The sequence below is a fragment of the Paraburkholderia sp. GW821-FHT02A12 genome, assembly GCF_059422005.1.
Map to the genome: position 1 here is coordinate 4,248,176 of NZ_JBWKWA010000001.1, position 57,671 is coordinate 4,305,846.

At 60.4% G+C, this 57,671-nt stretch carries 44 protein-coding genes, 6 tRNA genes and 3 rRNA genes (2 of these 53 running past the window's edge); 16 read left to right on the plus strand and 37 right to left on the minus strand.

Annotation, left to right across the window (positions count from 1 at the left end; genetic code table 11):
- The 32 genes from rplV to AC07WT_RS19785 all read right to left on the minus strand — a co-directional run.
- On the minus strand, nucleotides 1-74 hold the beginning of the coding sequence (rplV, locus tag AC07WT_RS19630; protein WP_197070230.1) for a 50S ribosomal protein L22. Its footprint begins 259 nt before the window's first position; 74 of the gene's 333 nt are visible here — the first part of the coding sequence; the start codon lies at nucleotides 72-74; its stop codon lies beyond the left edge, outside the window.
- A 7-nt stretch (nucleotides 75-81) separates the two neighbouring features.
- On the minus strand, nucleotides 82-357 hold the full coding sequence (gene rpsS / locus AC07WT_RS19635) for a 30S ribosomal protein S19 (RefSeq protein WP_004199273.1): 276 nt from the start codon (nucleotides 355-357) through the stop codon (nucleotides 82-84).
- A 10-nt stretch (nucleotides 358-367) separates the two neighbouring features.
- The gene (gene rplB, locus AC07WT_RS19640; RefSeq protein ID WP_341314098.1) at nucleotides 368-1,195 is read right to left on the minus strand and encodes a 50S ribosomal protein L2; all 828 of its coding nucleotides are present in this window, start codon (nucleotides 1,193-1,195) and stop codon (nucleotides 368-370) included.
- Between the two features lie 2 nt (nucleotides 1,196-1,197).
- Nucleotides 1,198-1,512 carry a 50S ribosomal protein L23 gene (gene rplW, locus AC07WT_RS19645; RefSeq protein WP_007180135.1) on the minus strand — a complete coding sequence of 105 codons (315 nt, stop codon included), beginning with the start codon at nucleotides 1,510-1,512 and terminating at the stop codon, nucleotides 1,198-1,200.
- The gene (gene rplD, locus AC07WT_RS19650; RefSeq protein ID WP_007180136.1) at nucleotides 1,509-2,129 is read right to left on the minus strand and encodes a 50S ribosomal protein L4; all 621 of its coding nucleotides are present in this window, start codon (nucleotides 2,127-2,129) and stop codon (nucleotides 1,509-1,511) included. Before rplD ends, rplW begins: the two co-directional genes overlap by 4 nt.
- Nucleotides 2,129-2,788 carry a 50S ribosomal protein L3 gene (gene rplC, locus AC07WT_RS19655; RefSeq protein WP_007180137.1) on the minus strand — a complete coding sequence of 220 codons (660 nt, stop codon included), beginning with the start codon at nucleotides 2,786-2,788 and terminating at the stop codon, nucleotides 2,129-2,131. Before rplC ends, rplD begins: the two co-directional genes overlap by 1 nt.
- Nucleotides 2,789-2,989: 201 nt before the next feature.
- Nucleotides 2,990-3,301 carry a 30S ribosomal protein S10 gene (rpsJ, locus tag AC07WT_RS19660; RefSeq protein WP_006998489.1) on the minus strand — a complete coding sequence of 104 codons (312 nt, stop codon included), beginning with the start codon at nucleotides 3,299-3,301 and terminating at the stop codon, nucleotides 2,990-2,992.
- 155 nt (nucleotides 3,302-3,456) lie between these two features.
- The gene (gene tuf / locus AC07WT_RS19665) at nucleotides 3,457-4,647 is read right to left on the minus strand and encodes an elongation factor Tu (RefSeq protein WP_063497539.1); all 1,191 of its coding nucleotides are present in this window, start codon (nucleotides 4,645-4,647) and stop codon (nucleotides 3,457-3,459) included.
- Between the two features lie 47 nt (nucleotides 4,648-4,694).
- A complete protein-coding gene (gene fusA, locus AC07WT_RS19670; protein ID WP_341314097.1) occupies nucleotides 4,695-6,797 on the minus strand; it encodes an elongation factor G in 2,103 nt (700 codons plus the stop codon).
- Nucleotides 6,798-6,931: 134 nt separating this feature from the next.
- Nucleotides 6,932-7,402, minus strand: a complete 471-nt coding sequence (rpsG, locus tag AC07WT_RS19675; protein ID WP_006053291.1) for a 30S ribosomal protein S7 — start codon at nucleotides 7,400-7,402, stop codon at nucleotides 6,932-6,934.
- Nucleotides 7,403-7,581: 179 nt separating this feature from the next.
- Entirely contained in the window at nucleotides 7,582-7,962 is a 381-nt protein-coding gene (gene rpsL, locus AC07WT_RS19680) for a 30S ribosomal protein S12 (RefSeq protein WP_006998493.1), read from the minus strand.
- Between the two features lie 210 nt (nucleotides 7,963-8,172).
- Complete coding sequence (gene recQ, locus AC07WT_RS19685) at nucleotides 8,173-10,020, minus strand: DNA helicase RecQ (protein ID WP_492596240.1); 1,848 nt, start codon at nucleotides 10,018-10,020, stop codon at nucleotides 8,173-8,175.
- 202 nt (nucleotides 10,021-10,222) lie between these two features.
- The gene (rpoC, locus tag AC07WT_RS19690) at nucleotides 10,223-14,461 is read right to left on the minus strand and encodes a DNA-directed RNA polymerase subunit beta' (protein ID WP_492596241.1); all 4,239 of its coding nucleotides are present in this window, start codon (nucleotides 14,459-14,461) and stop codon (nucleotides 10,223-10,225) included.
- A gap of 21 nt (nucleotides 14,462-14,482) precedes the next feature.
- Nucleotides 14,483-18,589, minus strand: coding sequence for a DNA-directed RNA polymerase subunit beta (rpoB, locus tag AC07WT_RS19695; protein WP_494948166.1), 4,107 nt, complete (start codon nucleotides 18,587-18,589; stop codon nucleotides 14,483-14,485).
- Nucleotides 18,590-18,958: 369 nt separating this feature from the next.
- Nucleotides 18,959-19,333 carry a 50S ribosomal protein L7/L12 gene (gene rplL, locus AC07WT_RS19700; RefSeq protein WP_054043372.1) on the minus strand — a complete coding sequence of 125 codons (375 nt, stop codon included), beginning with the start codon at nucleotides 19,331-19,333 and terminating at the stop codon, nucleotides 18,959-18,961.
- Between the two features lie 63 nt (nucleotides 19,334-19,396).
- On the minus strand, nucleotides 19,397-19,900 hold the full coding sequence (gene rplJ / locus AC07WT_RS19705) for a 50S ribosomal protein L10 (protein WP_115110037.1): 504 nt from the start codon (nucleotides 19,898-19,900) through the stop codon (nucleotides 19,397-19,399).
- A gap of 302 nt (nucleotides 19,901-20,202) precedes the next feature.
- Nucleotides 20,203-20,901 (minus strand): 50S ribosomal protein L1, encoded by a 699-nt coding sequence (gene rplA, locus AC07WT_RS19710; RefSeq protein ID WP_410838303.1) that lies wholly within the window; start codon nucleotides 20,899-20,901, stop codon nucleotides 20,203-20,205.
- Nucleotides 20,902-21,333: a 50S ribosomal protein L11 gene (rplK, locus tag AC07WT_RS19715; protein ID WP_492596243.1), complete on the minus strand. Its 432-nt coding sequence runs from the start codon at nucleotides 21,331-21,333 to the stop codon at nucleotides 20,902-20,904.
- Nucleotides 21,334-21,498: 165 nt separating this feature from the next.
- A complete protein-coding gene (nusG, locus tag AC07WT_RS19720) occupies nucleotides 21,499-22,056 on the minus strand; it encodes a transcription termination/antitermination protein NusG (protein ID WP_075303275.1) in 558 nt (185 codons plus the stop codon).
- Between the two features lies 1 nt (nucleotide 22,057).
- A complete protein-coding gene (secE, locus tag AC07WT_RS19725; protein ID WP_134961600.1) occupies nucleotides 22,058-22,438 on the minus strand; it encodes a preprotein translocase subunit SecE in 381 nt (126 codons plus the stop codon).
- 36 nt (nucleotides 22,439-22,474) lie between these two features.
- Nucleotides 22,475-22,550, minus strand: a tRNA-Trp gene (locus AC07WT_RS19730).
- Between the two features lie 65 nt (nucleotides 22,551-22,615).
- Entirely contained in the window at nucleotides 22,616-23,806 is a 1,191-nt protein-coding gene (gene tuf, locus AC07WT_RS19735; RefSeq protein WP_063497539.1) for an elongation factor Tu, read from the minus strand.
- A gap of 62 nt (nucleotides 23,807-23,868) precedes the next feature.
- A tRNA-Thr gene (locus AC07WT_RS19740) sits at nucleotides 23,869-23,943 on the minus strand.
- Between the two features lie 16 nt (nucleotides 23,944-23,959).
- A tRNA-Gly gene (locus tag AC07WT_RS19745) sits at nucleotides 23,960-24,033 on the minus strand.
- A 41-nt stretch (nucleotides 24,034-24,074) separates the two neighbouring features.
- Nucleotides 24,075-24,160: transfer RNA gene (locus AC07WT_RS19750), tRNA-Tyr, on the minus strand.
- A 155-nt stretch (nucleotides 24,161-24,315) separates the two neighbouring features.
- Nucleotides 24,316-24,428 (minus strand): 5S ribosomal RNA (gene rrf / locus AC07WT_RS19755).
- Nucleotides 24,429-24,706: 278 nt separating this feature from the next.
- Nucleotides 24,707-27,587: ribosomal RNA gene (locus AC07WT_RS19760) — 23S ribosomal RNA — on the minus strand.
- Nucleotides 27,588-27,921: 334 nt separating this feature from the next.
- Nucleotides 27,922-27,997 (minus strand) — tRNA-Ala (locus tag AC07WT_RS19765).
- Between the two features lie 80 nt (nucleotides 27,998-28,077).
- Nucleotides 28,078-28,154, minus strand: a tRNA-Ile gene (locus tag AC07WT_RS19770).
- Between the two features lie 78 nt (nucleotides 28,155-28,232).
- Nucleotides 28,233-29,763, minus strand: a 16S ribosomal RNA gene (locus AC07WT_RS19775).
- The 16S, 23S and 5S rRNA genes sit together here with 5 tRNA genes alongside, the layout of an rRNA operon.
- 483 nt (nucleotides 29,764-30,246) lie before the next feature.
- Entirely contained in the window at nucleotides 30,247-31,515 is a 1,269-nt protein-coding gene (locus AC07WT_RS19780) for an SGNH/GDSL hydrolase family protein (RefSeq protein WP_494948167.1), read from the minus strand.
- A gap of 72 nt (nucleotides 31,516-31,587) precedes the next feature.
- Nucleotides 31,588-33,213 carry an NAD(P)/FAD-dependent oxidoreductase gene (locus tag AC07WT_RS19785; RefSeq protein WP_494948168.1) on the minus strand — a complete coding sequence of 542 codons (1,626 nt, stop codon included), beginning with the start codon at nucleotides 33,211-33,213 and terminating at the stop codon, nucleotides 31,588-31,590.
- 216 nt (nucleotides 33,214-33,429) lie between these two features.
- On the opposite strand from AC07WT_RS19785, the gene paaA reads away from it, so the two are divergent.
- The 8 genes from paaA (at nucleotide 33,430) to AC07WT_RS19825 (ending at nucleotide 39,704) form a co-directional block, all read left to right on the plus strand.
- On the plus strand, nucleotides 33,430-34,428 hold the full coding sequence (gene paaA, locus AC07WT_RS19790; RefSeq protein WP_494948169.1) for a 1,2-phenylacetyl-CoA epoxidase subunit PaaA: 999 nt from the start codon (nucleotides 33,430-33,432) through the stop codon (nucleotides 34,426-34,428).
- A gap of 39 nt (nucleotides 34,429-34,467) precedes the next feature.
- A complete protein-coding gene (paaB, locus tag AC07WT_RS19795; protein ID WP_494948170.1) occupies nucleotides 34,468-34,752 on the plus strand; it encodes a 1,2-phenylacetyl-CoA epoxidase subunit PaaB in 285 nt (94 codons plus the stop codon).
- 8 nt (nucleotides 34,753-34,760) lie between these two features.
- Nucleotides 34,761-35,564, plus strand: coding sequence for a 1,2-phenylacetyl-CoA epoxidase subunit PaaC (paaC, locus tag AC07WT_RS19800; protein ID WP_492592732.1), 804 nt, complete (start codon nucleotides 34,761-34,763; stop codon nucleotides 35,562-35,564).
- 21 nt (nucleotides 35,565-35,585) lie between these two features.
- On the plus strand, nucleotides 35,586-36,128 hold the full coding sequence (paaD, locus tag AC07WT_RS19805) for a 1,2-phenylacetyl-CoA epoxidase subunit PaaD (protein ID WP_492592731.1): 543 nt from the start codon (nucleotides 35,586-35,588) through the stop codon (nucleotides 36,126-36,128).
- A 1-nt stretch (nucleotide 36,129) separates the two neighbouring features.
- Nucleotides 36,130-37,218, plus strand: a complete 1,089-nt coding sequence (paaE, locus tag AC07WT_RS19810) for a 1,2-phenylacetyl-CoA epoxidase subunit PaaE (RefSeq protein ID WP_492592730.1) — start codon at nucleotides 36,130-36,132, stop codon at nucleotides 37,216-37,218.
- A gap of 148 nt (nucleotides 37,219-37,366) precedes the next feature.
- Nucleotides 37,367-38,179 (plus strand): DUF1835 domain-containing protein, encoded by an 813-nt coding sequence (locus tag AC07WT_RS19815; protein WP_494948171.1) that lies wholly within the window; start codon nucleotides 37,367-37,369, stop codon nucleotides 38,177-38,179.
- A gap of 14 nt (nucleotides 38,180-38,193) precedes the next feature.
- Complete coding sequence (locus AC07WT_RS19820; protein WP_494948172.1) at nucleotides 38,194-38,802, plus strand: TetR/AcrR family transcriptional regulator; 609 nt, start codon at nucleotides 38,194-38,196, stop codon at nucleotides 38,800-38,802.
- 233 nt (nucleotides 38,803-39,035) lie between these two features.
- Complete coding sequence (locus AC07WT_RS19825; RefSeq protein ID WP_492592741.1) at nucleotides 39,036-39,704, plus strand: GNAT family N-acetyltransferase; 669 nt, start codon at nucleotides 39,036-39,038, stop codon at nucleotides 39,702-39,704.
- A 79-nt stretch (nucleotides 39,705-39,783) separates the two neighbouring features.
- Here AC07WT_RS19825 and AC07WT_RS19830 read toward each other — a convergent pair whose 3' ends face one another.
- Entirely contained in the window at nucleotides 39,784-40,281 is a 498-nt protein-coding gene (locus tag AC07WT_RS19830) for an Lrp/AsnC family transcriptional regulator (protein ID WP_492592727.1), read from the minus strand.
- Nucleotides 40,282-40,480: 199 nt separating this feature from the next.
- Between AC07WT_RS19830 and hppD the strand changes: the two genes are divergently transcribed.
- Complete coding sequence (hppD, locus tag AC07WT_RS19835; protein WP_494948173.1) at nucleotides 40,481-41,578, plus strand: 4-hydroxyphenylpyruvate dioxygenase; 1,098 nt, start codon at nucleotides 40,481-40,483, stop codon at nucleotides 41,576-41,578.
- 135 nt (nucleotides 41,579-41,713) lie between these two features.
- Here hppD and AC07WT_RS19840 read toward each other — a convergent pair whose 3' ends face one another.
- Complete coding sequence (locus AC07WT_RS19840) at nucleotides 41,714-41,911, minus strand: hypothetical protein (RefSeq protein ID WP_492592725.1); 198 nt, start codon at nucleotides 41,909-41,911, stop codon at nucleotides 41,714-41,716.
- 359 nt (nucleotides 41,912-42,270) lie between these two features.
- Here AC07WT_RS19840 and AC07WT_RS19845 point away from each other — a divergent pair, with 359 nt between their 5' ends.
- On the plus strand, nucleotides 42,271-45,870 hold the full coding sequence (locus AC07WT_RS19845; RefSeq protein WP_494948174.1) for an indolepyruvate ferredoxin oxidoreductase family protein: 3,600 nt from the start codon (nucleotides 42,271-42,273) through the stop codon (nucleotides 45,868-45,870).
- Nucleotides 45,871-46,047: 177 nt separating this feature from the next.
- Here the strand turns inward: AC07WT_RS19845 and AC07WT_RS19850 are convergent, their stop codons facing one another.
- Both AC07WT_RS19850 and AC07WT_RS19855 read right to left on the minus strand, forming a co-directional pair.
- Complete coding sequence (locus AC07WT_RS19850; protein WP_492592723.1) at nucleotides 46,048-48,330, minus strand: NADP-dependent malic enzyme; 2,283 nt, start codon at nucleotides 48,328-48,330, stop codon at nucleotides 46,048-46,050.
- Between the two features lie 291 nt (nucleotides 48,331-48,621).
- Complete coding sequence (locus AC07WT_RS19855) at nucleotides 48,622-49,854, minus strand: MFS transporter (protein ID WP_494948175.1); 1,233 nt, start codon at nucleotides 49,852-49,854, stop codon at nucleotides 48,622-48,624.
- Between the two features lie 364 nt (nucleotides 49,855-50,218).
- Here AC07WT_RS19855 and AC07WT_RS19860 point away from each other — a divergent pair, with 364 nt between their 5' ends.
- Nucleotides 50,219-50,905, plus strand: a complete 687-nt coding sequence (locus AC07WT_RS19860) for an orotate phosphoribosyltransferase (RefSeq protein ID WP_492592721.1) — start codon at nucleotides 50,219-50,221, stop codon at nucleotides 50,903-50,905.
- A 108-nt stretch (nucleotides 50,906-51,013) separates the two neighbouring features.
- Here AC07WT_RS19860 and AC07WT_RS19865 read toward each other — a convergent pair whose 3' ends face one another.
- On the minus strand, nucleotides 51,014-51,703 hold the full coding sequence (locus AC07WT_RS19865; RefSeq protein WP_492592720.1) for a response regulator: 690 nt from the start codon (nucleotides 51,701-51,703) through the stop codon (nucleotides 51,014-51,016).
- Nucleotides 51,704-51,971: 268 nt separating this feature from the next.
- Between AC07WT_RS19865 and AC07WT_RS19870 the strand changes: the two genes are divergently transcribed.
- From AC07WT_RS19870 to AC07WT_RS19890, 5 genes are all read left to right on the plus strand, one after another.
- Nucleotides 51,972-52,574: a YbhB/YbcL family Raf kinase inhibitor-like protein gene (locus AC07WT_RS19870; protein WP_492592719.1), complete on the plus strand. Its 603-nt coding sequence runs from the start codon at nucleotides 51,972-51,974 to the stop codon at nucleotides 52,572-52,574.
- Nucleotides 52,575-52,983: 409 nt separating this feature from the next.
- Entirely contained in the window at nucleotides 52,984-53,931 is a 948-nt protein-coding gene (gene argC / locus AC07WT_RS19875) for an N-acetyl-gamma-glutamyl-phosphate reductase (protein WP_494948176.1), read from the plus strand.
- A 486-nt stretch (nucleotides 53,932-54,417) separates the two neighbouring features.
- Nucleotides 54,418-55,851 (plus strand): DUF2957 domain-containing protein, encoded by a 1,434-nt coding sequence (locus AC07WT_RS19880; RefSeq protein WP_494948177.1) that lies wholly within the window; start codon nucleotides 54,418-54,420, stop codon nucleotides 55,849-55,851.
- Nucleotides 55,852-55,953: 102 nt separating this feature from the next.
- Nucleotides 55,954-57,198 (plus strand): DUF2957 domain-containing protein, encoded by a 1,245-nt coding sequence (locus AC07WT_RS19885; RefSeq protein WP_494948178.1) that lies wholly within the window; start codon nucleotides 55,954-55,956, stop codon nucleotides 57,196-57,198.
- A 169-nt stretch (nucleotides 57,199-57,367) separates the two neighbouring features.
- On the plus strand, nucleotides 57,368-57,671 hold the start of the coding sequence (locus tag AC07WT_RS19890) for an OmpW/AlkL family protein (RefSeq protein ID WP_494948179.1). 521 nt of this gene lie beyond the right edge of the window; only the first 304 of its 825 coding nucleotides appear in the window; the start codon lies at nucleotides 57,368-57,370; its stop codon lies beyond the right edge, outside the window.

The window sequence follows — 57,671 nt, forward strand, 5'->3', positions numbered from 1 at the left end:
ATCTGGTCAGCCACAAGGCGCGTTTTCTGCGCCGAGATGCGGGCACCGCGATGAATTGCTTTCACTTCCATCATGAGCCCCTTATTTCTTAGCCTTCTTGTCGGCTGCGTGACCCTTGAACGTCCGGGTCAATGCAAACTCGCCAAGCTTGTGGCCGACCATGTTTTCCGAGATGTACACCGGGACGTGTTGACGGCCGTTGTGCACAGCAATCGTCAGACCGATGAAATCCGGCAGAATCGTCGAACGACGCGACCAGGTTTTGATCGGCTTCTTATCCCGCGAAGCTGCTGCCGCCTCAACTTTCTTCAGCAAATGGGCGTCGCAGAACGGACCTTTTTTTACAGAACGTGCCATTGCCTACTCCTTAACGCTTGTGACGGCGCTGGACGATCATGCTCGTCGTGCGCTTGTTGCTGCGGGTGCGATAGCCCTTAGCAGGCGTGCCCCACGGGCTCACCGGATCGCGACCTGCAGCCGTCTTGCCTTCACCACCGCCATGCGGGTGATCGACCGGGTTCATTGCAACGCCACGCACCGTCGGGCGGATACCGCGCCAGCGGTTCGCGCCAGCCTTACCGATTTGACGGAGGCTGTGCTCTTCGTTGCCAACTTCACCAATCGTCGCGCGGCATTCAACGTGAACGCGGCGGATTTCACCCGAGCGCAGGCGGACCTGTGCGTAGATGCCTTCACGAGCCAGCAACATCGCCGACGTACCAGCCGAACGCGCCATTTGCGCGCCCTTGCCCGGCAGCATTTCGATGCAGTGGATCGTCGTACCGACCGGAATGTTGCGGATCGGCAGCGTGTTGCCTGCGCGGATCGGAGCTTCCGAACCCGACATCAGTTGCTGACCAACCGTCACACCCTTCGGAGCGATGATGTACTTGCGCTCGCCGTCTGCGTACAGAACCAGCGCGATGTTCGCGCTACGGTTCGGATCGTACTCAAGACGTTCGACCTTTGCCGGAATGCCATCCTTCGTGCGACGGAAATCCACGACACGATAGTGATGCTTGTGACCACCACCCTTATGACGCGTGGTGATGTGACCGTTGTTGTTACGGCCGGCGGTCGAGGATTGCGAGTCGAGCAGCGGTGCAAACGGCTTGCCCTTATGCAGATCCTTGTTGACCACCTTGACCATCGCGCGGCGACCCGGCGAAGTCGGCTTAACTTTAACGATTGCCATGATTACTTGGCCTCCGCTTCAAAGTTGATTTCCTGGCCGGGCTTCAGGCAGACGTATGCCTTCTTCACGTCTTTGCGCTTGCCCATGAAGCGGCCAAAGCGCTTGGCTTTGCCCTTCGAGACCAGCACGTTGACGGAATTGACTTCCACCTTGAACAGCAGCTCGACTGCAGCTTTCACTTCCTGCTTCGTGGCATCGGGCGCGACTTCGAACACAACTTGCTCGTTCTTGTCGGCCACCAGCGTCGCCTTTTCGGAGATCACCGGCGCGAGCAGGACCTGCATCAAACGATGATCGTTCTTGCGAATCTCGCTCATGACAGCAACTCCTCGATCTGGGCGACCGCAGCCTTCGTGATCAGGATCTTCTTGAAGTAGATCAGCGACAGCGGGTCGGCGTAACGCGGCTCGACAACTGCCACATGGGCGAGGTTGCGCGACGCGAGGTACAGGTTTTCGTCAACCGTGTCGGTAATCACCAGCACGGAGTCGAGACCCATCGCCTTGAATTTTTCGGCCAGCAGCTTCGTCTTCGGCGCTTCGAGCGTCAACTCGTCGACCACCGAAATGCGGCCTTCGCGGGCCAGCTGCGAGAAGATCGAGCAGAGACCTGCACGATGCATCTTCTTGTTGACCTTGTGCGAAAAGTTTTCTTCCGGCGAATTCGGGAAGATCCGGCCACCGCCGCGCCACAGCGGGCTCGACGACATACCGGCACGGGCGCGGCCCGTACCCTTCTGGCGCCACGGCTTCTTGGTCGTGTGCTTGACTTGCTCACGATCCTTCTGCGCGCGGTTGCCGCTACGGGCATTCGCTTGATACGCCACCACCACCTGGTGGATCAGGGCTTCGTTGTAATCGCGGCCGAACACGACGTCCGACGCGCTAACGCCTGCGCCTTCCTGACCATTGGCATTCAGGAGCTTAAGTTCCATTATTTCGCTCCTTTCACGGCACGCGTCTTCACGGCCGGCGTAACGAATACCTTGCCACCCTTCGCACCCGGAACGGCGCCCTTGACCAGCAACAGCTTGCGGTCAGCGTCGATACGAGCGATTTCGAGGTTTTGCACCGTTACCGTGTCGTCACCCATGTGACCGGTCATGCGCTTACCCGGGAAAACACGACCCGGATCTTGCGCCATACCGATCGAACCCGGCACGTTGTGCGAGCGCGAGTTACCGTGCGATGCACGGCCGGATGCGAAGTTGTAACGCTTGATGGTACCGGCGTAGCCCTTACCGATCGACACGCCTTGCACGTCGACCTTCTGGCCTACTTCGAACAGGTCGGGACCGACCACGGTGCCGTTCGACAACTCGGCAGCCTTGGCAGCATCGATCTGGAATTCTTTGAGGATTTCACCGGCTTGAACACCGGCTTTGGCGAGATGACCGGCCAACGGCTTCGTCACACGCGATGCACGGCGCGTACCGAATGCAACCTGCACGGCCGTATAGCCGTCGGTTTCAACAGTCTTGATCTGCGTCACGCGGTTGTCGGACACGTCCAGCACGGTAACGGGAATCGAATCCCCTTCTGCCGTGAAGATACGGGTCATGCCAACCTTGCGACCTACGAGTCCAAGGCTCATCGTTTTCTCCATTCCCGACTGCGATTGGTCGGGGCTAATTTACAAAATGCCGGTGCCGTTTCGGGCATGAATTCATGCTGCAGCACACCGACTTTTTTGCGCAAATGCGCGAAAAGCCTTGCATTATAGCGAGGCTTTTCGTTTTCCGCAAGCAATCAATGACTTAGCGTTGCCCGATACTCTGGACAACCGCTGGGAGCCTTATTGCAGCTTGATTTCCACGTCCACGCCAGCCGGCAGGTCCAGCTTCATCAGTGCGTCAACGGTCTTGTCCGTCGGGTCGACGATGTCCATCAGGCGTTGGTGCGTACGGATTTCGAGCTGATCGCGCGACGTCTTGTTGACGTGCGGCGAACGCAGGATGTCGAAACGTTGAATGCGGGTCGGCAGGGGCACGGGACCACGAACGATTGCGCCAGTCCGCTTTGCCGTGTCGACGATTTCAGCTGCCGATTGATCGATCAGGCGATAGTCGAAAGCCTTCAGGCGAATGCGGATTTTCTGGTTCTGCATGACAATTCCTTGGAAAAGAGCGAGGCGGTGTTGCGCCGCCAGATAGTAAAAGAACGTAGAGCCGGGCATGGGATAGGAGTAAGCGCTGAAGCGCCAACTCCTATCGACAGGCGCCCGGCTCCGGGCACCACTTACTGCAAGTTCAATCCGCGATTTTACTCGAGAATCTTGGCAACCACACCTGCGCCGACCGTACGGCCGCCTTCGCGGATTGCGAAACGCAGACCTTCTTCCATCGCGATCGGGTTGATCAGCTTCACCGTGATCGACACGTTGTCGCCCGGCATGACCATTTCCTTGTCCTTCGGCAACTCGATCGAGCCCGTCACGTCCGTCGTACGGAAGTAGAACTGCGGACGATAGTTGTTGAAGAACGGCGTGTGGCGGCCGCCTTCGTCCTTGCTCAGCACGTACACTTCAGCCGTGAAGTGCGTGTGCGGGTTGATCGAACCCGGCTTCGCCAGAACCTGGCCACGCTCCACGTCTTCACGCTTCGTGCCGCGCAGCAGGATACCGACGTTGTCGCCTGCCTGACCCTGGTCGAGCAGCTTGCGGAACATTTCCACGCCCGTGCAGGTCGTCTTCACCGTCGGCTTGATACCAACGATTTCAATTTCCTCGCCGACCTTCACGACGCCGCGCTCAACGCGACCCGTCACCACCGTGCCGCGACCCGAGATCGAGAACACGTCTTCCACCGGCATCAGGAACGCACCATCAACTGCGCGCTCCGGCGTCGGGATGTACGTGTCCAGCGCGTCGGCCAGATTCATGATCGCCACTTCGCCCAGCTCGCCCGTGTCGCCTTCCAGCGCCAGCTTGGCCGAACCCTTGATGATCGGCGTGTCGTCGCCCGGGAAGTCGTACTTCGACAGAAGTTCGCGAACTTCCATCTCGACGAGTTCCAGCAGCTCGGCGTCGTCCACCATGTCGCACTTGTTCAGGAACACGATGATGTACGGCACACCGACCTGACGCGCCAGCAGGATGTGCTCACGCGTTTGCGGCATCGGGCCGTCTGCTGCCGAGCACACCAGGATCGCGCCGTCCATCTGCGCTGCGCCCGTGATCATGTTCTTCACATAGTCAGCGTGGCCCGGGCAGTCGACGTGTGCGTAGTGGCGGTTCGCCGTTTCGTACTCGACGTGTGCCGTGTTGATCGTGATACCACGTGCCTTTTCTTCCGGCGCCGCGTCGATCTGGTCATACGCCTTTGCTTCGCCGCCAAACTTCTTGGTCAGCACCGTCGTGATCGCTGCCGTCAGCGTGGTCTTGCCGTGGTCAACGTGACCGATCGTGCCGACGTTCACGTGCGGCTTGGTCCGTTCGAATTTACCTTTAGCCATGTTTCTCTTCTTTCAAAAAGTTAATCGTTGAATGACTTGCCGCGCGATTACTTCGACTTCGCGTTGATGATCGCTTCAGACACGTTGCGCGGTGCTTCGGAGTAGTGCTTGAACTCCATCGTGTACGTTGCACGACCCTGGCTCAGCGAACGCAGCGACGTCGAGTAGCCGAACATTTCCGACAGCGGCACTTCGGCGCGAACGATCTTGCCGCCGCCAATCATGTCTTCCATGCCCTGAACAATACCGCGACGGCCCGACAGGTCGCCCATCACGTTGCCCATATAGTCTTCCGGCGTTTCGACTTCCACAGCCATCATCGGCTCGAGGATGACCGGCTGCGCCTTGCGCATTGCTTCCTTGAACGCCATCGAACCGGCCATGCGGAACGCATTTTCGTTCGAGTCAACGTCGTGGTACGAACCGAACGTCAGGTGAACCTTCACGTCAACGACCGGGAAGCCTGCCAGCACGCCAGCCTTCAGCGTTTCCTGGATACCCTTGTCGACTGCCGGGATGTATTCACGCGGAATCACACCGCCCTTGATCTCGTCCAGGAACTCATAGCCCTTGCCCTGCTCATTCGGCTCGAGCGTGATGACCGCGTGACCGTACTGGCCGCGACCACCCGACTGCTTGACGAACTTGCCGTCGACGTCTACCGCCTTGCCGCGGATCGTTTCACGATACGCCACTTGCGGCTTGCCGACGGTTGCCTCGACGCCGAATTCACGCTTCATCCGGTCAACCAGAATTTCCAGGTGGAGCTCGCCCATGCCCGAAATAATGGTTTGACCCGATTCTTCGTCCGTTTGAACGCGGAACGACGGATCTTCCTGAGCCAGACGGTTCAGGGCCAGACCCATCTTTTCCTGGTCCGGCTTCGTCTTCGGCTCAACAGCCTGCGAAATCACCGGCTCCGGGAAAATCATGCGCTCGAGCACGATCGGGCTTTGCGGATCGCACAGCGTGTCGCCAGTCGTCGCGTCCTTCAGGCCGACTGCTGCAGCGATGTCGCCTGCGCGCACTTCCTTGATTTCTTCGCGCTGGTTCGCGTGCATCTGCAGAATACGACCCAGACGCTCCTTCTTGTCCTTGGTCGCGTTCAGCACCGTGTCGCCCGAATTCACAACGCCCGAGTACACACGGAAGAAGATCAACTGGCCGACGAACGGATCCGTCATGATCTTGAATGCCAGTGCCGAGAACTTTTCGTCGTCAGCAGCGCGGCGCTCACCTTGCTCGCCGTTTTCCAGCTCGCCGGTAACCGGCGGGATGTCGATCGGCGACGGCAGGAAGTCGAGCACGGCGTCCAGCATACGTTGCACGCCCTTGTTCTTGAACGCGGTACCGCACAGCATCGGCTGGATTTCGCAAGCGATCGTGCGGTCGCGCAGACCCTTGACGATCTCCGCTTCCGTCAGCTCGCCCTCTTCGAGGTACTTGTTCATCAGGTCTTCGTTCGACTCAGCAGCCGCTTCGACCATCTTCTCGCGCCACTCGTTGCACGAGTCGACCAGTTCCGCCGGGATCTCTTCGTACGAGAACTTCGTGCCTTGCGACGCGTCGTCCCAAATGATCGCCTTCATCTTCAGCAGATCGACGACGCCCGTGAAGTTTTCTTCCGCGCCGATAGGCACCACGACCGGAACCGGGTTCGCCTTCAGACGCAGCTTGAGCTGGTCGTAGACCTTGAAGAAGTTCGCGCCGGTACGGTCCATCTTGTTGATGAACGCGAGACGGGGAACCTTGTACTTGTTAGCCTGGCGCCACACGGTTTCCGACTGGGGCTGAACGCCGCCCACAGCGCAGTACACCATGCATGCACCGTCGAGCACGCGCATCGAGCGCTCAACTTCAATCGTGAAGTCGACGTGGCCCGGGGTGTCGATGATGTTGATGCGGTGCTCAGCGCGGTCGCCGGCCATGCCTTTCCAGAATGCCGTGGTAGCAGCGGACGTGATCGTGATGCCGCGTTCCTGCTCCTGCTCCATCCAGTCCATGGTTGCAGCGCCGTCGTGCACTTCACCAATCTTGTGGTTCACGCCGGTGTAGAACAGGATGCGCTCGGTCGTCGTCGTTTTGCCGGCGTCGATGTGAGCGCTAATACCGATGTTACGGTAGCGCTCGATAGGTGTCTTGCGAGCCACTTTGATCCTCTATTGGGATGACGCGATGCGAGAAAATACCCATCGCGCTGTAACACAAACGGGCGAGGCGCTTTGTAAGCGCACCCGCCCGGAATTTCTTTCCGCTTTTTCTGCTAAACCCGGGTTCGGGAAGCTTAGAAACGGAAGTGCGAGAACGCCTTGTTGGCTTCTGCCATCCGGTGAACTTCGTCGCGCTTTTTCATCGCGCCGCCACGGCCTTCGGCCGCTTCGGAGAGTTCACCTGCCAGGCGCAGGGCCATCGACTTTTCGCTGCGCTTCTTCGCGGCTTCACGCAACCAACGCATCGCCAATGCCATACGACGCGACGGACGCACTTCGACCGGAACCTGATAGTTCGCACCACCAACGCGGCGGCTCTTCACTTCCACCACCGGCTTGACGTTGTTGAGCGCCACCGTGAACACTTCCAGCGGGTCCTTGCCACCCTTGGTCTGGATCTGTTCGAAAGCGCCGTACACGATACGCTCGGCAACCGACTTCTTGCCGGAGAGCATCAGCACGTTCATGAATTTAGCTACATCTACGTTACCGAACTTCGGATCCGGCAACACTTCCCGCTTGGGGACTTCGCGACGACGCGGCATGTTTCTTCCTTTAACTTTTCAGTTGGAGCTGCTTATCAGCCCCGCGGCCACCAACTAACCCGATTCATCTCTAACGACTTACCAGCCTGGTCGGGTGACCACTTACTCGACAGCACCGGCGAATCCGGCACCACCGCTAATACCGCCTTTGCAGGCGACCTGAAACTACTGACTGGCTATTACTTGCCAGCCTTGGCACGCTTCGCACCGTACTTCGAGCGAGCCTGCTTACGATCCTTGACGCCCTGGGTATCCAGCGAGCCGCGAACCATGTGGTAACGCACACCCGGCAAGTCCTTGACACGGCCGCCGCGAATCAGCACGACCGAGTGTTCCTGCAGGTTGTGGCCTTCACCACCGATGTACGAAATGACTTCGAAGCCGTTCGTCAGACGAACCTTAGCAACCTTACGGAGTGCCGAGTTCGGCTTCTTCGGCGTCGTGGTGTACACACGGGTGCACACACCGCGACGCTGGGGGCAGTCCTGCAAAGCCGGGCTCTTGCTCTTCGTCGTTTCCGACGCGCGGCCTTTGCGAACCAGTTGATTGATGGTTGGCATTGTTTATTCCTGAAATTGAACAAAATCGACGCATCTGTTTCCGGGCAAAGCAGAAACGATTGCGCATCGAACTCCGGACCAGATCGCTCGCGCACGAATTGACTCCGCGCGCAGGCATCCCAAGAACCGGAACCTAGCATAATATTCCGAAAATACTAAGGGAGTCAACAGGTTGCGATGCTTCGCAGCCCTGCCGACCTTTCAAGGTGCTCAATCGGCGGCGACGACTTCCAGCAACTCGTCGCCGAAACGGTCGAGTTTGCGGGCGCCCATGCCCGGAATACCACGCAAATCCTCGATGGAATCGGGGCCGCTACGGGCGATTTCCGCCAAGGTGGCGTCGTGGAAGATAACGTAGGCCGGCACACCATCGCTTTTCGCCGTTTCGGTGCGCCAGGCGCGCAAGCGCTCCCAGCGGGCGCGTTCGCGCGGCCCCATACCGATCGTCGGGTCGGCGCGCTCGCTTGTGCGGCCAGACGATTGCCGCGTGCGTGTGGGCTTCACGTAGCGGCGCATCGTGACGTTCTGCTCACTCTTCAACACCGGTTTGCTGGCCTCAGTGAGCACTAGCGAGCCAAATCCTTCGTGGTCGACGGTTAGATAGCCGAATGCGACGAGCTGGCGAAACACGGCGCGCCACTCCGGCTCGCCAAGCGCCGCGCCGATTCCGAACGTGGTGAGCTTTTCGTGACCGCGCTGCGTGATTTTCTCGCTGCGATTGCCCCGCAGGATATCGATCAGGTGACCGGCGCCGAAGTGAAAGCCGCTCGCCCGCTGCGCGCGGAACACGCACGACAACGCCATCTGCGCTTCGCGCGTCGCATCCCACGTGTCCGGCGGCTCGAGACAGTTATCGCAGTTGCCGCACGGCTTGCTCGACTCGCCGAAATACGCAAGCAATCGCACCCGCCGGCAGGTCGCCGCCTCGCACAGACCGAGCAACGCATCGAGCTTGCTGGTCTGCACGCGCTTATGCGCGTCATCGGCATCGGATTCATCGATCATCTTGCGCTGCTGCACGACGTCGCCGAGGCCGTATGCCATCCACGCATTGGCCGGCATGCCATCGCGTCCTGCACGACCCGTTTCCTGGTAGTACCCTTCGACGCTCTTCGGCAAATCGAGGTGAGCCACAAAGCGCACGTCCGGCTTGTCGATACCCATGCCGAACGCAATCGTGGCGCACATCACAATGCCTTCCTCGCGCTGGAACATCTCCTGATGCCTCTGGCGGATTTCGAACTCCATGCCGGCGTGATACGGGAGCGCGCGCATGCCCTTTTCCTTGAGCCACTCCGCGGTTTCTTCGACCTTGCGGCGCGACAGGCAATACACCACGCCGGCGTCGGTCGTACCGTCCGGCTTCGAATGTTCGGCGCGAATGAAGTCGAGCAGTTGAGCGCGCGCATTGTCTTTCTCGACGATGCGGTAACGGATATTGGGCCGATCGAAACTCGAGACGAAGATGCGCGCGTCATCCAGCGCGAGACGGTGGATGATTTCGTCACGCGTAATCGCATCCGCGGTGGCGGTGAGCGCAATGCGCGGCACGTTCGGGAAGCGCTCGTGCAGCACCGACAGCTGAATATATTCAGGACGGAAATCGTGGCCCCATTGCGACACGCAATGCGCTTCGTCGATTGCGAACAGCCCAATGCGCGTGCGCTCTAGCAGTTCCTGAAAACGGGGTGTCATCAGGCGTTCCGGCGCCACGTAGAGCAGATCGATATCGCCTTCGCGCAGCGCGCGTTCGGTGGCCATCGCTTCGGCACTCGACAGCGTCGAGTTCAGATAGGCCGCTCGCACACCGACTTCCTTCAGCGCGGCGACCTGGTCCTGCATCAGCGCAATCAGCGGCGAAACGACGATGCCCGCGCCGAAGCCGCCCTCGCGCCGCACGAGCGACGGAATCTGATAGCACAGCGACTTACCGCCGCCCGTCGGCATCAGCACGAGGCAATCGCCGCCGCCGGCGACGTGCTCGACAATTTCGCCCTGCTGTCCTCTGAACGCGGGGTAACCGAAGACTTCGTTGAGGATTTCGAGCGGACGGGACATGAATTTGAGAGAAGCAGCGTAATGCCGGTGACACGAATTTTACCAACGCATTCGTGCTGCGCCCGCGCTTTGCACAAACGTTAGCCGTTTGGCCGACGAATCCACAAAACCGCACAAAAATGAGGCGCATAAAAAAAGCCGCTCAGTTGAAACTGAGCGGCTTCGCTGGCTGGTGAGCCCAGGCGGCTTGCGCCGCCGGGACTTACTCGCCTGAGTGCTGCTGTTCGGCGGCCGGGGTTTCCGGCGTACCGAATTCGAACGACTCTTCCGCTGCGATCTGATCGAAACGCTCGCGGTCGGACAGTTCCTTGCTCTTGCGTGCCTTGTGGAACGCGAGACCCGTACCGGCCGGAATCAGACGGCCGACGATCACGTTTTCCTTCAGGCCACGCAGATCGTCGCGCTTGCCCATGATCGCCGCTTCGGTCAGCACGCGGGTCGTTTCCTGGAACGATGCCGCGGAGATGAACGAATCGGTCGACAGCGACGCCTTCGTGATACCGAGCAAGACGTTTTCGTAGGTTGCCGGGATCTTGTCTTCCGCAGCCATCCGGTCGTTCTCGTCGAGCATATCCGAACGCTCAACTTGCTCGCCCATGATGAAGCGCGTGTCACCGTTATCGACGATCTGCACACGGCGCAGCATCTGACGGACGATCACTTCAATGTGCTTGTCATTGATCTTCACGCCCTGCAGACGATACACGTCCTGCACTTCGTCAACGATGTAGCGCGCCAGCGCTTCGACGCCCTGCAACCGCAGAATGTCGTGCGGATCAGCCGGCCCGTCGACGATCATTTCGCCCTTGTTGACGACCTGACCATCGTGCACCAGAACCTGCTTTTCCTTCGCGATCAGGAACTCGTGCTGATTGCCTTCGAGGTCCGTGATAACGAGACGCTGCTTGCCCTTCGTGTCCTTACCAAACGACGTCGTGCCCGTGACTTCCGCCAGAATGCCGGCGTCCTTCGGCGAGCGCGCTTCGAACAGTTCGGCCACTCGCGGCAGACCACCGGTAATGTCACGCGTTTTCTGCGATTCAACCGGGATACGTGCGAGCACTTCACCGACCTGCACTTGCTGACCGTCCTTCACGGTGATCAGAGCGCCGACCTGGAAGCCGATCTGCACCGAGTGCTCGGTGTTCGGGATCTTGACTTCTTCGCCGTTCGCGTCGAGCAGCTTGACCTGCGGACGCACCGTCTTCGACGCTTGCGAACCGCGGCGCTTCACGTCGATCACGACCAGCGTCGAGAGACCCGTCACATCGTCGATCTGCTTGGCAACCGTCACGCCTTCTTCGACGTTTTCGAACTTCACCGTACCACCGTACTCGGTGATGATCGGACGCGTCATCGGATCCCACGTCGCCAGTTGCGTGCCGGCCTTGATCTGCGCGCCGTCCAGCTGCAACAGCGTCGCGCCGTACGGCACCTTGTGACGTTCGCGCTCGCGGCCGTGGTCGTCGGTGATCATCGCTTCGCCCGAACGCGAGATGACGATCTGCTCGCCCTTCGCGTTGGTGACGTAACGCATGGTCGCCGTGAAACGCACCGTACCGTTCGACTTCGCTTCAACCGACGAAGCCACTGCTGCACGCGATGCCGCACCACCGATGTGGAACGTACGCATCGTGAGCTGCGTGCCCGGTTCACCGATCGACTGAGCAGCGATCACGCCGACTGCTTCGCCAACGTTGACCGACGAGCCACGACCCAGGTCGCGGCCGTAGCAGGCCGCGCACAGACCGTAACGCGTTTCGCAAGTCAGCGGCGTACGCACGCGCACTTCGTCGATGCCGAGGCGTTCGATTTCTTCGACCGCGTCTTCGTCGAGCAACGTGCCCGTTTCGTACAGCGTTTCCTGCGATTCCGGATTGACGACGTCAGCCACCGTCACGCGACCGAGAATACGGTCACGCAGCGCTTCGACGACTTCACCGCCTTCGACCAACGCCTTCATGGCGACGCCATTGGACGTACCGCAATCGTCCTCGACCACCACCAGGTCCTGCGTCACGTCGACCAGACGACGCGTCAGATAACCCGAGTTTGCCGTCTTCAGTGCCGTATCAGCCAGACCCTTACGTGCACCGTGGGTCGAGATGAAGTACTGCAACACGTTCAGGCCTTCGCGGAAGTTCGCCGTAATCGGCGTCTCGATAATCGAGCCGTCCGGTTTCGCCATCAGGCCACGCATACCGGCCAGCTGACGAATCTGAACTGCGGAACCACGAGCACCCGAGTCAGCCATCATGTAGATGGAGTTGAACGACTCCTGACGCGTTTCGTTGCCGTCGCGATCGACCACCGGTTCCGTCGACAGCTGTTCCATCATCGCCTTGCCGACCGCTTCCGACGTTGCCGACCAGATGTCAACCACGTTGTTGTAGCGCTCTTGCGACGTGACGAGACCCGACATGTACTGACGGTCGTATTCCTTCACCTTCTTCGCGGCGTCGCCGACGATCTGTTCTTTTTGCGGCGGTACGAGCATGTCGTCCACGCAGATCGAAATACCAGCGCGAGTTGCCAGACGGAAACCCGACTGCATCAACTGGTCGGCGAAAATCACCGTTTCACGCAGACCGCACTTGCGGAATGCGGTGTTGATGAGGCGCGAGATTTCCTTCTTCTTCAGAGGCTTGTTCAGCACCGAGAACGGCAGGCCCGGAGGAAGGATTTCCGACAGGATTGCGCGGCCAACGGTTGTCGCGTACAGCGAGATCTTCGGCACGAACGCCGGCGCACCTTCCGACTTGTCTTCGTTGTGGACCATTTCCGTGATCCGCACGTTGACGCGCGAGGCCAGCTCGACTTCCTTGTTCTCGTACGCACGCAGCGCTTCCGACACGCCGGTGAACGTCAGGCCTTCGCCCTTGGCGTTCACTGCTTCACGCGTCGCGTAGTACAGGCCGAGCACGATATCCTGCGACGGCACGATCGACGGATCGCCGTTGGCCGGGAACAGGATGTTGTTCGACGCCAGCATCAGCGTACGCGCTTCCATCTGCGCTTCGAGCGACAACGGCACGTGAACAGCCATCTGGTCACCATCGAAGTCGGCGTTGAACGCCGCGCAAACGAGCGGGTGCAGCTGGATAGCCTTACCTTCGATCAGCACCGGCTCGAAAGCCTGAATGCCAAGGCGGTGCAGCGTCGGCGCACGGTTCAGCATGACCGGATGCTCGCGGATCACCTCTTCGAGGATGTCCCACACCACGGCGGTCTGGTTCTCGACTTCTTTCTTCGCGGCCTTGATGGTGGTAGCAACACCCATCACTTCCAGCTTGTTGAAGATGAAAGGCTTGAACAGTTCGAGCGCCATCAGCTTCGGCAGGCCGCACTGATGCAGCTTGAGCGTCGGGCCGACCACGATCACCGAACGGCCCGAATAGTCAACGCGCTTACCGAGCAAGTTCTGACGGAAACGACCGCCCTTACCCTTGATCATGTCAGCGAGCGACTTCAGCGGACGCTTGTTCGCGCCGGTCATCGCCTTACCGCGACGGCCGTTGTCGAGCAGCGAATCGACGGCTTCCTGCAGCATCCGCTTTTCGTTGCGGACGATGATTTCAGGCGCCTTCAATTCGAGCAGACGCTTCAACCGGTTGTTACGGTTGATCACGCGGCGATACAGGTCGTTCAGGTCCGACGTCGCGAAGCGGCCGCCATCCAGCGGCACCAGCGGACGCAGTTCCGGCGGCAGCACCGGCAGCACTTCGAGCACCATCCAGTCAGGCTTGATGCCCGAACGTTGGAAAGCCTCGAGCACCTTCAGGCGCTTCGCGTACTTCTTGATCTTCGCTTCCGAACCCGTGTTCTTGAGTTCGGTACGGAGCATCTCGACCTGTTCGTCGATGTTGATCGCGCGCAGCAGTTCACGCACGCCTTCCGCGCCCATCTCGGCACGGAATTCGTCACCGTACTCTTCGACCTTGTTGTAGTAATCCTCTTCGGTCATGATCTGCCGCGCTTTCAGCGGCGTCATGCCCGGATCGATCACCACGTATGCTTCGAAGTACAGCACGCGTTCGATGTCACGCAGCGTCATGTCGAGCACCATGCCCAGACGCGACGGCAGAGACTTCAGGAACCAGATGTGCGCAACCGGCGAGGCCAGTTCAATGTGGCCCATCCGTTCGCGGCGCACCTTCGCCAGCGTCACTTCGACGCCGCACTTTTCGCAGATCACGCCACGGTGCTTCAGGCGCTTGTACTTGCCGCAAAGGCATTCGTAGTCTTTGATCGGCCCGAAGATCTTCGCGCAGAACAGACCATCGCGTTCCGGCTTGAACGTCCGGTAGTTGATGGTTTCCGGCTTCTTCACTTCACCGAACGACCACGAACGGATCTTGTCTGGCGAGGCCAGACCGATCTTGATCGCGTCAAAAACTTCAGGTTGTTGGACTTGCTTGAATAGATCGAGCAAAGCTTTCATCGCTTCTCTCCAGTAGTCCGATTAGTTCCGGTCCAGGTCGATGTCGATACCGAGCGACCGGATTTCCTTCACCAACACATTGAACGACTCAGGCATGCCGGCATCGATCACGTGATCGCCCTTGACCAGGTTCTCGTAAACCTTGGTCCGGCCCGCCACGTCATCCGACTTCACAGTCAGCATTTCCTGCAACACGTACGATGCGCCGTACGCTTCGAGCGCCCACACTTCCATTTCACCGAAACGCTGGCCACCGAACTGCGCCTTACCGCCCAACGGCTGCTGCGTAACGAGCGAGTACGGGCCCGTTGAACGCGCGTGCATCTTGTCGTCGACCAGGTGGTGCAGCTTCAGGTAATGCATGTAGCCGACAGTCACCGTGCGTTCGAACATCTCACCCGTGCGGCCGTCATACAGACGCACCTGGTTCTTCGACGGCGTCATGCCGAGGTTCTTCGCGATGTCGTCCGGGAATGCCAGATCCAGCGCGCGCGACATTTCTTCTTCCGTCGCACCGTCGAACACCGGCGTTGCGAACGGCACGCCTTCGCGCAGGTTCTTCGCCAGTTCGACGATTTCGTCGTCCGTGAAGCTGTCCAGCTCTTCAGCGCGGCCCGACTCGTTGTAGATCTTGGTCAGGAATTCGCGCAGTTCAGCGATCTTCGCCTGACGCTGCAGCATTTCGCCGATACGCCAGCCGAGACCCTTCGCGGCCCAACCCAGATGCACTTCGAGAACCTGACCCACGTTCATCCGCGACGGCACGCCGAGCGGATTGAGCACGACGTCAGCCGGACGGCCATCGGCCATGTACGGCATGTCTTCGATCGGAACGATCTTCGACACCACACCTTTGTTACCGTGACGGCCGGCCATCTTGTCGCCAGGCTGCAGACGGCGCTTGACTGCCAGATACACCTTGACCATCTTCAGCACGCCCGGCGGCAGTTCGTCGCCTTGCGTGAGCTTCTTGCGCTTTTCTTCGAACGCCAGATCGAACTGGTGACGCTTCTGTTCGATCGAGTCCTTGATAGCTTCGAGCTGTGCCGCTGCTTCTTCGTCCGCGAGGCGGATGTCGAACCAGTGGTAGTGGTCGAGATCTTCCAGGTAAGCCTGTTCGATCTTCGTACCCTTCGCGAGCTTCTTCGGACCGCCGTTCGCGACCTTGCCGGTCAGCATACGTGCGAGACGCTGGAATGCGTCGCCTTCCACGATACGCAGCTGGTCGTTCAGGTCGAGGCGATAACGCTTCAGCTCATCGTCGATGATCTGTTGTGCACGCTTGTCGCGCTGAATGCCTTCACGCGTGAACACTTGAACGTCGATGACCGTGCCGCTCATGCCCGACGGCACGCGCAGCGACGTGTCCTTCACGTCCGAAGCCTTCTCACCGAAGATCGCGCGCAGCAGCTTTTCTTCCGGCGTCAGCTGGGTTTCGCCCTTCGGCGTAACCTTGCCGACCAGCACGTCGCCTGCTTCGACTTCCGCGCCGATGTAGACAATGCCCGACTCGTCGAGACGGCCGAGTTGCACTTCAGCCAGGTTCGAGATGTCGCGCGTGATTTCTTCCGGTCCGAGCTTCGTATCGCGAGCAACGACGTTCAGTTCTTCGATATGGATCGACGTGTAACGGTCGTCGGCAACCACCTTCTCCGAGATCAAAATCGAGTCTTCGAAGTTGTAGCCGTTCCACGGCATGAACGCGACCAGCATGTTCTGGCCGAGAGCCAGTTCGCCGAGATCGGTCGATGCACCGTCAGCCAGCACGTCGCCACGCGACACGATATCGCCGACCTTCACGATCGGGCGCTGGTTGATGTTCGTGTTCTGGTTCGAACGCGTGTACTTGATCAGGTTGTAGATGTCCACGCCGACGTCGCCAGCAACGGCTTCATCGTCGTTCACGCGGATCACCATACGGCCTGCGTCGACGTAATCGACCACACCGCCGCGGAATGCCTGAACCGTCGTACCCGAGTCGACTGCCACGGTGCGTTCGATACCCGTACCCACCACGGCCTTTTCAGGACGCAGACACGGCACAGCCTGACGCTGCATGTTCGAACCCATCAATGCGCGGTTCGCGTCATCGTGCTCGAGGAACGGAATCAGCGATGCTGCCACCGACACGATCTGCGACGGCGCCACGTCCATGTACTGGATGCGGTCCGGCGTGACCATCAGCGTTTCGCCCGCTTCACGCGACGAAACCAGTTCGTCGGTCAGCGAGCCGTCAGCTGCCACAGCCGCGTTCGCCTGAGCGATCACGTAGCGGCCTTCTTCGATCGCCGACAGATAGTCAATCTGATCGGTCACTTTGCTGTCCACGACCTTGCGATACGGCGTTTCGAGGAAGCCGTATTCGTTCAGGTGCGCGTACAGCGCGAGCGAGTTGATCAGGCCGATGTTCGGACCTTCCGGCGTTTCAATCGGACACACACGGCCGTAGTGGGTCGGGTGCACGTCGCGGACTTCAAAGCCAGCGCGCTCACGCGTCAAACCGCCCGGGCCAAGTGCCGAAACACGGCGCTTGTGGGTGATTTCCGACAGCGGGTTCGTTTGGTCCATGAACTGCGACAGCTGCGACGAACCGAAGAACTCGCGAATCGCCGACGAAATCGGCTTCGAGTTGATCAGGTCGTGCGGCATCAGGTTTTCGCTTTCGGCCTGGCCGAGGCGTTCCTTCACAGCACGTTCGACACGCACGAGACCTGCGCGGAACTGGTTTTCCGCCAGTTCGCCGACGCAACGCACACGGCGATTGCCCAAGTGGTCGATATCGTCCACTTCGCCCTTGCCGTTACGCAGTTCGACCAGGATCTTGATCGTTGCGAGGATGTCGTCGTCTTGCAGCGTCATCGGTCCGACGATCTCGTCGCGGCCCACGCGGCGATTGAACTTCATACGGCCCACCTTGGACAGGTCGTATGCGTCTTCGCTGTAGAACAGGCGGTTGAACAGCGCCTCGACCGCTTCTTCGGTCGGCGGTTCACCCGGGCGCATCATGCGGTAGATCGCGATGCGCGCGGCCATCTTGTCCGCGGTTTCGTCGATACGCAGCGTCGACGAAATGTACGGGCCTTGATCCAGATCGTTCGTGTAGAGCGTCTGGATGTCTTTGATCTTCGATTCGCGGAGCTTTTCGAGGACGGTTTCGGTGATTTCGTCGTTCGCGTTGGCGATGACTTCACCGGTGTCGCCGTCGACGACGTTCTTCGCCAGCACGCGGCCGAGCAGATAGTCTTCCGGTACCGAGATGAACTTCGTCTTCGCGTTGTCGAGGTCGCGAATGTGCTTGGCGTTGATCCGCTTGTCCTTCTGGACGATCACGTTGCCGTCACGATCCGTAATGTCGAAACGTGCGACTTCACCACGCAGACGCTCCGGCACGAATTCCATCTGCGCGCCTTCCGGCATCAGCGTGAAATTGTCGAACACGAAGAAGTTTGCGAGGATCTGTTCCGGCGTCAGGCCGATTGCCTTCAGCAGGATCGTGACCGGCATCTTGCGACGACGGTCGACGCGGAAGTACAGCACGTCCTTCGGATCGAATTCGAAGTCGAGCCACGAACCGCGGTAAGGAATGATACGTGCCGAGAACAGGAGCTTGCCCGAGCTGTGCGTCTTGCCCTTGTCGTGTTCGAAGAACACGCCAGGCGAACGGTGCAACTGGGAAACGATCACACGTTCCGTGCCGTTGATGACGAACGAACCCGTCGGCGTCATGAGCGGAATTTCGCCCATGTACACTTCCTGTTCCTTCACTTCCTTGACGACCGGCTTGCTCGGCGATTCCTTGTCGAGCAGCACCAGACGCACCTTGGCGCGCAGCGCCGAGCAGTACGTCAAACCGCGCTGCTGACATTCCTTGATGTTGAATGCCGGCGGCGACAGCATGTAGCTGACGAACTCGAGACGAGCGAAGCCGTTGTGCGAGACGATCGGAAAAACAGAGGTAAATGCTGCTTGCAGACCTTCCGGCTTGCGTTGCGTCGAAGACGTTTCGGCTTGCAGAAAAGTGCTGAATGATTCAAGCTGGGTAGCCAGCAGGAAAGGTACTTGGTGAACGATGGGGCGCTTCGCAAAACTCTTGCGAATACGCTTCTTCTCGGTGAAGGAATATTGCATACGATCTCCGAATCACGGCGGGCATTGTTGTCGAGGCAGGATACCTTGATGAGACAACCCGAGTGTTCACCGACTGAGACCCGATGGCCGTCCGATGGCTTGAACGAGCCTAGAAGCTTGGTGGTTGGCCGCTACCAACCGCTGGCTGACGGCAGCGGATGCCTGTGTTGCCCGCTACCCGACCAAACTTGCCTTCTGCAGTCGCTTCAGAAGACAAAGAGAAACGCCGGTCAATGTTGCCGAAAGGCGGTTTTCTTTGGCCTCTGGGGTCATGTTCTTGCCGAAACGAGCTGGCAAAAACGTGGTCCCCACAAAGCACAAAAAGGCCGGCGGTGGAAAACCGCCAGCCTTCGCACAACGCGCTGAAACTTACTTGATTTCAGCCTTCGCGCCGGCTTCTTCCAGCTTCTTCTTGGCTTCTTCAGCAGCAGCCTTCGGTACCGATTCCTTAACAGGCTTCGGTGCGCCGTCGACCAGGTCCTTCGCTTCCTTCAGGCCGAGACCCGTCAGTTCGCGAACAGCCTTAATGACCGAAACCTTGTTCGCGCCAACTTCCGTCAGGTTGACCGTGAATTCGGTTTGCTCTTCAGCAGCGGCTGCAGCGCCGCCGCCTGCCGGGCCTGCCACTGCAACAGCAGCTGCCGACACGCCAAACTTTTCTTCGAACGCCTTGACCAGCTCGTTCAGTTCCAGAACCGACATCGAGCTTACTGCCTCGAGGATGTCATCTTTTGCGATTGCCATTTGAAATACTCCTAAATTGAATTCGGATACAGCCAGCGATCAATCACGCTCGACTGAAGTGCGTTACGCAGCGGTTTCTTCGCCTTGTTTCTTTTCTGCCAGCGCGGCCAGAGCGCGCGCAAAGCCGGAAACAGGTGCTTGCATAACGTACAACAGCTTGGAGAGCAGTTCTTCGCGGCTCGGGATGTTTGCCAGCGCTTGCACGCCAGCCTTGTCCATCACCTTGCCTTCGTAGGAACCAGCCTTGATGATCAACTTGTCATTGCTCTTGCCGAAGTCGTTGACGACCTTAGCAGCGGCAATGGCATCTTCCGAGATGCCGTAGATCAGGGGACCGGTCATCTGCTCTGCCAAAGGAGCAAACGGGGTACCTTCGACAGCGCGACGCGCCAGCGTGTTCTTCAACACGCGAAGGTAAACCTGTTGCTCACGCGCTTTCGCGCGCAGCTTGGTCAGATCGCCAACCGTGATCCCACGATACTCAGCCAGAACCACGGTCTGGGCTTTCGCGACTTGCGCGGCAACCTCAGCGACGACGGCCTGCTTGCTTTCTTTGTTGAGTGGCACGGTTAACCTCCAGATTCGATACACGCAGCGTGCGCCTTGTGTACCGCGTTCAATAACGGCGTCCGACCAGTCAGGAGTATTTCGACCGCCCGACACCCGCATTACGGCGGATATCCAACGGTTTCATCACTACAAAACCTTTTCGGGTTCGCCATCTGCGTTGGCTTTGCATTAAGGGAGCGCCTACCTGCTGCGTTCCCGCCAACGGTCTTTGACAACCGGTCGCTCGGTGCAGACTGCCACCTTGCGACCGCCCAAAGCCCATAAAACCGCCTCGACTCACATCGAGGCGATGAAATTTCTTACTGTGCTGCGATCGATGCCTGGTCAACGCGAACGCCAACGCCCATCGTGCTCGACAGCGCAACCTTGCGCAGGTACACACCCTTGCTCGTTGCCGGCTTCGCCTTTTGCAGCGCGTCGACGAGAGCGTTCAGGTTGCTGCGCAGAGCCGTCGGCTCGAACGAAGCACGGCCGATGGTGGCGTGGATAATACCGGCCTTGTCGACACGGAATTGCACCTGACCAGCCTTGGCGTTCTTGACCGCGGTTGCGACGTCCGGCGTAACCGTACCGACCTTCGGGTTCGGCATCAGGCCGCGCGGGCCGAGGATCTGGCCCAGTGTACCGACGACGCGCATCGTGTCCGGCGAAGCGATCACAATGTCGAAGTTCAGATTGCCGGCCTTGACCTGTTCAGCCAGGTCTTCCATACCGACGATTTCGGCGCCAGCTGCACGAGCTTGCTCAGCCTTTTCGCCTTGTGCGAACACTGCCACGCGAACCGACTTACCGGTACCAGCCGGCAGCACGACCGAGCCACGAACCACTTGGTCCGACTTCTTCGCATCGATGCCGAGTTGCACTGCGACGTCGATCGACTCGTCGAACTTCGCGCTTGCGCACTCTTTCACGATCGACAGAGCTTCGTCGATCGCGTACAGCTTTTGACGATCGACCTTGGCTGCAAATGCCTGCAGACGCTTTGAAAGCTTAGCCATTTACACGCCCTCCACGGTGATGCCCATCGAGCGGGCGCTACCAGCGATCGTACGAACCGCCGCATCCAGGTCAGCTGCCGTCAGATCGGGCATCTTGGCCTTAGCGATGTCTTCAGCTTGAGCGCGCGTGATGTTGCCGACCTTGTCTGTATGCGGCTTGCTCGAACCCTTGTCGATCTTCGCTGCCTTCTTGATCAGAACCGTAGCCGGCGGCGTCTTCAGAACGAACGTGAAGCTCTTGTCCGCGAACGCGGTGATCACGACAGGAATCGGCAGACCCGGTTCCATTGCTTGAGTCTGCGCGTTGAACGCCTTGCAGAACTCCATGATGTTCAGGCCGCGTTGGCCCAGTGCCGGACCGACCGGCGGCGACGGGTTGGCTTTACCTGCAGGAATCTGCAGCTTGATAAAGCCAATGATTTTCTTTGCCATGTTGAAAACCTCTTTGGAACGCCACATGGGTGCATGCGGGCGTTCAGTGAGTAGTAGCGCGCATTCGCCGAAAAACTGACTACTTACGCTCCTCAACGGCCATTACGCGGACCGTAAGCGCGAAATACGGAACGCACCGATTGGTGCGTTCCGTAGAATTCTGGATTACAGCTTTTCGACCTGGCCGAATTCCAGCTCGACCGGCGTTGCGCGGCCGAAGATTGTAACGGAAACACGGACGCGCGACTTTTCGTAGTTCACTTCTTCGACGCTGCCGTTGAAATCCGTGAACGGACCCTCCTTGACCCGCACCATCTCGCCTACTTCGAACAGGGTCTTCGGACGCGGCTTTTCCACGCCTTCCTGCATTTGCGACATGATCTTCTCGACTTCCCGCGGAGAAATCGGGCTCGGGCGATTACGCGCACCGCCTACGAAACCCGTCACCTTTGCCGTGTTTTTCACGAGGTGCCACGTTTCGTCTGTCATTTCCATTTCCACAAGGACATAGCCCGGGAAGAAACGACGTTCGGTCACTGATTTGTGACCGCCCTTCACCTCGACCACTTCTTCAGTCGGAACGAGGATTTGACCAAACTGGTCTTGCATGCCAGCACGTTCGATGCGCTCCTGAAGCGCGCGTTGCACGCTCTTCTCCATGCCGGAGTAGGCGTGCACGACGTACCAACGTTTGCCGCTCGGGGATGCCGGAGTATCGCTCATATCATTTCCAACCCAGAATCACCGAGAAAATCGCCCATTCGATGGATTTATCGCTAACCCAAAGAAAGATCGCCATGACGAAAACAAAGCCGAACACTACGAGTGTTGTCTGGGTGGCCTCTTTGCGGGTCGGCCAAACAACCTTACGGACTTCCTTGTACGAATCTTTGGCGAAAGCGATGAAACCCTTGCCGGGCGCAGAGAGAAGACCGACTGCAACACCCGCGATCGCGCCAACAGCCAAGGCGGCTCCGCGGACGTACCATTCCTGGCCACTGAGCCAGAAGAACCCCACGAACCCGGCCAAGACCAACAATACGCCCGCGACGAGCATCAGCTTGTCGCTGGATGTATTTACAGTTTCGACGGAAGGATTCGCCATAACACCTTAACGAAGCGCCGCTTGCGACGCGAGAATTGGCAGGGGCAGAGGGAATCGAACCCCCAACCTTCGGTTTTGGAGACCGACGCTCTGCCAGTTGAGCTATACCCCTAAACCATTTTGGGGCTGACGACACCGCCACCCCCGAAACTACAGATCAACGAGAACTATCTGGCGTTACTCGAGAATCTTGGCAACCACACCTGCGCCGACCGTACGGCCGCCTTCGCGGATTGCGAAACGCAGACCTTCTTCCATCGCGATCGGGTTGATCAGCTTCACCGTGATCGACACGTTGTCGCCCGGCATGACCATTTCCTTGTCCTTCGGCAACTCGATCGAGCCCGTCACGTCCGTCGTACGGAAGTAGAACTGCGGACGGTAGTTGTTGAAGAACGGCGTGTGGCGGCCGCCTTCGTCCTTGCTCAGCACGTACACTTCAGCCGTGAAGTGCGTGTGCGGGTTGATCGAACCCGGCTTCGCCAGAACCTGGCCACGCTCCACGTCTTCACGCTTCGTGCCGCGCAGCAGGATACCGACGTTGTCGCCTGCCTGACCCTGGTCGAGCAGCTTGCGGAACATTTCCACGCCCGTGCAGGTCGTCTTCACCGTCGGCTTGATACCGACAATTTCAATTTCCTCGCCGACCTTCACGACGCCGCGCTCAACGCGACCCGTCACCACCGTGCCGCGACCCGAGATCGAGAACACGTCTTCCACCGGCATCAGGAACGCACCATCAACTGCGCGCTCCGGCGTCGGGATGTACGTGTCCAGCGCGTCGGCCAGATTCATGATCGCCACTTCGCCCAGCTCGCCCGTGTCGCCTTCCAGCGCCAGCTTGGCCGAACCCTTGATGATCGGCGTGTCGTCGCCCGGGAAGTCGTACTTCGACAGAAGTTCGCGAACTTCCATCTCGACGAGTTCCAGCAGCTCGGCGTCGTCCACCATGTCGCACTTGTTCAGGAACACGATGATGTACGGCACACCGACCTGACGCGCCAGCAGGATGTGCTCACGCGTTTGCGGCATCGGGCCGTCTGCTGCCGAGCACACCAGGATCGCGCCGTCCATCTGCGCTGCGCCCGTGATCATGTTCTTCACATAGTCAGCGTGGCCCGGGCAGTCGACGTGTGCGTAGTGGCGGTTCGCCGTTTCGTACTCGACGTGTGCCGTGTTGATCGTGATACCACGTGCCTTTTCTTCCGGCGCCGCGTCGATCTGGTCATACGCCTTTGCTTCGCCGCCAAACTTCTTGGTCAGCACCGTCGTGATCGCTGCCGTCAGCGTGGTCTTGCCGTGGTCAACGTGACCGATCGTGCCGACGTTCACGTGCGGCTTGGTCCGCTCAAACTTACCCTTGGCCATTTTCGACTCCTAAGAGGATTTTCCGTACGTTGCGCCGGGCGCAAACAATCACCTAGTACTTCTGGTGCCCATGGGCAGGATCGAACTGCCGACCTCTCCCTTACCAAGGGAGTGCTCTACCACTGAGCCACATGGGCGCTACTTCTGTGTTGCTGGAGCGGGTGAAGGGAATCGAACCCTCGTCGTAAGCTTGGAAGGCTTCTGCTCTACCATTGAGCTACACCCGCAAGGGCCCATGGATTCCCAACTACTGCTACAGCTTGCATTCTGGTGGAGGAGGTTGGATTCGAACCAACGTAGGCGTAAGCCAACAGATTTACAGTCTGCCCCCTTTAGCCACTCGGGCACCCCTCCGCAGAGAACTGATGATTATGGGGGAACAACCGCTTGTTGTCAAGGCTTGCTTGACCGTTCCAAACCCAACGCTCTCACTTATATAGTGATTTCAGCTGCCGCCGTAAACGCAGAAACCCCACCGTTCCGGGTGGGGTTTCTGGTGCTGCTGGGGAGCCTGACGATGACCTACTTTCACACGGGAATCCGCACTATCATCGGCGTGGAGTCGTTTCACGGTCCTGTTCGGGATGGGAAGGGGTGGGACCGACTCGCTATGGTCATCAGGCATGACTTGTTGCCGTACTGCGGGGTTTGGGGCCCTGGGCAATACCGCCAATCGGGAAGAAGTAGTGTCTGGTGAGGCTCACCAGCGGGAGTTGTGTTGTTCGAGGCACAACATCGATCTCTCAACCTGTGTGTTCTGCTACCCCATCTGGGGTTCACACGCATCCCCTTCGGGGATCGGACCAGAGTAAGGGCTTTGCATGGGCCCGGAGTAAGTGCTAAAGCACTAACTCCGGCCGACAGCTAAAGCGCTAACTCTGGTCGAGACACACCTGTTATAGGATCAAGCCTTACGGGCAATTAGTATCAGTTAGCTTAACGCATTACTGCGCTTGCACACCTGACCTATCAACGTCCTGGTCTTGAACGACCCTTCAAGGGGCTCGAAGCCCCGGGGATATCTCATCTTAAGGCGAGTTTCCCGCTTAGATGCTTTCAGCGGTTATCTCTTCCGAACATAGCTACCCGGCGATGCCACTGGCGTGACAACCGGTACACCAGAGGTTCGTCCACTCCGGTCCTCTCGTACTAGGAGCAGCCCCCTTCAAATATCCAGCGCCCACGGCAGATAGGGACCAAACTGTCTCACGACGTTTTAAACCCAGCTCACGTACCTCTTTAAATGGCGAACAGCCATACCCTTGGGACCGGCTACAGCCCCAGGATGAGATGAGCCGACATCGAGGTGCCAAACACCGCCGTCGATATGAACTCTTGGGCGGTATCAGCCTGTTATCCCCAGAGTACCTTTTATCCGTTGAGCGATGGCCCTTCCATACAGAACCACCGGATCACTATGACCTGCTTTCGCACCTGCTCGACTTGTCGGTCTCGCAGTTAAGCACGCTTATGCCATTGCACTATCAGCACGATTTCCGACCGTACCTAGCGTACCTTCGTACTCCTCCGTTACACTTTGGGAGGAGACCGCCCCAGTCAAACTGCCTACCATGCACTGTCCCCAGTCCGGATCACGGACCAAGGTTAGAACCTCAAACAGACCAGGGTGGTATTTCAAGGACGGCTCCACGCAAACTGGCGTTCACGCTTCATAGCCTCCCACCTATCCTACACAGATCGGTTCAAAGTCCAATGCAAAGCTACAGTAAAGGTTCATGGGGTCTTTCCGTCTAGCCGCGGGGAGATTGCATCATCACAAACACTTCAACTTCGCTGAGTCTCGGGAGGAGACAGTGTGGCCATCGTTACGCCATTCGTGCAGGTCGGAACTTACCCGACAAGGAATTTCGCTACCTTAGGACCGTTATAGTTACGGCCGCCGTTTACCGGGACTTCAATCAAGAGCTTGCACCCCATCATTTAATCTTCCGGCACCGGGCAGGCGTCACACCCTATACGTCCACTTTCGTGTTTGCAGAGTGCTGTGTTTTTATTAAACAGTCGCAGCCACCAGTTTATTGCAACCCCTTCACCCTTCTGGCGCAGGCCAGTCAAGCTACAGGGGCGTACCTTATCCCGAAGTTACGGTACCAATTTGCCGAGTTCCTTCTCCCGAGTTCTCTCAAGCGCCTTAGAATACTCATCTCGCCCACCTGTGTCGGTTTGCGGTACGGTCTTGTTAAACTGAAGCTTAGAGGCTTTTCTTGGAACCACTTCCAGTTGCTTCTTCACCGAAGTGAATGGCCTCGCACCCTTGAATTCCGCGCCCGGATTTGCCTAAGCGCCTTCTCCAATGCAAGGACCGGGACTTCCAACACCCGGACAACCTTCCGCGATCCGTCCCCCCATCGCATTTAACAATGGTGCAGGAATATTAACCTGCTTCCCATCAGCTACGCATTTCTGCCTCGCCTTAGGGGCCGACTCACCCTACGCCGATGAACGTTGCGTAGGAAACCTTGGGCTTACGGCGAGGGGGCCTTTCACCCCCTTTATCGCTACTCATGTCAGCATTCGCACTTCCGATACCTCCAGCACACTTTCCAGTGCACCTTCGCAGGCTTACGGAACGCTCTCCTACCATGCACATTACTGTGCATCCGCAGCTTCGGTATATGGCTTAGCCCCGTTACATCTTCCGCGCAGGACGACTCGATCAGTGAGCTATTACGCTTTCTTTAAAGGATGGCTGCTTCTAAGCCAACCTCCTGACTGTTTTAGCCTTCCCACTTCGTTTCCCACTTAGCCATATTTCGGGACCTTAGCTGGCGGTCTGGGTTGTTTCCCTCTTGACACCGGACGTTAGCACCCGATGTCTGTCTCCCGTGATTGCACTCTTCGGTATTCGGAGTTTGCTATGGCGTAGTAATCCGCAATGGACCCCACAACCATGACAGTGCTCTACCCCCGAAGGTGATACACGAGGCACTACCTAAATAGTTTTCGGAGAGAACCAGCTATTTCCAGGTTTGTTTAGCCTTTCACCCCTATCCACAGCTCATCCCCTAACTTTTCAACGTTAGTGGGTTCGGACCTCCAGTACGTGTTACCGCACCTTCATCCTGGCCATGGATAGATCACCTGGTTTCGGGTCTACACCCAGCGACTGAACGCCCTGTTCGGACTCGCTTTCGCTACGCCTGCCCTAATCGGTTAAGCTTGCCACTGAATGTAAGTCGCTGACCCATTATACAAAAGGTACGCCGTCACCCTCTTTCAAAGGCTCCGACTGTTTGTATGCATGCGGTTTCAGGATCTGTTTCACTCCCCTCCCGGGGTTCTTTTCGCCTTTCCCTCACGGTACTGGTTCACTATCGGTCGATCACGAGTATTTAGCCTTGGAGGATGGTCCCCCCATCTTCAGACAGGATTTCACGTGTCCCGCCCTACTTGTCGTACACCCAGTTCTTCCTCGCTGTTTTCGTCTACAGGGCTATCACCTGCTATGGCCGCACTTTCCAGAGCGTTCGACTAACAGCAAAGATAAAGAGTACAGGCTGGTCCCATTTCGCTCGCCACTACTCTGGGAATCTCGGTTGATTTCTTTTCCTGCGGTTACTTAGATGTTTCAGTTCACCGCGTTCGCTTCTCATGGCCTATGTATTCAGCCATGGATACCTCAAAAGAGGTGGGTTTCCCCATTCGGACATCTTCGGATCAAAGCTCGTTTGCCAGCTCCCCGAAGCTTTTCGCAGGCTACCGCGTCCTTCATCGCCTGTGATCGCCAAGGCATCCACCACATGCACTTGTTCGCTTGACCCTATAACGGGTGTGTCTCACACCTCACCCACTGGGGATGAAGCGTTGCTCACAATCGCTACAGGTTGAGTATTCGTGTTGCGCCGTATTCCAAAAGCGATCTTTCGATCTCTCTTTTCATACATTGATACAATCACAACCCTGATTCACCTACTCACACACCCATCTCCAGGTATGCTTTCGTGAATCTCTTTACTACTTCTTCCTGATTGTTAAAGAACGACAGCCGATATCGCAGTTGCTATAACCGCGTATCACTCTGACTGGCTCAATCGCCAATGCATAAAGCTCGGTTAATCCCGGAAACCCGGAACCGAACGCTAGGCATTGAAGATTGGTGGAGGATGACGGGATCGAACCGACGACCCCCTGCTTGCAAAGCAGGTGCTCTCCCAGCTGAGCTAATCCCCCAGTCATACACAGATAATCACTACCTGTATCTGATACCTCAGAGGTCTTCGGTTGGTTAGCTGCAGCCACCGCAGAAACAGTGGTGGGTCTGGATGGATTCGAACCATCGACCCCCGCCTTATCAAGACGGTGCTCTAACCGACTGAGCTACAGACCCCTGAGTCTGTCTGCGTATCTGTCTTAATTTCACAGCCGATAAGCGTGAGCGCTCAACGCGTTGACACGTTAGCTCGAGAAAGGAGGTGATCCAGCCGCACCTTCCGATACGGCTACCTTGTTACGACTTCACCCCAGTCATGAATCCTACCGTGGTGACCGTCCTCCTTGCGGTTAGACTAGCCACTTCTGGTAAAACCCACTCCCATGGTGTGACGGGCGGTGTGTACAAGACCCGGGAACGTATTCACCGCGGCATGCTGATCCGCGATTACTAGCGATTCCAGCTTCACGCACTCGAGTTGCAGAGTGCGATCCGGACTACGATCGGTTTTCTGGGATTGGCTCCACCTCGCGGCTTGGCAACCCTCTGTTCCGACCATTGTATGACGTGTGAAGCCCTACCCATAAGGGCCATGAGGACTTGACGTCATCCCCACCTTCCTCCGGTTTGTCACCGGCAGTCTCCCTAGAGTGCTCTTGCGTAGCAACTAGGGACAAGGGTTGCGCTCGTTGCGGGACTTAACCCAACATCTCACGACACGAGCTGACGACAGCCATGCAGCACCTGTGTTATGGCTCCCTTTCGGGCACCCCCACCTCTCGGCAGGGTTCCATACATGTCAAGGGTAGGTAAGGTTTTTCGCGTTGCATCGAATTAATCCACATCATCCACCGCTTGTGCGGGTCCCCGTCAATTCCTTTGAGTTTTAATCTTGCGACCGTACTCCCCAGGCGGTCAACTTCACGCGTTAGCTACGTTACCAAGTCAATGAAGACCCGACAACTAGTTGACATCGTTTAGGGCGTGGACTACCAGGGTATCTAATCCTGTTTGCTCCCCACGCTTTCGTGCATGAGCGTCAGTATTGGCCCAGGGGGCTGCCTTCGCCATCGGTATTCCTCCACATCTCTACGCATTTCACTGCTACACGTGGAATTCTACCCCCCTCTGCCATACTCTAGCCCGCCAGTCACCAATGCAGTTCCCAGGTTAAGCCCGGGGATTTCACATCGGTCTTAGCGAACCGCCTGCGCACGCTTTACGCCCAGTAATTCCGATTAACGCTTGCACCCTACGTATTACCGCGGCTGCTGGCACGTAGTTAGCCGGTGCTTATTCTTCCGGTACCGTCATCCCCCCGCCGTATTAGGGCCGAGGCTTTCTTTCCGGACAAAAGTGCTTTACAACCCGAAGGCCTTCTTCACACACGCGGCATTGCTGGATCAGGCTTGCGCCCATTGTCCAAAATTCCCCACTGCTGCCTCCCGTAGGAGTCTGGGCCGTGTCTCAGTCCCAGTGTGGCTGGTCGTCCTCTCAGACCAGCTACAGATCGTCGCCTTGGTAGGCCTTTACCCCACCAACTAGCTAATCTGCCATCGGCCGCCCCTGTAGCGGGAGGTCCGAAGATCCCCCCCTTTCCTCCGTAGAGCGTATGCGGTATTAATCCGGCTTTCGCCGGGCTATCCCCCACTACAGGACACGTTCCGATGTATTACTCACCCGTTCGCCACTCGCCACCAGGATTGCTCCCGTGCTGCCGTTCGACTTGCATGTGTAAGGCATGCCGCCAGCGTTCAATCTGAGCCAGGATCAAACTCTTCAGTTCAAACCTGTTACTGTTTTTCGGTCTCTTTCGAGACCGGTCGCTCACTCAACGTACTGACGATGATTACGCCTGTCTCTCAACAGGCAAACCTTCCTCTAATACTGTGTGAGACTTGATACTTTCGCTTGTCCCGGCAGATCCCGAAGGGCCCACCGGCGCGTCGCGCATCAAGCGCCCACACTTATCGGCTGTTAATTTTTAAAGATCGATTCCGCAGTCACTACCGAACCCGCACCGCGTTGCACACCACACCGCAACCACCCGGCACCGCTTCGTTCTGCGTCGCTGCATCAGCAGCAGAGAAACGAGATTATGAAGATTCTTTTTCGTTTCGTCAACAACATTTTTTCGCTTTCGCTTAAAACCTTGTTGACGCTACGGCCGCTGGTTCCTGCAGCGGCGCTCGTTCGCAAACGAGGAGCCGAATAGTAGGCGAACATCAGCCATGTGACAAGGGTTTGACGGAAATATTTTTTTGGCGAGTCACTTCCGGGGCGAATTCACTACAGCGTCCATAGGAACCGCCTCGGCCATTGCGGCGTAGCCGGCGTCACCAGGATGAATGTTGTCGCCGCTGTCGAAGGCGCGCCGCAGGCGGTCCGGGTGCGCCGGGTCGCGCAAGGCAGCGTCGAAATCCACGACGCCGTCGAAGGCGTGGCTGGTCCGGATCCATTGATTGACCGCAAGCCGTATGCTTTCTCGCGGCGCCGGCAACGACGCCGGTGTCAGCGTCGCGCCGAAGATCTTCACGCCGCGGTGCCGCGCGACAGCGATCACCCTCTGGTAGCCGGCGATCAGATCCGGCGCCGTCACTGAGGTATGCGGGAAATCGCAATCGAGACCACTGCGAGGCGGCATCGCCGCGAAGTTGATGTCGTTGATGCCGATCAGCAGGATCGCCGTCTTGACGCCCGGGCGTTCGAGCACGTCGCGATCGAAGCGTCGAACAAGCGCGTCCCCGTAGCACGGCGAGTCGCTCAGCAGGCGGTTGCCGCTAATGCCGAGATTGACGATCGCGGTAGAGCGGTCGCCGCTGCCGGCGAGCCGGCGCGCCAGCGCGTCCGGCCAGCGGCGATTCTCATTCAAACTGGAGCGCATGCCGTCGGTGATCGAATCGCCGATGGCCGCAACGGTAGCCGATGAAGGCGCATCCACCGACAAGCCAGTCACCCACACGTAGTGCGTAAACCGGCCACGAAATGAATCTGCGGAAGCATCCGCAGTGTGATTACCTGGCGCGGAGACGTAATTCACCTGGTTCGAGACGCGGTGCCACGCCACAATTCTCTGTTCCGGCCCTATGAAGGCGCTGACCGCATAGGGCGCGCCTTCGGCGATATCGATAGCCACCGCGTCGCTATCCAGTTCTCCGCCCGCTGGAATGCTCACGGCGCCCTTGCCGCCAAAGGTCACGCGCGTCTCCCCGTTGCCTAAGGCTGCGGCGCCGCCCGCCGAGCGTGCAATGCGCAGATCGTCAATGACGAGCGGAGTCTTGCCGTATTCGTTGCTGAGATGGATCCGTGCGGATTTTCCCGACAGCGTCGGGTAGACGATCTGGCGAACCGTGCGCCCCGCTACCTCCGGGGCGCGGTACAGCGGCGGCAAATCCGGGCGCTGGGGAATGGGCTGCAGCGCCGTCGCCCATGCGGTGACCCAGTGGTTCGGGGCGTCCGCGGCGAAAACAGTCGAGGCAACAGCAAATTGTGACAGCAGCGCCGCGCCACATGCGGCAGCCAAGGTGCGAATGGTCATTCGGGTAGTCGGTTCGAGGCGAAACGTGCATTGTGCCCGATCGATCGCCCCGACTGCCGCGGTCAGCCGCACTCACGCCGCAGCCGGCGCTCCGGTCATCTTCAACGCCAAGGCTTCGGCCACTTCGATGCCGTCGATAGCCGCCGAGTAGATCCCGCCGGCATACCCCGCGCCTTCGCCGGCCGGATACAAGCCGTCGACATTCATACTCTGATAATCGTCCCGTCGACGCACCCGGATCGGCGACGACGTTCTCGTCTCGACGCCCGTCAGCACCGCGTCATGCATCGCGAAGCCGGCAATCTTCTTGTCCAGCTGCGGCAGCGCTTCGCGAATCGCTTCGATCACGTAATCGGGCAGCGCGGTGCTGAGATCGGTCGGATGCACGCCCGGCTTGTACGACGGCACCACCGAACCCAGCGACGTGGACGGCCGGCCCGCAATAAAGTCGCCGACCAGCTGACCCGGCGCACAATAATTGCCGCCACCCAGCTCGAACGCACGCTCTTCCCATTTGCGCTGAAAAGCAATGCCGGCGAGCGGCCCCCCCGGATAGTCGTCCGGGGTAATGCCGACGACGATTCCCGCATTCGCATTGCGCTCCGCACGTGAGTACTGACTCATCCCGTTAGTGACCACACGCCCCGGCTCGGAGGTCGCGGCGACGACAGTACCGCCCGGACACATGCAGAAGCTATAAACCGCGCGCCCGTTGCTACAGTGATGGACCACCTTATAGTCGGCGGCGCCCAGCTGCTTGTGGCCGGCGAACTTGCCAAAACGGCTGCGATCGATCACCCCTTGCGGGTGCTCGATCCGGAACCCCAGCGAAAACGGCTTCGCCTCGATATAGACGCCGCGGTCGTGCAGCATCTGGAAGGTATCGCGTGCGCTATGGCCGACCGCCAGCACGACATGATCGCAGCGCAAAGTTTCGCCGGTCGAGAGCTTGAGCCCACGCACCTTGCCCTGATCGATCTCGATATCGTCCACCCGCGTCTCGAATCGCACCTCGCCGCCGAGTTCATGAATGGTCGCGCGCATCTTCTCGACCATGCTGACGAGACGGAACGTGCCGATATGCGGCCGGCTCAGATAAAGAATGTCCTCCGGCGCGCCCGCCCGGACGAATTCGTCGAGCACCTTGCGGCCGTAGTGCTTCGGATCCTTGATCTGGCTATAAAGCTTGCCGTCCGAGAAGGTCCCCGCGCCGCCTTCGCCGAACTGCACGTTCGATTCGGGATTCAGCACCGACTTGCGCCATAGGCCGAAAGTGTCTTTGGTGCGCTCGCGCACCGCCTTGCCGCGCTCCAGAATGATCGGCCGGAAGCCCATCTGCGCGAGGATCAGACCGGCAAACAGGCCGCACGGGCCCATGCCGATCACGACCGGGCGCGGCGCGGTCAGTTGCGCCGGCGCTTTGGCGACGAAATGGTACGTCATATCTGGCGTCACGCTGCAGTGCGGGACGTCCGCGAGCCGCTTGAGCACGGCCGGCTGATCGTTCACCTCGACATCGACGATATACGTCAGCTTGATGTCGGCGCGCTTGCGCGCGTCGTGCGCGCGGCGAAACACGGTGTAGCGGATGAGGCCGTCCGCCGCCACGCCGAGCTCTCCGAGGCGCGCGAGGATCGCGGCGTCGAGAGCGCTTTCGGGATGGTCGAGCGGGAGTTTGATTTCGCTTAGACGTAACATGAGTACCGGGGGATGCAGGAAGGCCGCAAATCGCGGCCAATTCGCAATTTTATAGGTTATGCGTCAGCGCGGGGCGGCGGCGCTTGCGAAACGCCTCGTCAACGGCGCCCTCCTCCCTCTATCGAGTCAGTCGCATCATCTTAAAAAATTTATTAACCGACCGGTCGGTTGATTTATACTGCGCAGACACAGACAACTCCCGCTGAGAGCGTCCCCATGTATACGCAATCCTTGGATATCCCCGGCAATGTCGCCCCGCTCGACGCCGGCGCAGGTTCGCCCGAGCAGGCGCAATTCGATGCGGTCATGGCCGCCGACGGCAAAATCGAACCGCAGGACTGGATGCCCGAGGCCTATCGCAAGACGCTGGTGCGGCAAATCTCGCAGCACGCGCATTCGGAGATCGTCGGCATGCTGCCGGAAGGCAACTGGATCACGCGCGCGCCCAGCCTGAAGCGCAAGGCGATCCTGCTCGCCAAGGTGCAGGACGAAGCCGGCCATGGCCTCTATTTATATAGCGCTGCAGAAACGCTCGGCGTATCGCGCGATCAGCTGATCGCGGCGCTGCATTCGGGCAAAGCCAAATATTCGAGCATCTTCAATTACCCGACGCCCACCTGGGCGGACGTCGGCGTGATCGGCTGGCTGGTCGACGGCGCGGCGATCATGAACCAGATTCCGCTGTGCCGTTGCACCTACGGGCCGTACGCCCGCGCGATGATCCGCATCTGCAAGGAAGAATCGTTCCACCAGCGCCAGGGTTTCGACGCGCTGATGTCGATGATGAGCGGCACCGAAGCGCAACGCGAGTTGGTCCAGCAGGCCGTGAACCGCTGGTGGTGGCCGGTGCTGATGATGTTCGGCCCGAGCGACAAAGACTCGATCCACAGCAATCAGTCGTCGCAATGGGGCATCAAACGTATTTCCAACGACGATCTGCGCCAGAAATTCGTCGACGCCACTGTCGACCAGGCCAAGGTGCTCGGCGTCACGCTGCCGGACCCGGACCTGAAATGGAACGAAGCGCGCGGCCACTATGACTACGGCGACATCGACTGGGAAGAATTCTGGCGCGTCGTGAACGGTGACGGCCCATGCAACCGCGAACGCCTCGCCACCCGCGTGAAAACCCATGACGACGGCGCCTGGGTGCGCGAAGCCGCCCTCGCCCACGCCGAAAGGCAGCGCCAGCGTGCGCAGCAGCACGCCGCCTGAACCGGGCGGCAAACCAGATAAAGAATCAGGAGATCAGCAATGAACAAGGAATGGCCGATTTGGGAAGTCTTCGTGCGCAGCAAGCAGGGACTCGACCACAAACACTGCGGCAGTCTGCACGCCGCCGACGCGCCGATGGCGCTGCGCATGGCGCGCGACGTCTACACGCGCCGCCAGGAAGGCGTGAGCATCTGGGTCGTGCAGTCGGCCGCGATTACGGCGTCCGCGCCGGAAGACAAGGCGGAACTGTTCGAACCGGCTGGCGACAAGATCTATCGCCACCCGACGTTCTACACGCTCCCCGACGAAGTCAACCACATGTAAGCGCGGCCATGAACATCACGCCTGAACATCTGAAGTACGTGCTGCGCCTCGCGGATACCGCGCTGATCCTCGGTCAGCGCAATACCGAATGGTGCGGCCACGGCCCGATCCTCGAAGAGGACATCGCACTGTCGAACATGAGCCTCGATCTGATCGGCCAGGCGCGCCTGCTGTACACGCACGCCGCCTCGCTGGAACAGCAGCTCAGCGGTAAAACCCGCACCGAAGACGACTACGCGTACTTCCGTGCCGAACGCGAATTCGCCAATTACACGCTGGCCGAGTTGCCGCACTACGGGCCGATGTCCGGCACTGCGCAGGCCGAGAAGGATTACGCGGTCACGATCGTGCGCAATTTTCTGTACTCGACGCTGATGGCGCATCTGTGGACAGCGCTCACTACGTCGAAAGATGAACAGCTTGCGGCGATCGCGTCGAAGTCAATCAAGGAAACCCGCTATCACGTGCACCACGCCGGCGAATGGCTGATCCGTTTCGGCGACGGCACCGACGAATCCCATCGCCGTGCACAAGCCGCGCTCGACTATCTGCTGCCGTACACGCGTGAATTCTTCAGCGTGGACGAGGTGGAGGAGACCATCGCCGCCGCGGGTATCGGCCCGCTGACGTCGGACCTCGAAGCCGCCTGGCTCGACGACGTACGCGCCACGCTCGGCGAAGCCACGCTGAAGTTGCCGGAAGCCGTCAAGCACATCACCACCGGCAAGCACGGCGAGCATTCGGAGCATATGGGCTTCGTGCTGGCCGAAATGCAGAGCCTGGCGCGCCAGCATCCGGGCGCCAGCTGGTAAGCACCCAAACGGAATCCGACAATGACGACCTCGACTGCCATGTCCGCTGCCGACACCACGCTTGAACGCGCATGGGCCGTGCTCGAAACGGTGCCTGATCCGGAAATCCCGGTGGTGTCGATTCGTGAGCTCGGCATTCTGCGCGACGTGCGCCGCGCCGCCGACGGCGTGCTCGAAGTCGTCATCACGCCGACCTATTCGGGTTGCCCGGCGATGTCGCAGATCGCCGAAGACGTCGCCCACGCGCTGGATGTGGCCGAACTCAAGCCATACCGGATCGCCACCGTGCTCGCGCCCGCCTGGACCACCGACTGGATGACCGCCGACGCGCGCGAAAAGCTGCGCGCCTACGGCATCGCACCGCCCACGGGCAATTGCGGCAGCGCCGCGCCGTCGCAGGAAAAAGTGCTGCGCTTCGTACCGCGCGCACTGCCGGCGCCGTCGTGCCCCCGTTGCGGCTCGGCGCATACCGAACGCCTCGCGCAATTCGGCTCGACGGCCTGCAAGGCGTTGTACCGCTGCATCGACTGCCGCGAACCCTTCGACTACTTCAAACCATACTGATATGGCCACCCCGCAATTTCATCTGCTGCGTATTCGCGAAGTGCGGCCCGAAACCGCCGACGCGGTTTCAGTCGCTTTCGAAATTCCCGTCGAACTGCGCGACCAATACCGCTTCACGCAGGGCCAGTTCGTCACGCTGAAAACGCACATCGACGGCGAGGAAACGCGCCGCTCGTATTCGATCTGCGTAGGCGTCACCGATTACGATCGCGACGGCGAACTGCGCATCGGTATCAAGCGCGTGCGCGGCGGGCGCTTTTCGAACTTCGCGTTCGATACGCTGCAGCCCGGCCATACGATCGACGTAATGACGCCGGACGGCCGCTTCTTCACACATCTGAACGCGGACCAGGGCAAGCAGTACATCGCGTTTTCCGGCGGCTCGGGCATCACGCCGGTGCTCGCGATCATCAAGACCACGCTGGAGGTCGAGCCGCGCAGCACGTTCACGCTGGTGTACGGCAACCGCAGCGTGGACCAGATCATGTTCGCGGAAGAACTCGAAGATCTGAAGAACCGCTACATGAACCGCTTCGTGCTCTATCACGTGCTGTCCGACGACCTCCAGGACGTCGAGCTGTTCAACGGCGTGCTCGACCAGGAAAAGTGCGCAGCCTTCATCGAGAACCTGCTGCCGGCGGATGCCATCGACGAAGCGTTCATCTGCGGCCCCGCCCCGATGATGGATGCCGCCGAAGCCGCGCTGAAAGCCGCCGGCGTGCCGCCCGGGAAGGTGCACGTCGAGCGCTTCGGCTCGCCTCTGCCGCAAGCGGGGGTGCCGCCCGTCGAAATCACCGACGACACCCCCGCCGCCGACCTCGAAATCGTCCTCGACGGCAAGAAACGCAAGCTGCGCCTGCCCTATCAGGGCGTGAGCGTGCTCGACGTCGGCCTGCGCGCCGGCCTCGCGCTGCCATACGCATGCAAGGGCGGCGTCTGCTGCACCTGCCGCGCGAAAGTGCTGGAAGGCGAGGTCAAGATGGAAAAGAATTACACGCTGGAAGAACATGAGATTCGCGACGGTTTCGTGCTCACCTGCCAATGCCATCCGATCAGCGATCGCGTCGTGGTGAGCTACGACGAACGTTGAACTGGAGCATTGCGCGGCTGATGTGTAACGGCCGCAGCGCTTTCAGCAGGTCCGCGATCCGCTTACACTAGGGGCCGCTCATCGATCGGACAATTGTCCCCATCGAAGAGCGGCCCTTTTTGTTATCTGCCAGCCCAAGCCACTGCCGATGAGCACGATCCATCTCACCAACGGCGATGTCGCCGCCGAGTCACTGCGCACCGCGCTGCATGAGGCGGGCCGCGACGAGCGCGTACACGCGCTGCGCGACGATCTGGCGGTCGGCCCGCTGCGCGGCATCGACGACGCGCCTGATGTGCGGGCGGACTTCTGGGATCGCGTCAGCACGGACACGAAGCGTGATTTCCTTCACGAATTCCGCGAACAGGCGGCAGGGCTGGAAACGATTGCGGGCGGCGACGCGAATCTGGTGGTCTGGCACGGCGAGAGCGCGTCCGATCAATTGATGCTGCGCCGCGTCGGCTATCACCTGCGCAACAACCCGCAGCGGCTCAACGAAGTGCGCCTGTCGATTCGCGATCTCACCGATCCGGGCGCGTGGGCGCACAGCCGCAGGGACCGCGCGACGTCCGTCGGCATGTTCCCGCCGAGCGTGCTGCAAGCTCGCCTGCCGGACGCCGCACCGATTTCGGTGCTAAGGATCAGCCGGCTCGCGCTCGAATGGCAGGAAGTCAAACAGGCCAACGGCGAGACGCGGCGCTGGCGCGACAACACGTTTACGAGCGGCAGCTTCGCCGACCTCGACGCACTGGTTCTCGAGCACGCGAGCGGCGCCTGGCAGCCGGCCGCGCGAATTGCCGCGGACTTGATGACCGCCGAACTCGGGTTTCTGGTCAGCGACAGCGTTGTGCTGTGGCGCTTCCGCGAACTGGCCGCGAGCAGGCGCATCAGGTTGCGCGGCACCGCGACCGCGTGGCACACGCTGGAGCTGTGCACCGCCCTTACTCCCTGTCCACATTAATAAAACCAACGACCATGGCCCGCACCCGAGCCCCCGACCACGAAACCCAGCGCGACCAGATTCTCGAATTAGCCGCAGCGAAATTCGCCCGGACCAGCTATCCGAGCACCTCGATGGCCGATCTCGCCGCCGCGAGCGGCACCTCGAAAGCGCGCCTGTACCACTACTACGCAAGCAAGGAAGCGATCCTGTTCGATCTGCTGGACCGTTACACGAAGCGGCTGATGCTGATCATCGCCGAGGTCGAGGGTGCGAGCCAACGCCGCGGATTGACGGAACGGGAGACGTTCGCCGAATTGATCCGCGCGTTCCTGTCGGAATACGAGACGTCGCATAGCCGGCACGTCGCGCTCCTGAACGACGTGAAGTATCTGGTCGACAGCCAGCGCGAGGTCATCCTGAACCGCCAGCGCGACGTGGTGGCGGCGTTCGCGCGGCAGCTGGCGCGCGCCTATCCCGAGCGCGCAACGCGCGAAAACCAGACCGCCCTCACGATGATGGTGTTCGGCATGATCAACTGGACGTTCACCTGGCTCAAGCCAGACGGGCGGATGGGCTATCGGGAATTTGCCGAGCAGGTGGTCAGCATGGTTGATCATGGATTGAGCGCGGCACAGACGTGATGGCGCATGGCAGCATTGTTCTGACGAAATAGTGGCTCACGCGCGACACTTTGCCCCGAACGCTCGTTCAATTTATTTTTCCATTAAAAATCATACATATAAAAATAGGGAGCAAAGTTTTTAGGCGATCCCCTCACATTTTGATACGGGTTTTCCCTAGTGATAAGTATGCGTTTCCGCTAAAATCGTTTTTGCGGTGCACCAATCCGCTCGATCAAAAGGAGAACCTGCCCATGAACATGCTTACACCCCGTGCCGCTGAGCCGATCGTTGCACATGATCGCCCGTTGCAGCCAGGCGGTCGCGCGCCTGCTCTGGTCCGGGAACTCACCGCCGTCGATCGCGAACGGCTGCTCACCCACTTCCTCGCACTCGACGAAGACGATCGCTTGCTGCGTTTCGGTCAGATCGTGCCGGACCACGTTATTGAAAACTACGTCCGCGCGATCGATTTCACGCGCGACACCGTCTTCGGCGTATTCAATAGCCATTTGCAGCTCACCGGCGTCGGCCATCTGGCGTATCTGCCGAGCGAAGGCGACAAGCGCACCGCCGAGTTCGGCGTCTCGGTGCTGGAAAGTGTGCGCGGCCAAGGTATCGGCTCCAAGCTCTTCGAACGCGCTGCCATTCGCAGCCGGAATACGCATGTCACCACGCTCTATATGCACTGCCTGTCGCGCAATTCGACCATGATGCATATCGCGAAGAAGGCCGGCATGAAGATCGAATACGCGTACGGTGAAGCCGACGCCTATCTGACACTGCCGCCGGCAGACCAATCGAGCATCATCGCCGAGATGCTGCAGGAGCAAGCCGCGGTGTTCGACTACGCGCTCAAGCGTCAGGCACGCCAGACATCGAAGCTTTTCGAATCGATTTTGCCGACGGCAGCCGCAGCGTAAGCGGCCCACTTAGGGCGGAAATGACAAGGGCGGCCAAGGCCGCCCTTTTTGTTTTCCTGCCGCCCGCGCCGCCCGGCCCTTACAAAATCGGCAGCGCCGTCGTCTCCTTGATCTTCTCGAGCGAAAAACTTGTCTTCACGTCGATCACCGACGGATGGTGCAGCAACTGGTCCTGCACGAAACGCGAAAAGTGCGCCATATCCTCGACCTGCACACGCAGCAGGTAATCCATGTCGCCAGTCATCGCGTGACACGCCACCACTTCCGGCCACGTTTGCACCGCTGCGCGAAACAGATCGGCATGCGTGGCGTCGCCACGCGGACTGAACGCCGGACCGCCGCGCTTTTCCAGCCGCACGTTGACGTAGGCGAGCAGATCGAGCCCAAGCTTTTGCGCGTCGAGCAGCGCGACGTAGCCGCGAATCACCCCGCTCTCCTCCAGCCGGCGAATACGCCGCAAACATGGGCTGGGCGACAGGTTGACGCGCTCGGCGATCTCCTGATTCGACAACCGGCCATTCTCCTGAAGGATCGCCAGAATACGCCGGTCGATAGCGTCTATCTCTATATTGGCCATTTTCTGCCGCCCATGTGAAAGATTGCGCTAGAAAATAGCGCAAGCGTATCGGTGTGCGATTAAGTTCGCAAGTTTTCGCCGAGGCTCGGCCTTTACACTTGCGTCATTCAGTCGCGCCATATGCGCCCCGCCCCTTAGCTTTGCATGGGACCAGAGTAAGCGCTAAAGCGCTAACTCTGGTCGACACAGGAGACAGGCAATGAAGGTTTCAACTTGGGACAACCCGGTCGGCACCGACGGCTTCGAATTCATCGAATACACCGCGCCCGATCCGAAGGCGCTCGGCAAGCTGTTCGAACAGATGGGCTTCACTGCCGTCGCACGGCATCGTCATAAAGACGTGACGCTGTATCGCCAGGGCGAAATCAACTTCATCGTCAACGGGGAACAGGATTCGTTCGCGCAACGTTTCGCGCGCCTGCACGGCCCGTCGATCTGCGCGATTGCGTTCCGCGTGCAGGATGCGGCGAAGGCCTACAAGCAGGCGCTCGAAAAAGGCGCCTGGGGCTTCGACAACAAAACCGGTCCGATGGAACTGAACATCCCGGCGATCAAGGGTATCGGCGACTCGCTGATCTATTTCGTCGACCGCTGGCGCGGCAAGAACGGCGCCGAGCCGAACAGCATCGGCAACATCGATATTTACGACGTCGACTTCGAGCCGATTCCGGGGGCGAACCCGAACCCGGTTGGTCACGGTCTCACCTACATCGATCACCTGACGCACAACGTTCACCGCGGACGCATGCAGGAATGGGCGGAGTTCTATGAGCGCCTGTTCAACTTCCGCGAAGTGCGTTACTTCGACATCGAAGGCAAGGTGACGGGCGTGAAGTCAAAGGCGATGACCTCGCCGTGCGGCAAGATCCGCATTCCGATCAACGAAGAAGGGTCAGACACGGCCGGTCAGATCCAGGAATACCTCGACGCCTATCACGGCGAAGGCATCCAGCACATCGCGCTCGGCAGCAACGACATCTATCGTACGGTGGACGGTTTGCGCGCGGCGAATATCGCGCTGCTCGATACGATAGACACGTACTATGAGCTGGTGGACCGCCGCGTGCCGAACCACGGCGAGCCGCTCGACGAACTGCGCAAGCGCAAGATTCTGATCGACGGCGCGCCGGACGATCTGCTGCTGCAGATCTTCACCGAAAACCAGATTGGCCCGATCTTCTTCGAGATCATCCAGCGCAAGGGCAACCAGGGCTTCGGCGAGGGCAACTTCAAGGCGTTGTTCGAATCGATCGAACTGGATCAGATCCGCCGCGGCGTGGTGCAGGACAAGGTTTAACAACGTCTCTGCGGCAAGGTGGGTCTGAAATAAAAAGGGCGAAGATCGCAAGATCTTCGCCCTTTGTCGTTTAAGCCGTTGTCCTCAGCCAGACAACGGCCGGGTTTTCAACCGACACGCCGCATCAGCGACGCATCACGAATTCTGCTCTTCCTCGTCGGCCAGCCTGGATCGCGTGAGCCGCTCCACCGCAATGCGCGCCGGCGCGACTTGAGCCGTGCGGGTGACTGCGTTCGACGACAGCGTCCCTGCGCTGCCCGAGCGCGCCGGTGCGCTCATTGCGAAGAATGCGGCTGAGACCATCAGGAACGTCTGGATATGTCTGGTGTTCATGCGTACTCCTTTTCTGACTGCCCTGCTGTCGCGAAGCTTCACCGAATGTGGAGCGTTGCGCGGACATTGCTCACAGGTGCGGGTTTAGACAGACATTTCCACCTCGGTTCCGCAGTTTTGAAGGTTTTACAGCTTGTTACAGCGACATGGCGCACGCCGCCGGCCGCTGGCTGCAACCCGGCGCGATTCCTCGCAAATCACGCCGCGCCGCCGCATTTTTGGCGCGAAGTGGCGGGTTTTCACCAGTGCTACCATCACTTAAAACACGTCAATATGGCGACCCTGGCCCGACGCATTCACAAGATGCCGCGGCCCAAGAAAGTTTTGGCGATCCCAAACTGGGTGGAGGAGTAAACATAATGAATGCCCCGCTAGACGCAGGTCAGCGAGCCTCGCTCGAAGCCGCGTTGTCTTCCGTCACGCTCGACGACAAATACACCCTCGAACGCGGCCGCGCCTACATGAGCGGCATCCAGGCGCTAGTGCGCCTGCCGATGTTGCAGCAGGAACGCGACCGGGCCGCCGGACTCAATACCGCCGGCTTCATCTCCGGCTATCGCGGATCGCCGCTCGGCGGACTCGACCAGTCGTTGTGGAAAGCGAAGCAGCACCTCGCCGCACACCAGGTCGTGTTCCAGCCCGGCGTCAATGAAGACCTCGCGGCAACCGCCGTGTGGGGGTCGCAGCAGGTCAACCTGTACCCGAGCGCCAAGTACGACGGCGTGTTCTCGATGTGGTACGGCAAAGGTCCGGGCGTCGACCGCAGCGGCGACGTTTTCAAGCATGGCAACTCGGCCGGCTCATCGCAGCATGGCGGTGTTCTCGTCCTGGCGGGCGACGACCACGCGGCCAAATCCTCGACACTCGCGCACCAGTCCGAACACATCTTCAAGGCGTGCGGTTTGCCGGTGCTGTTCCCGTCGAACGTGCAGGAATACCTCGACTTCGGCCTGCACGGCTGGGCAATGAGCCGCTATTCCGGCCTGTGGGTCGCGATGAAGTGCGTGACCGACGTGGTCGAGTCGTCAGCCTCGGTCGATATCGATCCGCAACGCACCAAAATCATTTTGCCGGACGACTTCGCGATGCCCGAAGGCGGCCTGAATATCCGCTGGCCGGATCCGCCGCTGGTCCAGGAAGCGCGTCTGCTGGACTACAAGTGGTACGCGGCGCTCGCTTACGTGCGCGCGAACAAGCTTGACCGCATCGAAATCGATTCGCCGCATGCGCGTTTCGGCATCATGACGGGCGGCAAAGCCTATCTCGACGTCCGCCAGGCGCTGACCGATCTCGGTCTCGACGACGAAACCTGTGCGCGTATCGGCATCCGTCTGTACAAGGTCGGCTGCGTATGGCCGCTCGAAGCGCAAGGCGCGCACACCTTCGCGCGCGGTCTCGACGAAATTCTGGTGGTCGAAGAGAAGCGCCAGATTCTCGAGTACGCGATCAAGGAAGAACTGTACAACTGGCCGGACACGCAGCGTCCGCGGGTGTTCGGCAAGTTCGACGAGAAAGACGGCGCAGGCGGCGAATGGTCCGTGCCGATGGGCAACTGGCTGCTGCCGGCGCATTACGAGCTGTCGCCGGCGATCATCGCCAAGGCAATCGCCACGCGGCTCGACAAGTTCGATCTGCCGTCCGACGTGCGCGCTCGCATCGCCATGCGCATCGCCGTGATCGAAGCGAAGGAAAAAGCGCTGGCGCGCCCGCGCGTCGAAGCCGAGCGCAAACCGTGGTTCTGCTCGGGCTGCCCGCACAACACGTCGACCAATGTGCCGGCAGGCTCGCGCGCGATGGCCGGCATCGGCTGTCACTACATGACCGTGTGGATGGACCGCAGCACCAGCACCTTCAGCCAGATGGGCGGCGAAGGCGTCGCGTGGATCGGGCAGGCGCCGTTCACCAACGACAAGCATGTGTTCGCCAACCTCGGCGACGGCACCTATTTCCACTCGGGCCTGCTCGCGATTCGCGCGGCGATCGCGTCGAAGGCGAACATCACCTACAAGATTCTCTATAACGACGCGGTCGCCATGACCGGCGGCCAGCCGGTCGACGGCGTGCTGACCGTGCCGCAAATCACGCATCAACTTGCCGCCGAAGGCGCGACGAAGATCGTGATCGTCACCGATGAACCGGGGAAGTACTCGGCGAACGTCGGCCTCGCGCCCGGCATCGACATTCATCATCGCGACAAGCTCGATGAGGTACAGCGCCAGCTTCGCGAGATTTCCGGCACCACGATCCTGATTTACGACCAGACCTGCGCGACTGAAAAGCGCCGCCGCAGGAAACGCGGCACGTATCCGGATCCGGCGCGCCGCGTGGTGATCAACGAGGCCGTGTGCGAAGGCTGCGGCGATTGCTCGGTCAAGTCGAATTGTCTGTCGGTCGAGCCTTTAGATACCGAGTACGGCACCAAGCGCCAGATCAATCAATCGACCTGCAACAAAGACTTCTCGTGCGTCAACGGGTTTTGCCCGAGCTTCGTGTCGGTGGAAGGCGGCCAACTGCGCAAGCCGAAGGCGGCGTCCGGCATTGTTGGCGACGCGATGCCGCCGGTGCCGGAACCCGAGCTGCCGTCGATCGAACGCCCTTACGGGGTGCTGGTGACGGGTGTCGGCGGCACGGGCGTCGTGACGATCGGTGCGCTGCTGGGCATGGCCGCGCATCTGGAGAACAAGGGCGTCACGGTACTCGACGTTACCGGCCTCGCGCAAAAAGGCGGCGCCGTGATGAGCCACGTGCAGATCGCTAACCAGCCGGCGGATATCCACGCGACGCGCATCGCGATGGGCGAAGCGAGCCTCGTGATCGGCTGCGACGCAATCGTCACCGCCAGCGACGAATGCGTCTCGCGGATGCAAGTGGGCCGCACGCGCGTCGTGCTGAATAGCGCACACACGCCGACGGCCGAGCTCATCAAGAACCCGAACTGGCGCTTCCCGGGCAGCAGCACGGAAGCGGATGTGCGCGCCGGCGCCGGCGACGATGCTGTCGATACGGTCGACGCGAATCACTTCGCCGTCGCGCTGCTCGGCGACGCGATCTATACGAACCCGTTCGTCCTCGGCTATGCATGGCAGCGTGGCTGGGTACCGCTGACGTATCAATCGCTGATGCGGGCGATCGAACTGAACAATGTGCAGGTCGAGAAGAATCGCGCGGCATTCGAATGGGGCCGTCGCGCCGCGCACGATCTGGCCGCCGTGCGCAAGCTCGCGCAGTCGCAAGGACGCGGTGGCGCCGAGGAAACGGCGAGCAGCAAGATCATCTCGCTGCATACGCCGAAGGCGCTCGACACGCTGATCGACAAGCGCGCCGACTACCTCGCCGCATGGCAAAACGCGGCGTACGCTGACCGGTATCGCGCGTTGGTGTCGCAAATGCATGCGGCGGAATCGGCGCTCGATTCGATCGACGGCCAGTTGCCGTTGACTGAAGCCGTCGCGAAGAACCTGCACAAGCTGATGGCGTACAAGGACGAGTATGAAGTCGCGCGCCTGTATAGCGACCCGGCGTTCATCGAAAAGCTGAAGACCACTTTCGAAGGCGACTGGAAGCTGCACCTCCACCTCGCGCCGCCGACGTTCTCGAAGAAGGACGCCCAGGGTCACCTGATCAAGAAGAAGTACGGACCGTGGATGTTCAGCGCCATGCACGTGCTGGCCAGGCTGAAGTTCCTGCGCGGCACCGCATTCGATGTGTTCGGCAAGACGGAAGAACGTCGCACCGAGCGTGCGTTGATCGTCGAATACGAGGCACTGGTGCGCGAACTGATCGGCGGTCTGACGGCGCAAAAGCGTGAGCTGGCGATCGAACTGGCGAATCTGCCGGACGGTATCCGCGGCTACGGTCACGTGAAGGAAAACAACCTGAAGGGTGTGCGGGTCAAGTGGAACGAGTTGCTGACGCGCTGGCGCTCGCCGGAGGCAGGAAAGGCTCAGCACGCGGCTTGATCGGGTCCGCCTGATCGGACCGGCTTGATCGGTTGCATCGGCCTGAAACGGAGAAAGGCGGCTGTTTCGACAAGAATTCGCCAATAAAAAACGCCACGGAATCACTTCCGTGGCGTTTTCATTGGCTGGCAGCAGGTGCCGCAATGCGGCGCCGCTTCAACCTTCAACCCATCCGCATTACTGCGCGTTCACCCGCTTGCGTGCATTGGCCGAGGCCACTGCCGTCATGTTGATGATCCGGCGCACGGTCGCAGCCGGCGTCAGGACATGCACCGGCTTTTCCGCGCCCAGCAGGAACGGACCGACCGTCACGCCTTCGCCGCCGACCATCTTCAGCAGGTTGTAAGCGATATTCGCCGCTTCGACGTTCGGCATGATCAGCAGGTTCGCTTCGCCGGTCAACGTGGTGCCCGGGAACGCCGCCTTGCGGACCACTTCCGACAACGCCGCATCGCCGTGCATTTCACCGTCGATTTCGAGCGAAGGCGCACGTTCGACGATCAGCTTGCGCGCCGCCGTCATGCGTTGCGACGACGAAGAAGGCGCACTGCCGAAGTTCGAATTCGACAGCAACGCGACTTTCGGCGTAATGCCGAACTTCTCGATCTCGCGCGAAGCCAGCATCGTCATGTCGGCGAGCTGTTCGGCAGTCGGCGTCTCATTCACGTACGTATCGCAGATGAACAGGTTCCGGCCCGGCAGCATCAGCAGATTCATCGCGGCGAAGTTCTCCACGTTGTCCGCCTTGCCGAGCACCTGCTCGATGAACTTCAGATGCGTGTGGTACTGGCCGATCATCCCGCAGATCATGCCGTCCGCTTCGCCGAGGCGCACGAGGATCGCGCCGATCAGCGTGTTGAACTTGCGCATCGCGGCCTTCGCGACGTCCGGCGTCACACCTTCACGCGCGCCGAGTTCGTGGTACGCCTGCCAGCATTGCTGATAGCGCGGATCGTCTTCCGGATCGACGATCTCGAAGTCTTCGCCGCACTTGAGCTTCGAGCCCATCTTCTTCAGACGCATCTCGATCACCGACGGGCGGCCTACCAGAATCGGCCTGGCGATCTTTTCCAGCAGCACGAATTGCGCGGCGCGCAGCACGCGCTCGTCTTCGCCTTCGGCGAACACGATGCGCGCCGGCTCCGACTTCGCCGCGGCGAACACCGGACGCATCACCATGCCGGTGCGGTACACGGTCGTGCCGAGCTCTTCGCGGTACGCGCCCATGTCCTTGATCGGACGGGTCGCGACGCCCGAGTCCATCGCGGCTTGCGCGACAGCCGGCGCGATCTTGATGATCAGACGCGGATCGAACGGCTTCGGAATCAGGTACTCAGGACCGAATTCGAGCGAGTGGCCTTCGTAGGCCTTGGCGACTTCATCGCCCTGATCGGTTTCTTCGGCCAGCTCGGCGATCGCGCGCACGCACGCGAGCTTCATTTCTTCCGTGATCGTGGTCGCGCCGACATCCAGCGCACCGCGGAAGATGAACGGGAAGCACAGCACGTTGTTGACCTGGTTCGGGTAGTCCGAACGGCCAGTCGCGATGATGCAGTCCGGGCGCACCTTCTTCGCTTCTTCCGGGCGGATTTCCGGCTCCGGATTGGCCAGCGCGAGAATCAGCGGGCGCGTGCCCATTTCGGCGACCATTTCCGGCTTCAGCACGCCGGCGCTCGAGCAGCCGAGGAACACGTCGGCGCCGCGAATCGCGTCGGCCAGCGTGCGCGCTTCGGTGTTCGCCGCATAACGTTCCTTCGACGGATCCAGATTGCCGCGGCCTTCGTAGATCACGCCCTTCGAATCCGCGACGAGAATGTTCTTCTTCGACAGACCCAGGTTCACCAGCAGATCCAGACACGCGATCGCCGCGGCGCCCGCGCCCGAACACACCAGCTTCACTTCGTCGAGCTTCTTGCCGACCACTTTCAGGCCGTTCAGAATCGCCGCCGACGCAATGATCGCGGTGCCGTGCTGATCGTCGTGGAAGACCGGAATCTTCATGCGCTCGCGCAGCTTCTTCTCGATGTAGAAGCATTCCGGCGCCTTGATGTCTTCGAGGTTGATGCCGCCCAGCGTGGGTTCGAGCATCGCGATCGCTTCGACCAGCTTGTCCGGATCGGACTCGGAGAGTTCGATGTCGAACACGTCGATGCCCGCGAACTTCTTGAAGAGGCAGCCCTTGCCTTCCATCACCGGCTTCGCGGCGAGCGGACCGATGTTGCCAAGACCCAGCACGGCCGTGCCGTTCGTGATCACGCCGACAAGGTTGCCGCGCGAGGTGTACTTCTGCGCGTCGAGCGGTTCGTCGTAGATCGCCATACAGGCCGCGGCGACGCCCGGCGAGTAAGCCAGCGACAAGTCGAGCTGGTTCGACAGCGGCTTGGTGGGCGTGACCGAAATCTTGCCGGGTTTCGGATTCTGGTGGTATGCGAGAGCGCTTTGCTTAAGTTGTTCGTCCATTTTTTGGCCTGCGAGACGTAAGAAATTGGGCCCGGCACACTGCACCGTAGGCGTCGCTTGCATCTATCGAATGGATAATCGACGGCGGCGGTTTTCGCATGCGCCGGTTGGGCGCGGCGTCGAACCTCGGCGGAGGACAAGACGGTGCGGAGTGCTACGCGGGTCGGTTAGTGTACACCCCGAATGCGTCGATGCACTGACTGGTTAACGCGGCTCACCATCGGCGAAACAGGGCGCTGCCATGCTGCAGCGCCGCATCCGGGGCGCGTTTTGCACGCTGCCGCGGATGCGTCATTCGAGCGCGGCGCCGCGTCGTTCGGGGATCAGAAACAGCGTGGCGAAGATGTCGAGCAGATAGATCGACGCGAGCAACACGAGCGCCGCGCCGAACGAATAGCGTGCGGCCAACGCGCCCACCGCGACCGGCCCGAAGCCGCCGACCGCCCGTCCGACGTTGAACAGCACGTTCTGCGCGGTGGCGCGCGCATCGGTCGGATAAAGCTCGGAGATCAGCGCGCCATAGCCGCCGATCATCCCGTTGACGAACACGCCCATTGCTGCGCCGCCGATCAGCAGCGCCATCGGCATCGTCAGATGGGCGTAGACGAACACCATTACGACGGCGCCCGCCTGGTAGACCAGGAACGCCGGCTTGCGGCCGAAGCGGTCGGCGGCGATGCCGAACAGCCAGATGCCGCACGCCATGCCGAGAACCGTCGCGGCGGTCCACAGCCCGGATTTGGTCAGCGAATAGCCGAAGGTCTTCGACAAATAGCTCGGCAGCCAGATCATCAGACCGTAATAGCCGAAGTTCTGCACCGAACAGAGAATCGCCACGCCGATGCTCGCGCGTGCAGTGCGCGCGTCGGTCACCAGCGACTTCAGCGGCAGCTTGCGCATGCCGCGCGCCACGCGTTCGGCGAACAGCGCCGGCTCCTCAACACGCCGTCGCACGAAAAACGACACCACTGCGGGCAACAACCCGAGCGCGAACATGCCGCGCCAGCCGATCATCGGCAACAGCAGCGGGGTGAGCAGCGCAGCCGCCAGCACGCCGAGTTGCCAGCCAAGCCCGACATACGACGACACGCGCGCCCGCTGCGAAGCCGGCCACGCTTCGGCCACCAGCGTCATACCGATACCGAACTCGCCGCCCAGACCAATGCCGGCAATGGTCCGATAGGTCAGCAGGTCGGCATAGCCTTGCGCCACCGCGCACAAGCCGGTGAACACGGCAAAGATCAGGATGGTCCATGTGAGCATGCGCACGCGGCCGAAATAGTCGCTCAGCACGCCGAAGATCAACCCGCCGGCCACCGCGCCGATCAGCGTCCACGTGACAAGCGAACCGGCCTGCGCAGACGACAGATGCAGATCGGCGGCAATCACCGGCAGCATGAAACCGAGGATCAGCAGGTCGAAGCCGTCCATCGCGTAGCCGAGCGCCGAGGCGATTAGTGCCCGGCCGGCATAGCCGGGTTTAGCGGGTGCAAGGGTGTCGGCAGCAGAGGAAGCTGGGGTCATTGAAAGCAATCCGTAGGTCGCGGGGCGCCAAAGATGCGCGAACGCCCGGGAAATTCGCGTGAGTGTAAAGGCCGCCCAAGCCGCTCACAAGCAAGCCAAAAAGCAGGTCCAAACGAAGCCCGAAAGACCCTCCCGGCGGAACCGTCATGGCCGCCGTTCGCCGCCGGTAAGCACTACGGCTTCCTCGGAAGAGCCCAATTCGGGTAAAATGTCGGGCTACGCGCGCAGCAAACACCGGCCTGCACTCCACTGACCGGCTGCGTATTCCGCCCGGCATTTCGCTCACAACGGCGCGGCATACCCCGCTTGCTGCGCCACCGGGCCGCGCGCCCGCCTTCCCCCGCTCACACCCAAGGATCCGCCCATGACAGGCTTCGATCGCCAGACGATCTCCGACACCACCGCCAGGATGCTGCTGGAAGTGCAAGCAGTGCACTTCAACGCGGAGAAACCGTACATTTTCACGTCCGGCTGGGCGAGCCCGGTTTATATCGACTGCCGCAAGCTGATCTCGTATCCGCGCGTACGCCGCGGCCTGATGGAAATGGCCGAAACCACCCTCCTGCGCGACGTCGGCTATGAGCAGATCGACGCGGTCGCCGGTGGCGAAACCGCCGGCATTCCGTTCGCGGCATGGCTGTCCGACCGCCTGATGGTGCCGATGCAATACGTGCGCAAGAAGCCGAAGGGTTTCGGCCGCAACGCGCAGATCGAAGGTCTGCTGACCGAAGGCCAACGCGTGCTGCTGGTCGAAGACCTGACCACCGACAGCCGCAGCAAGATCAACTTCATCAACGCGCTGCGCACGGCCGGCGCCACGGTGAACCACTGCTTCGTGCTGTTCCACTACAACATCTTCAAGGAAAGCGTGTCGGTGCTGAAAGACATCGACGTCGATCTGCACGCGCTTGCCACCTGGTGGGACGTGTTGCGCGTCGCCAAGCAAGCGGGCTACTTCGACACCAAGACGCTCGACGAAGTGGAGAAATTCCTCCACGCACCGGCCGAATGGTCGGCAGCGCACGGCGGCGCAACCTCGACGCCGCAGTAAGCGCAGCGTCGCCGCTCGCGGTGGCTGAAACAAGAAAGGCCGCCTGTCTTGTCGACAGGCGGCCTTTTTCATTGAGTTCGCCCGGGCGGGCGAACTAGCGCATCGCGGCTAAGACGCGGCGCCGGTATCGCCCGCCGAATGCGACGACAGATTCAGCAAGCCGTTGCTCTGCGCGTACTGGAACAACTCCGAATCGCGGTCGATGCCGAGCTTGCGCATCGCGGTGTTCTTCTGCGTGCTGATCGTCTTGATGCTGCGATTGAGCTGTTCCGAGATTTCCTTGATCATCATGCCGGACACGAACAGGCGCACGACCTCGAGTTCACGCCTCGACAGCATCGCGTCGTCGCTCTTGCCGCCGGCATTCATGCGCAGCGTATCGAGCGACGCCTTGACCGACGGGCTCATGTATTCGAGGTTGCGGCTGACGTGCTGCACCGCGAGGCCGATATGGCTCAGATCGTCCGATTTGTTGACGACCGAGGTGACGCCGAGTTCGCTCAGCCGCTTGAGCAACGCGGCGTTTTCCAGCATCGTCAGCACGACGATGGGAAGGCCGGGAAAATTGCGGCGCAAATAGCCGATCAACGGCAAACCGTCGCCGTATTGGCCGCCTGGCATCGCCAGATCCGTAACGAGTACATCGCACGCAACCGTCCGCAGCACCTTCATTAACTCGGTTGACTGGCGCGCTCGCGCGACCACCTGAAGGCCTGGAAACTTGAGCAAAGCCTGTTCGGCGCCGAACAGAATCACCGGATGGTCGTCGGCCACCACGACCCTGACTGGATCTTGCATTGCCCTTCCCTCGACTGATAAACCGCTCTCCAAAACTTCTGCCATCCCTTTCTATTCTGTGTACTCAAACTATTCGAGTGCGCAGTCTTTTGCCCACGCAGAATATTCCTCCGACTATAGCCGATTTCGCCCCCAACCAAGCCCGCCAACTGGGCTGACGAATGGCCAATCAAGCTAATGTTAGACTTGATTCGATCTTGGGGCACAAAATAGGGACAATAATCATCGCGAGGACAACCGCCTCGCGCCCTGACAGGAGAACCGGCACATGCGCTCGCGTTGCCTGGTTGTTTCGCTTGCCTCAACCTACCGCCGCCTGCCGTCCTTCACCTGCGCAATGCTGAGTCTTGCGCTACTGGCGGCGCAGGGCCCTCACGCGCTCGCCGAAGGCACATTCGCGCTCACCAGCGCCAGCTTCCATGCAGGCGGGACGGTGGATGCCGCGCAAGTCTTCAATCAGGACGACTGCAAAGGCGGCAACCGCTCGCCGCAACTGACCTGGCACGACGCGCCGGCCGGCGCGCGCAGCTTCGCGGTCACCCTGTTCGACCCGGATGCGCCTGGCCGCGGCTGGTGGCATTGGGCGGTCGCTGGCATTCCGGCCACCGTCGACCGCTTGCCGGAGAACGCCAGCTCGTCGGGCTACCTCAAGAAACTCGGTGCGGTCGAAGCGCGCAACGATTTCGACGTCGACGGCTACGGCGGCCCCTGCCCGCCACCCGGCAAACCACATCGCTATGTGATCACCGTTTATGCGCTGAGCACCGCCGACCTGCGGCTCGGGCAGGGCCGCCCGGCGCTGATGTTCGATCACGAGATCAGCACCGCGACGCTCGGCAGTGCGCGGATGGTGGTCAATTACGGGCGATAGCGCCGGCCGCGGGCGATCTGGAAACGGCACGGATGTTCGGCGCGCGCATCGCCGGGGTCACGGCGCGGTGGACCGCCGCGACGCGATAACGGGCGCTGGCGCGCGCGGCTTGCGTCCCCGGGCAGCAGCTTGCAGCGCGCCTATGCCGCAGGTACTGCACGCATCGACAGGCGCACGGTGCAACCGCACTCGGCCGCTCGTCAATCTGCTCCGAACCCGCCTGTATCGGCTTGCATCTGCCGCATAACCGGTCGCGCCGATGTCATTTTTGGCGCACATCGTCGTTTTTTCACCCTATTTTTCACCCCTTTTGCACCCCGATCAGTACGACCACCGCCATCACGTCTTAAAATAGCGTTCCGGCGCGGTGTCGCGCCCCGTTTCCAGCCAAGCAGCCAGTGAGATCGAGATGAGCACGAAAGTTTTTGTCGACGGACAGGAAGGCACGACCGGCCTGAAGATTTTCGAATACCTGTCGCAACGCGCCGACGTGGAGATTCTGCGTATCGAAGAAGCGAAGCGCAAAGACCTCGACGAGCGCCGTCGTCTCATCAACGCATCGGACGTCACGTTCCTGTGCCTACCGGATGTCGCCTCGCGCGAATCGGCCTCGCTGGTGGACAACGATCGTACCGTGCTGATCGACGCCAGCACGGCCTTCCGCACTGCCGCCGACTGGGCTTACGGTCTGCCTGAACTGGCGCGCTCGCAGCGCGAGCGTCTGCGCACCGCGAAACGCATCGCCGTGCCGGGCTGTCACGCGTCGGCGTTCGTGCTGGCGATGCGTCCGCTCGTCGACGCAGGCGTCGTGGCGCCGGACTTCGCCGCGCATGCGTACTCGATCACCGGCTACAGCGGCGGCGGCAAGAAGATGATTGCCGACTACGAAGCCGGCAGCAACGCCAGGCTCAAGAGCCCGCGTCCGTACGCGCTCGGCCTCACGCACAAGCATCTGCCGGAAATGGCGGCGCATACGGGCCTGAAGTCGGCACCGGTGTTCACGCCGATCATCGGCGACTTCTACAAGGGTCTGGCGGTCACCACCTTCTTCTCGCCGAACCAGTTGGCCAAGAAGGCGGCGCCGCAAGACGTGCAGGCGCTGTTCGCCGAATACTACGCGGGCGAGGCGTTCGTGAACGTCGCCTCGTTCGATGCAGACGCAAACCTCGACGGCGGCTTCTTCGACGTGCAGGCGAACAACGACACCAATCGTGTCGACCTGTTCGTGTTCGGCAACGAGGAGCGCTTCGTGACTGTCGCGCGTCTGGATAACCTGGGCAAAGGCGCATCGGGCGCGGCGATCCAGTGCATGAACCTCGCGATCGGCGCCGCCGAAGAAAGCGGATTGAAACGCTAATACGTCCGCGATCGAGACGGCATTGGCCGTTAATCCAGAGAAAAGCCGGTCTGCAAAGACCGGCTTTTCTGTTTTAAAACCCGCACATCAAATCCTTCTTTCTCAGTTAATCGGTAGTAGCCCGTATTTCTTTTAAAACAAAAATCGGACTATTCATCATCGAGTCGGTAAATCGTTCCCGAGATCGACTCACACAGCATAGTTTTCCGCCTGGGGAAACTCCTGATTTTTCCGCGAACGATCGTTCGAAGATGATAGAGCCTTTTTGCTGTTTCGCTTGCCTGGTAAGCGTGTGCGGCGAAGCAACGGTACCGCTGTGCCAGCAAAAATTCCTTTTTGTTTAAAAGGCCCGCCAGCATCCATCCAGCATGCATCCCGCAAAAAAGGCGCTGTTTGAATCAGTCTTTTTAGACGGTTCTTTCAATTGACAGGCATTAACTGCGCAGCGAAATTACTTCGCACAATTACATGAAGGGAGACAGCAGGATGTCGCGTGCCATTATTCGAGGCTTGACAACGGCCATTGCCACGGTCCCATTTCTCATCGCTTGCGGCGGCGGCAAAGCCGACAATCCCAGCGCGATCAGTGCGCCGCAGTGCTCGGGTTCGAGCTGCGGCGTCCAGGGTCCGCCGGCTCAGGGCGCGGGCCCAGCCGCGCTGTGTCCGGCCAATGCGGACATCGTCAAGACCACATTCCTCGGCGGCGCAGGCAGCGGTGAAGTGGTGCAACTGAATATCGACGCCACCGCGATGACCTACACGCTGAAGTGGCTCAAGTCGCCGATCCCGTTGACCAGCGCCGACGTCACGGTGACGCGTGAAGGCACGCAGATCACCGGCGCGGTGATTCACCCGCCGACCGGCACGCTGCCGACCGCGGAGCAGACACGTTGCGCGTTCATCCTCGGCAAAGGCACCGGCACCGCGGCTGCCGACGGCACGACTTACACGACGCCCGACTTCGTCAACAACCCGAACCCGCCGATGATCCTGGTCGGCCTGGGCGTAGCGGGCGGCGGCATTCCTGGCGCGACGGTCGAGTACGCCGGGCTGACCATTGCTCCGTTGCCGGGCCTGCAGAACATCGGCGCCGTGCCCAAGCGGCATTTCGACTTCTATCCGTTCCTCGGCTTTGCCAGCACGACGACGGACCTCACCAAGCTGGCTGGCACCTACAACGGCCTGCTCTACCACATCGTGCCCTCGGGCTCTTACGCGGCAACGGCCACCAACACGGTTGAAACCTTCGATGCAAGCGGCAACTGCACCGGCTCCAATCAGGCCAACGCCGCCTTCAACCCGAGCACGAGCGGATGCCTGACGACCGGTACGGCGTGGACCGTCAACAGCAGCGGCTACTTCGACAGCCAGCAGGCGCCGCAGATCGGTGCGCAACTGAAGCTGCCGCCGTTCAATCAGCCGAGCGGCAAGTCGGCTCAGGCACACATGATTCTCGGTCAGATCAACGGTGCGACGGTGCCGCTCGTCATCCGCACGGGCTCAGTGAATCTTGGCACGGCGCCGTTGCATCTCGACGCCAAGGTCGACGACGAATCCGGCATCGCCATGCTCGCCACCGCCACACCGCTCGCATCCGGCGGTTTCGACGGCGGCTATGTCGGCGCGGACTCGAACTTCAAGTACACCGCGACGTTGATCCAGGCCGGCGTGGGCACCTTCATCAACCCGACGACCTCCACGACGGAAGACGGTTTCGGTTTGGGCTACGGCCTGCCGAGCCCGGGGCTGGTCGCCGTGCAGGACAAGAACGGCAAGACCGGTTTGGCGATTGCCTCCGGCGGCCTGTACGCGATCGCCATTCAGGACACGATGAATGGCGGCGTGGCGCCGACCTCGCAACTCAATGGCTCCGCTGCCGGCGCACCGTACTTCGGCGTCGGAGCGCAGATCAGCAAATAAGGGACGGCCAGACAGCAGTTGGCAGTACGAGAAATAACTAGAGCAAGAGAGGTGGCTGGACTGGGAGCCGGCCACACACAACGAGAAAATTCTGGAGGCGGTATGAATTGGAGATTCCTTTCGGTGCTCGCTCTTGCGGCACCGTTGCTGGGGGCGTGCGGCGGTGGTGGTGGCGGTGACGGACCGGTGACTGAAGTTCGCCTGTGTCCTGCTTCGCTCGACTACGGCACGGTGTTCACGGGCGGCGGCGGCGACGGCGAACTGGTCAAGCTGCAACTCGATACGACCAGGATGACCTGGCAAGTCAGCTACATCGAATCGCCGATTCCGGCGACCCCCGGCACCGTCGTGCCAACGCGCGCCGGTCAGACTGCAAGCGGCACGCTGACGCAGGAAACCTTGCTGCCGACGAACAAGCTCAATCAGTGCGCTTTCCGGCTGAACGGCGCGAGTCTCGATCCGAACCGTCCGGCGCGGATTTTCGTTGGCGAAGGCGTCGCGGGCGGCACGATTCCGGGCGCGGAAATCTCGTTCGGCGGGATTCTCGGCGTGGGCGCGGTACCCGATACCAAGTTCCCGTACTACCCGTTCATCGGCTTCTCGTCGATTGAAACAAACATCGCGAATGTGGCGGGCACCTACAACCAGCTCGGCTATCACCAGGTTCCGTCGCAAAACTTCGCGCCGGTCGCGGTCGATTCGAAGATCACGATCAACGCGGACGGCACGTGGAGCGAGTGCGACAACTCCGGGGTCAACGCGGGCAAGTGTCAGCAGCCGGGCACGAACCTCGTGCAGGCGTCCGACGGCAGCGGCGCGTTCCAGACCAACAACTTCCAGGGCCAGGCCAAACCGACGCTCGCCACTACGCCGAAAGCCAGGGGCTACATGATCGTCGGCAAGCTGCGCAACCAGCTGGTGCCGATCCTGGTTCGCGCCGGCGCAGCGAACTCGTCGGTCACCGTGCCGCAGAACGGCGAGCTCGGACCGTACGCGGACGACGAATCGGGCATCTCGATCCTGGCGCCGCAAAACGCGATCGCGCTGAACTCGCAGAACGGCGAGTACATCGGCGTGGATAGCCAGTTCGACTACCGCACCACCGCACTCGAAGGCACGCAGGCCACGCTGCTCGATCCGTTCAATCCGTCGCAGGCTTCGCTTGCGACGGCACTGGATCTGAGCTTCACGCAAACCGTGCCGGGCGTGGTGACGACGACCCATGTGGGCGCCTCGACGGGCACCACGCCGACCGGAAAGATGATCTTCACGGGCGGCGTGTTCGGCTACCTCGATCTGACCAACGCGGCCTCGCCGTACTTCACGATCGGCGCCTTCGTCCAGTAACGGGCGAAGCACGCGCCGCCTGCACGCAACGAGGGCGTTTGCGTCCCGGCTGCTGCGTCCGGCAACGACGCGGCAGCCGGCGCCCACAGAGTATTCAGCGCAACGGCCGGGCCGCCGGGCCGCCGCCACGCGCCTTTCCAGGCGCGCGCGCATCAGGAGGGGGAACAACATGAAAAAAATCTATCTCGCGGTACTGGCCGCTTGCCTGTCCGCCAGTGCTCACGCCCAGCATGCGGGCGACAACGTCGCCGTATTCGGCTGGTTTCACGTCATGCCGCAGGATTCGAGCACGCCGCTGACCACCAACGTCGCGCCGACGCCGATCAATACGCCGCTGCGTCTGCCGAGCTCGTTCACGTCGGCCGGCACAGGCTTGTCGACTACCAAAGCCGACACCGCCGGCCTCGTGTTCAGTCATTACCTCACCGACCACATCGCGGTGACGACGGTGGCGGGCGTACCGCCGGTCTTCA

Excerpts from the sequence above, each read along its gene's own strand:
- hppD (WP_494948173.1), top strand. The coding sequence starts at position 40,481 with ATGAAGGTTTCAACTTGGGACAACCCGGTCGGCACCGACGGCTTCGAA.
- AC07WT_RS19865 (WP_492592720.1), bottom strand. The coding sequence starts at position 51,703 with ATGCAAGATCCAGTCAGGGTCGTGGTGGCCGACGACCATCCGGTGATT.
- secE (WP_134961600.1), bottom strand. The coding sequence starts at position 22,438 with ATGGCGAATCCTTCCGTCGAAACTGTAAATACATCCAGCGACAAGCTG.
- paaC (WP_492592732.1), top strand. The coding sequence starts at position 34,761 with ATGAACATCACGCCTGAACATCTGAAGTACGTGCTGCGCCTCGCGGAT.
- rplL (WP_054043372.1), bottom strand. The coding sequence starts at position 19,333 with ATGGCAATCGCAAAAGATGACATCCTCGAGGCAGTAAGCTCGATGTCG.
- AC07WT_RS19830 (WP_492592727.1), bottom strand. The coding sequence starts at position 40,281 with ATGGCCAATATAGAGATAGACGCTATCGACCGGCGTATTCTGGCGATC.
- paaA (WP_494948169.1), top strand. The coding sequence starts at position 33,430 with ATGTATACGCAATCCTTGGATATCCCCGGCAATGTCGCCCCGCTCGAC.
- AC07WT_RS19880 (WP_494948177.1), top strand. The coding sequence starts at position 54,418 with ATGTCGCGTGCCATTATTCGAGGCTTGACAACGGCCATTGCCACGGTC.
- argC (WP_494948176.1), top strand. The coding sequence starts at position 52,984 with ATGAGCACGAAAGTTTTTGTCGACGGACAGGAAGGCACGACCGGCCTG.
- nusG (WP_075303275.1), bottom strand. The coding sequence starts at position 22,056 with ATGAGCGATACTCCGGCATCCCCGAGCGGCAAACGTTGGTACGTCGTG.
- tuf (WP_063497539.1), bottom strand. The coding sequence starts at position 23,806 with ATGGCCAAGGGTAAGTTTGAGCGGACCAAGCCGCACGTGAACGTCGGC.
- rpoB (WP_494948166.1), bottom strand. The coding sequence starts at position 18,589 with ATGCAATATTCCTTCACCGAGAAGAAGCGTATTCGCAAGAGTTTTGCG.
- rplW (WP_007180135.1), bottom strand. The coding sequence starts at position 1,512 with ATGAGCGAGATTCGCAAGAACGATCATCGTTTGATGCAGGTCCTGCTC.
- AC07WT_RS19845 (WP_494948174.1), top strand. The coding sequence starts at position 42,271 with ATGAATGCCCCGCTAGACGCAGGTCAGCGAGCCTCGCTCGAAGCCGCG.
- AC07WT_RS19785 (WP_494948168.1), bottom strand. The coding sequence starts at position 33,213 with ATGTTACGTCTAAGCGAAATCAAACTCCCGCTCGACCATCCCGAAAGC.
- AC07WT_RS19825 (WP_492592741.1), top strand. The coding sequence starts at position 39,036 with ATGAACATGCTTACACCCCGTGCCGCTGAGCCGATCGTTGCACATGAT.
- AC07WT_RS19870 (WP_492592719.1), top strand. The coding sequence starts at position 51,972 with ATGCGCTCGCGTTGCCTGGTTGTTTCGCTTGCCTCAACCTACCGCCGC.
- rpsG (WP_006053291.1), bottom strand. The coding sequence starts at position 7,402 with ATGCCGCGTCGTCGCGAAGTCCCCAAGCGGGAAGTGTTGCCGGATCCG.
- rplK (WP_492596243.1), bottom strand. The coding sequence starts at position 21,333 with ATGGCAAAGAAAATCATTGGCTTTATCAAGCTGCAGATTCCTGCAGGT.
- AC07WT_RS19885 (WP_494948178.1), top strand. The coding sequence starts at position 55,954 with ATGAATTGGAGATTCCTTTCGGTGCTCGCTCTTGCGGCACCGTTGCTG.
- AC07WT_RS19840 (WP_492592725.1), bottom strand. The coding sequence starts at position 41,911 with ATGAACACCAGACATATCCAGACGTTCCTGATGGTCTCAGCCGCATTC.
- AC07WT_RS19780 (WP_494948167.1), bottom strand. The coding sequence starts at position 31,515 with ATGACCATTCGCACCTTGGCTGCCGCATGTGGCGCGGCGCTGCTGTCA.
- rplA (WP_410838303.1), bottom strand. The coding sequence starts at position 20,901 with ATGGCTAAGCTTTCAAAGCGTCTGCAGGCATTTGCAGCCAAGGTCGAT.
- rpsJ (WP_006998489.1), bottom strand. The coding sequence starts at position 3,301 with ATGCAGAACCAGAAAATCCGCATTCGCCTGAAGGCTTTCGACTATCGC.
- tuf (WP_063497539.1), bottom strand. The coding sequence starts at position 4,647 with ATGGCTAAAGGTAAATTCGAACGGACCAAGCCGCACGTGAACGTCGGC.
- AC07WT_RS19860 (WP_492592721.1), top strand. The coding sequence starts at position 50,219 with ATGACAGGCTTCGATCGCCAGACGATCTCCGACACCACCGCCAGGATG.
- rplB (WP_341314098.1), bottom strand. The coding sequence starts at position 1,195 with ATGGCAATCGTTAAAGTTAAGCCGACTTCGCCGGGTCGCCGCGCGATG.
- rplC (WP_007180137.1), bottom strand. The coding sequence starts at position 2,788 with ATGAGCCTTGGACTCGTAGGTCGCAAGGTTGGCATGACCCGTATCTTC.
- paaE (WP_492592730.1), top strand. The coding sequence starts at position 36,130 with ATGGCCACCCCGCAATTTCATCTGCTGCGTATTCGCGAAGTGCGGCCC.
- paaB (WP_494948170.1), top strand. The coding sequence starts at position 34,468 with ATGAACAAGGAATGGCCGATTTGGGAAGTCTTCGTGCGCAGCAAGCAG.
- rpsL (WP_006998493.1), bottom strand. The coding sequence starts at position 7,962 with ATGCCAACCATCAATCAACTGGTTCGCAAAGGCCGCGCGTCGGAAACG.
- AC07WT_RS19820 (WP_494948172.1), top strand. The coding sequence starts at position 38,194 with ATGGCCCGCACCCGAGCCCCCGACCACGAAACCCAGCGCGACCAGATT.
- rpsS (WP_004199273.1), bottom strand. The coding sequence starts at position 357 with ATGGCACGTTCTGTAAAAAAAGGTCCGTTCTGCGACGCCCATTTGCTG.
- recQ (WP_492596240.1), bottom strand. The coding sequence starts at position 10,020 with ATGTCCCGTCCGCTCGAAATCCTCAACGAAGTCTTCGGTTACCCCGCG.
- AC07WT_RS19815 (WP_494948171.1), top strand. The coding sequence starts at position 37,367 with ATGAGCACGATCCATCTCACCAACGGCGATGTCGCCGCCGAGTCACTG.
- rplD (WP_007180136.1), bottom strand. The coding sequence starts at position 2,129 with ATGGAACTTAAGCTCCTGAATGCCAATGGTCAGGAAGGCGCAGGCGTT.
- paaD (WP_492592731.1), top strand. The coding sequence starts at position 35,586 with ATGACGACCTCGACTGCCATGTCCGCTGCCGACACCACGCTTGAACGC.
- rpoC (WP_492596241.1), bottom strand. The coding sequence starts at position 14,461 with ATGAAAGCTTTGCTCGATCTATTCAAGCAAGTCCAACAACCTGAAGTT.
- AC07WT_RS19850 (WP_492592723.1), bottom strand. The coding sequence starts at position 48,330 with ATGGACGAACAACTTAAGCAAAGCGCTCTCGCATACCACCAGAATCCG.
- AC07WT_RS19855 (WP_494948175.1), bottom strand. The coding sequence starts at position 49,854 with ATGACCCCAGCTTCCTCTGCTGCCGACACCCTTGCACCCGCTAAACCC.